This is a genomic window from Exiguobacterium sp. s50 (assembly GCF_018618175.1).
Taxonomy (GTDB): domain Bacteria; phylum Bacillota; class Bacilli; order Exiguobacteriales; family Exiguobacteriaceae; genus Exiguobacterium; species Exiguobacterium chiriqhucha.
In genome coordinates, this window is record NZ_JACSLP010000013.1 from 1 (window position 1) to 43,674 (window position 43,674).

The window sequence follows — 43,674 nt, forward strand, 5'->3', positions numbered from 1 at the left end:
ATAGCTCTTTAAAAATGACGAAGCTTGCGCTTCATTCAAAAATTGTAAAACTTTTTTTGCCTCATCGTTCAGTTTTCAAAGTTCGTCTGTCGCTCATTGGCGACTCTTAAAATAATACAAGTCATCGACACAGTTGTCAACCACTTTTTTTATTCTTTTCCGCTGCCATCAGCGGCAACGTTTATTACTTTACCGCATCCCTAAATAGAACGCAAGACTTTTTGCAAAAGTTTTTCTGAAAAAGTTTTTAGCCTCTTTACACCGGCAACATTCTCCATAGAAAAACCTCTCGCCCGTAAGAGCGAGAGGTTAAAACGATTCTTTACTGTTGGTGTCTCATCGTCGGGAACAATAGAACATCACGAATCGATGGTGCATTCGTCAACAACATGACGAGGCGATCGATTCCGATTCCAAGACCGCCCGTTGGCGGCATTCCGTATTCGAGTGCCTCAAGGAAATCGTTATCCAATTCATGGGCTTCGTCATTCCCTGCTTCTTTCTCAAGAAGTTGAGCTTCGAAACGCTCACGCTGATCAATCGGATCATTCAATTCCGTGAAGGCGTTAGCATGTTCACGACGAACGATGAACAATTCAAATCGATCCGTGAAGCGTGGATCTGTATCGTTCTTTTTCGCCAATGGCGATACTTCGACAGGGTGACCGGTGACAAACGTCGGTTGTAACAATGTTTCTTCGACTTTCTGCTCAAAGAATTCATTGACGATGTGACCGAATGTCATATGGTCTTGAATCTCGACACCGTGCTCTTTTGCAAGCGCACGTGCATCTTCATCAGACATCTGTTGCCAGAAATCGACGCCTGTTTCTTCTTTAACCAAGTCGACCATGTGCGCACGTTTCCAACCGACAGCCAAATGAATCGTATCTTCTCCATATTGAACGTCCGTCGTGCCAAGAACTTCTTGGGCTACGTGAGCTACGAGTTCTTCTGTCAAATCCATGATGTCATTATAGTCCGCATACGCTTCATACAATTCAATCATCGTGAACTCTGGGTTATGACGTGTTGAGATCCCTTCATTACGGAAGACACGGCCAATCTCATACACGCGCTCGAGACCACCGACAATCAAGCGCTTCAAATGAAGCTCGATGGCGATCCGCATATATAATTCCATATCAAGTGCATTATGGTGCGTCAAGAACGGACGGGCCGCCGCTCCACCTGCGATTGTATGCAACATCGGTGTTTCGACTTCCAAGTAACCGCGATGGTTCAAGAAATTCCGAATTTCCGAGATGATCCGGCTACGCAGAATAAACGTTTGACGCGAATCGTTATTCGTAATTAAATCCAAATAACGTTGACGATAGCGTTGCTCAACATCTTTTAAGCCATGATATTTATCAGGAAGCGGACGAAGTGCTTTTGTTAAGAGTTCGAACTCTTCAACATGAATCGACAATTCGCCGACGTTCGTCTTGAACAGCTTCCCTTTCACCCCGACGATGTCACCAAGGTCAGATGATTTGAATAAATCGAACGGTTCGTCACCTACGTCATTTTTACGCACGTAGATTTGGATTTGTCCTGTGACGTCTTGGATGTGGGCAAAGAAGACTTTCCCTTTTCCACGTTTCGTCATGATTCGTCCGGCAAGCGTCACTTCGACGTCTTGTTCGGCCAAGGCTTCTTTTTCAATTGCCTCATATTGTTCATGTAATTCACCGGCGTGGGCAGAACGTTCGAACCGACGTCCGAACGGGTCAAGCCCTTGTTCACGCATCTCGGTCATTTTTTCAAACCGAACCTGCATTTGGTCATTCATTTCCAACTCGTGACTCACTACTCCATTCACTCCTCTATACGTATTGGGGATGTCTAATAAAAAACTGTCAGCCTCACGGCCAACAGCACAGCCTAAACCGTTTGCTTGTGTGGTTCACTTTTTCGCCAAACAAGCTTACCACAAATCAATTTTTTTCACTAGTTCACACTTCTTGCATTTGTCGCTCGAGCTGTTCCACAAAATGATACAACACGATGCCAAAAGCATCTCGCGATTCCGTTTCGTTGATTTGCTTCCGAACCGGGCCGCTGCCTTTCAACCCTTTCAAGTACCACGCCGCATGTTGACGCATCTCGCGAACGGCCGTCACTTCTCCTTTGATGGCAATCAAGCGATCGAGGTGCAACATACAGATGTCGATTTTTTCACGCGCCGCTGGTTCTGGCGGAAGATCACCCGTCTCCAAATACTGCACCGTTTGATACAGCATCCATGGGTTACCAAGCGCTGCCCGCCCGATCATGACGGCATCGACACCATAGTGATCAATCGCATGTTTTGCTTCTTGAGGTGTCGAGATATCGCCGTTACCGATAATCGGAACCGTCGCAATCTTCTTGGCTTCGCCAATCCAATCCCAGTTTGCGGTTCCTTCATATTGTTGAGACCGCGTACGACCATGAATCGCAATCGCCGCCGCTCCTCCGGATTGAGCCGCCCGAACATTGTCGAGAATATAAATATGGTCTTCGTCCCAACCGAGGCGCATTTTGACCGTGACCGGCTTATCCACCGCATTCGAGACGGCGTTCACCATCTCGTAAACTTTGTCCGGGTCAAGCAACCATTTGGCACCCGCCTCACACTTCGTGACTTTTGGGACCGGGCAACCCATATTGATATCGATGATGTCCGCATTCGTGTTTTGATCTACGTACTGGGCCGCTCTGACGAGTGTATCTTTCGAACCGCCGAAAATTTGAAGGCTGAGTGGCTTTTCCCGTTCATCGACGTACAGCATCCGGAGCGTTCTTGCGTTCTCCAATAAAATCCCTTTATCGCTGACCATTTCAGCACAGACGAGTCCCGCGCCAAATTCTTTAGCGATCAAACGAAACGCAGGGTTTGTCACTCCGGCCATCGGGGCAAGGACGGCGCGGTTCTTTATATCGATGTTACCAATTTTGAACCCTGACACTTCTCCACTTCCTTTGCTAACGTTAAACCGAGCTGACTAATGATTGTAACGGCCCGAGACGGACGACATCTTGTCGTTCCGACGCAGGAAGGGCTTCTAGCAACGCCCGCACCGTCATTCCCTTTACCTCGACCGCCGGAGCAATCTCCGCGAACGGGGCAAGGACAAAAGCGCGTTCATGCATCCGTGGATGCGGAACAGTTAACTGCTTCGATTGTATATCTTCGCTGTTATAGACCAAGATGTCAAGGTCGATTGTACGCGGTCCATTCTTGAATAGTCGTTCTCTCCCTAGGTCCCGTTCAATCTGTTGGAGTTGAAGCAAGGCTGCTTCCGCAGAAAGCGACGGCTCGACTTCGACGACCATATTATAGAAGGATGGCTGATCTGTGTATCCGACCGGTGCCGTCTCATATACGGATGACTCTTTCGTCACCTGAAGACCGTTTACCGCCATCGCTTGAATCGCTTCTGCCAGATAGTTGGCACGCTCCCCAATGTTCGAGCCCAGCGCTACGTACATCATACGTTCCGTCTCCGTGTCATCTCAATTGCGACTGAGTCATAATGACCCGGGATGGGCGGGTCCGGCTTGATCACTTTGACGGTGACGCTTTGAATCTTGTCGCTGTGGGCCAAAACAGCCGTCGTAATGCGCTCGCCTAGCGCCTCAAGTAGATTGACTGGCTCCCCGGTGACGATGTCTTCCGTCAATTGATAGAGACCGGCGTAGCTGACCCCGTCTGATAAATCATCCGATTGTCCAGCCGGCGCCAAATCCAACTCACACATCAAATCGATGTTAAACCGTTGACCGAGTCGATTCTCTTCTGCAAACACACCGTGATAGCCGTAAAAACGCATCCCATTCACAAACATCTTATCCAATTTGTCCGCCTCCCAGCATCGCGTCCATCATGAGTGACGCTCGTTTATTCTCTCGTACGTCATGGACCCGAATCCACGCACAGCCTTTCATGATGCCTAGACACGTCGTCGCCAGTGTCCCTTCCAGTCGTTCTTCGGTCGGTAAATCAAGCGCTTGCCCGATAAATGATTTCCGCGACGTTCCGAGTAACACCGGATAACCGAGGTTCGTGATCACGTCGAGTCGATTCATCAACTCCATGTTTTGCGCATAGTCTTTCGCAAAGCCGATTCCCGGGTCTAACCAAATCATCTCATCCGGCACACCTGCCGCTTGAGCGATTTCAATCGATTCATACAAGTCACCGACGACCTCCTCAATGAAATGGCCATAATTTCGATTGTCGCGATTGTGCATCAAGATGATGGGAACGTTAAACGCCCGTGCCACTTGTGCCATCGATTGATCGCCCCACTTCGAGCCCCAGACGTCATTGATGATATCGGCCCCGGCTTCTAATGCTGCCTTTGCCACCACCGGTTTGTACGTATCGATCGAGATGAGCACGTCGAGCTCTTGCTTCAGTTGACGAATGACAGGAACGACTCGCTCGATTTCTTCTTCCGCCGAGACGAACCGGGCTCCCGGCCGTGTCGATTCCCCGCCGATATCAATCGCGTCCGCTCCGTCTTGAACGAGTTGCTTGGCGTGAGCGACCGCCTGTTCGAGCGCCGTATACCGTCCTCCGTCCGAAAACGAATCCGGTGTCACATTTAAAATTCCCATGATTTTTGTCATCGCGTTTCTTCCCTCTCAATCGCATGCAACAAGACAGACCAACATGCTTTAAATTTTGCCCCGTCTTTTCCTGGATAACTGTTCCCGGCATAGTCTGTGACCGGAGCAATCTGTTGAACCGAATTGGTCAACCAAATCTCGTCTGCCTGTGTAAGTTCAGCAAACGTCACATCACGTTCCTTCACATCAAACGTATCCATCACCCAACGTCGCGTGACCCCAGCCAGAGGTCCCGTCGCGAGCGGCGTCGTCCAAAGTTGGTCAGCTTCGACCCAGAAGATATTCGAGACAAGCCCTTCTACGACATGTCCTGAGTCATCGGCGAACAGTCCTTCCGCCTCCCGATCAACGAGCATGCGCTTCCCTAATATATTGTTCATATAATGATGGGATTTTAAGCGGAATGCTGCTTCGGGCCGACTTCTCGGAAACGGGATGGCTTCCAGCCGTTTTTCCGTGGGCTGGAACGATTCCGGTAACGGCTTGACGAGCAGTGTCACGTTCGGACGAGTGTAGCGTCCGTCGTAGAGTCCAAGTGGCGCCACCCCCGCGGATACGTTCAAGCGCACATACAGGTTCGGGGTCCCGTTTTGACGAACGACGTCTTGAATCGCCTGCTCCATCTCTTGTTTCGTATACGGTAAATCAATCCATAGTTCCGCTAAGCTCTTTTCGAGACGTTCCCAGTGAAGATCAAACAAGAACGGGATGCCATTGAACGTTCGAAACGTCTCGAATAGGCCCATCCCATATAAAAATCCGTGATCTTCCACCGGAATCGTTACTTCAGAGCGGCCCCGAAGTTCGCCGTTATGCCAAAGCCACATGACGATACACCTCGACGAAATTACGAATCATGTCTTTGCCGTGTTCTGTCAAAATCGCTTCCGGATGAAACTGCACCCCTTCAATCGGTAACGTTTCATGCCGGAGTGCCATAATCTCTCCTAGGCCCGTCTCGGCCGTGACTTTCAAGCACGACGGTAAGGTATCTCGTTCGACCGCGAGCGAATGGTAGCGTGTCACGATTGTCTGTTGCGGGATGCCGTTAAACAGCGTGTTTCCGTCATGTTGAATCGCTGACGTCTTACCATGCATGAGCCGCTCGGCATGGACGACTTTTCCGCCGAACGCTTGAGCAATCGCTTGATGTCCGAGACAGACGCCAAGAATTGGGATGCGACCGGCAAACGCCTGAATCGCATCGATGCTGATACCCGCCTCACTCGGTGTGCACGGACCAGGCGAAATGACGAGATAACTTGGGGCGAGCACTTCAATTTCCTCGATTGTGATGTCATCGTTACGACGGACGACGAGTTGTTCACCGAGCTCCCCAAAGTATTGAACTAAATTGTATGTGAACGAGTCATAGTTATCGATGAGTAAAATCATACCGTCGTCTCCGTCCTTTCTTTCGCCGTCCATAGCGCTTTCGCCTTGGAAAGTGATTCAGCGTACTCCGCTTCAGGATCCGAATCAATCACAATCCCGGCACCAGCCTGAACATGGGCGATTCCGTCCTTGACGACCATCGTCCGAATCGTGATGTTGAACACGAGGTCATCATCCCAACTAAGCCAGCCGTATGAGCCGGTATAAATCCCGCGTCGGACCGGTTCGAGTTCTTCGATGATTTCCATCGTCCGGATTTTCGGTGCCCCGGTGATGGTGCCGCCCGGGAACATCGCACCGAGTGCTTCGGCTCCCGATACGCCGTCCCGCATCAAACCGCGCACGTTCGAGACGATATGTTGGACGTGCGAGTACTTCTCGATGACCATCAGCTCATCGACATGCACTGTCCCGTAAGCCGCGACTTTGCCCAAGTCGTTTCGTTCAAGGTCGACGAGCATGACGTGTTCGGCCCGCTCTTTCTCATTGTCGAGCAGCGTCCGAGCCATTTCCAGATCTTCCGCCTCATCTCGTCCTCGTGGTCTCGTCCCAGCAATCGGGCGGGTCGAGATGGCGGCGCCATGTTTCTCGAGCAACAGTTCCGGCGAAGCCGACACCATCGTGAGCGAATCGTCAACGAAATAACCCATATACGGTGAAGGGTTCACTTTCCGGAGCGTGTCGTAGATGTGACGCGGGTGTGCGAGTAGCGGTTCCGACTGCCGGACGCTCAAGTTCACTTGGAACACATCGCCCTCGACGATGTAGTCTTGAATCTTTTGCACCGCCGTCACGAAATTCTCTTGTGACAATGAACGTGAACGTTCGAGCGTTCCGCTCGCGACCTGTGGGAACGAATAGTGCGTCTCGGTGTGCCAGAGGGCGACAAAGCGATCGAGTTTCACTTCTAACTGATTGTCCGTCGTAACGAGCATATATAAAAGTGATTCTTCTTCATCGAAGACCGCTACTTCATCGAACAGCAAGAACGAGACGTCCGGTGTTGCCAAATCGTCTGCCGCTTGCCGTGGTAAACGTTCGAGGGTACGGGCTACATCATAGCTCACATAACCGATCATCCCGCCAAAAAACGGGGGAGCGCCAGCTGGCCGCTCGGTGGCGTACCGGGTCCGGATTGTTTCGACGATGTCGAGCGGGTCACCGTAAAGTGTTTCCGTCGCCTCTGATGTCTCGAACGTTCCGACCCCATCTTTCACGTGAAGCGTAGCGAACGGTTCAATCCCGGCCATTGTATAGCGGCCGACGCGTCCGCTCTCTAACCACGCATAATGCTTCTTCCCTTCCGTCAATGTCATATATGTGTCGTACATCTTCTCTTTTGTCATACTCATGGTTTTGAACGCTGTTTGTCTCACGCCACATTCCCCCGTTCCACTGATTCATGCCTTTAATTGTACACAAGAAAAGGCAGTTACCGAAAGAAGTTGTCTCCCGGTAACTGCCGTTTGTTTACGAGCGTACGCTATCTGATTCTTCATCGAATTGATAGAGCGGTGTGCTGAGGTAGCGTTCTCCGTTTGACGGGATGATTGCCAGCACGTTTTTCCCTTTGCCGAGACGTTTCGCCGTATCGACAGCCGCTGCGATCGCCGCCCCAGATGAGATGCCTCCGAGCACGCCGTTCGTTTTGGCCGCAAGACGTGCGTATTCGAACGCCTGATCGGTCGTGATTTGAAGGACACCTTCATAAATCTCCGTATCTAGAATCGACGGGATGAACCCGGCCCCGATCCCTTGGATTTTATGCGGGCCTGGTTTACCACCCGACAAGACCGGTGAATCGACCGGTTCGACCGCTAGGATTTGAACGTTCGGATAGTGGGCTTTCAACACTTTACCCGCTCCCGTGATTGTTCCACCTGTCCCGACGCCGGCGATGAACGCATCGACTTGAAGGCCTGACGCATCGAACGCGTCGACGATTTCAGGTCCTGTCGTCATCTCGTGCACGTTCGGGTTAGCTTCATTGTTAAACTGCTGCGGGAGGAAATAACCGTTTTGTTCAGCCTCTTCCGTCGCACGGCGAATCGCTCCGCCCATCCCTTCAGGACCCGGCGTCAAAATGAGTTCGGCACCGTAGCCACGAAGCAAATTGCGACGTTCCATGCTCATCGTTTCCGGCATGACCAAAATCGCTTTATAGCCTTTGGCCGCACTGACCATGGCGAGACCGATTCCCGTGTTCCCACTGGTCGGTTCGATAATCGTATCTCCTGGTTTCAAGACCCCTTCTCGTTCAGCCGCTTCAATCATAGCGAGCGCAATCCGGTCTTTTACGCTAGAGCCCGGGTTCATATACTCCAATTTCAAGTAAACCGTGGCATCTTCAGCGCCAGTCAATCCATTCAACTTCACAATCGGTGTCTTTCCAATCAAGTCTGTTACTGAATCTACGATACGCATTTCATTTCCTCCTCCATAATTCCGACTATTCCGATATTGTAATCATACCCTATCAGATTCAAAATATGCAATTTGGAGTAAAGCGGTCAACGTGCTTGTTGTTTCATCGTTTCTAATTGTTCCGCCGAGAAGTGGTATTTCTCGCCGCAGAAGTGACAAACCGCTTCAGCGCCGCCATCCTCTTCAATCATGTGACGAATCTCTTCGGCACCGAGCCCGATAATCGCGCTTTCCATACGGTCGCGGCCACATGTGCAATTAAATTGAACCGGTTTTTGATCCAACACTTCGAGGCTGTCGCCAAGGAGCATATGGAGCATTTCTTCCGGTGTTTTCTCTTCACCGATGAGGACCGACACTGGCGGGAACGTCTTGAGCGCCTGTTCAAGCGCTTGAATCGTCTCTTCTGACGCATCCGGCATCAATTGAACGATAATGCCACCGGCCGCAAGAATCGATTCATCTTCTGGAAGGACGAGCACACCCGCACCGACGACTGACGGTACTTGTTCTGACGTCGCAAAGTAGTACGTGAAGTCTTCGCTAATCTCACCCGTTTGAATCTCAGACGAGCCGCCGACAAAGTCTTTCAAACCGAGGTCTTTAATGACCGAGATCGTCCCGCGTCCGACGGCTTCACCGACTTTCAACTTTGTCAAACCGTGATCATTCACAAACGTGCCGCCTTCGACACGAGGATGTGACACGTAACCGCGCACGTCTCCCGCCGCATCGGCATCGACGATGATTTTCCCAATCGGTCCATCGCCTTCGACTTTGAGCGTCACGCGAGCGGCGCCTTTTTGCATCGCACCGATCATCGTCCCGATCGTCATCGTGCGACCGAGCGCTGCTGAAGCGACCGGTGTCGTCTGGTGACGGAGTTGCGTTTCAAAGATTGTTTTTGTCGTCCGGACGGCAAACGCGCGGACTTCCCCGTTGAACCCGAGGGCACGGACGAGGTAATCGGCTTTCATTTGGTCAAGTAATGCTTGTTGTTCTGGTTGAATCATATCGAGTAACTCCTTTAAGTTTATTTCTGGTTGCGCTCATAGATGAGACGAAGCCCATCGAGCGTCAAAAATGAATCGACGACATCAATCGTCTCTGCATGCTCGCTAATCAAACGCGCGAGACCGCCCGTGGCAATCACGGTCGCTTCTCCGACTTCACGTTTCATACGACCGACAATGCCATCGACTTGTGCGACATAGCCGTAATACGTCCCGGACTGCATCGCTTGAATTGTATTTTTCCCAACGACCGTAGGCGGTGTCGCGAGCTCGATGCGCGGCAGCTTGGCCGCCCGTTGATAGAGCGCCTCGACCGAAATCATGATCCCCGGTGAAATGACGCCTCCGTGATAACGGCGGTTCTCATCAATATAGCAGTACGTCGTCGCCGTTCCGAAATCGACGATGATGAGCGGTCCATCATACTTGGCGATTCCAGCGACCGCGTTGACGATGCGGTCCGCTCCGACTTCACGCGGATTATCAACATGAATGTCGAGACCGGTTTTCACGCCGGGACCGACGACAATCGGTCGGACGTTAAAGTAACGCTGCGACATCTGCTCGAGCGGAAAGATGACCGGTGGAACGACCGAAGACAGAATCACACCGTCAATCTGATCGAATGAGACGTTCGAATGATCGAACAGTGATTTCACGAGCATGCCGTATTCATCGGTCGTTTTCGTGCGGTCTGTCGAGATGCGCCAATGATGGACGAGTGTCTCGCCGTCATACATCCCAAGGACAATATTTGTATTCCCAACATCAATCACTAAAATCATGATAGCGTTCCTCACTTTGTTGTCAATTACAGTTCGCTCGAATTATAACACGAAAAAAGACGAATGCCTTGTTTAGGGCATTCGTCTCTTACACTTACCGTGATTCGTTGTTCGGGCGTTCCGTCGGTGTCGCTTCCGGCTTATCGCCTTCAGGGACAACATCCGGCTTCGCTTCTTGAACGACTCCAGGCTGATCGATGACTTGTCCGTGCTTGACGGCCGCCTCATCTTTCTTCGCTTCGTCGCTTGCATCATCTTTCGATGGTTCAGACGGCTCTTCCGGTTCGTGCGGAAGATATTCGCGCGTCTTAATCAAGTGACGAATCTGTTTCGAATCGAGCGTCTCGACTTCGAGCAACGTCTTCGCGACGAGTTCGAGATCGTCTCTACGATCCGTCAAGATTTGTTTCGCTTTCGCGTAACAACGGTTGATGATATCACGAATCTCGAGGTCGATGTCTTGTGCAATCGCATCCGAGTAGTTCTGTTCCGTTTGGAAGTCACGGCCAAGGAAGACTTGTCCACCATGGTTTGACCCAAGTTGGAGCGGCCCGAGCTTGTCGCTCATCCCGTAATCCATGACCATCTTCCGGGCGATACCAGTCGCACGTTGGAAATCATTGCTTGCTCCTGTTGACACTTCACCGAAGATGACGTCTTCCGCCACGCGGCCCCCGAGGAGACCGACGATTTTATCTTCAAGCTCAGGTTTCGTCATGAAGTAGCGATCTTCTTTTGGAAGCATGACGACATAGCCGCCTGCGTTACCGCGAGGAACGATCGTCACTTTATGCACTTCATCTGCATTCTCAAGTTCAATCCCGATAATCGTATGACCCGCTTCATGATAGGCGACGATTTGTCGTTCTTTCTCCGAGATGACACGGCTCTTCTTAGAAGGACCGGCGATGACGCGGTCAATCGCTTCCTCGACATCCACGACTGATACCGCTGAACGGTCAGACCGGGCTGCGACGAGCGCCGCTTCGTTCAATAAGTTTTCAAGGTCAGCACCTGAGAATCCAGGTGTCCGCTGCGCAATCGACTTCAAGTCGACTGTCGAATCAAGTGGCTTGTTGCGGGCGTGAACTTTGAGGACTGCTTCACGGCCTTTAACATCCGGACGATCAACCGTGATTTGACGGTCAAATCGACCTGGGCGAAGAAGGGCCGGGTCAAGAATATCCGGACGGTTCGTCGCGGCAATCATGATGATCCCTTCGTTGTCACTGAATCCATCCATCTCGACAAGAAGTTGGTTAAGCGTTTGTTCACGCTCGTCATGTCCACCACCGAGGCCAGCGCCACGTTGACGTCCGACCGCATCGATTTCATCGATAAAGATGATACACGGTGCGTTCTTTTTCGCATTCTCGAACAAGTCACGTACACGTGACGCCCCGACACCGACGAACATTTCGACGAAGTCAGAACCTGAAATTGAGAAGAACGGTACACCGGCTTCTCCTGCAGCTGCACGAGCGAGCAATGTTTTACCTGTTCCCGGAGGACCGACAAGCAAGACACCTTTCGGAATCCGTGCCCCGAGTTTCGAGAACTTACGTGGGTCTTTCAAGAATTCAACGACTTCGATGAGCTCTTGCTTCTCTTCATCTGCTCCGGCAACGTCTTCAAACGTCACACGACGCTTCTCTTGATCGTATAATTTCGCCTTCGATTTCCCGAAGTTCATCACACGACCACCACCACCGCCACCTTGGGCTTGGTTGAGCAAGAAGAAGAATAAGATGAAGATGATGATGAACGGTAAGATCGCGAATACGATGCTGAACCAGCTACCACTCGACTCTGCTTCTTCGATTTTGATGTCGGTATCCGCGCGAAGTGACGAGAGCACTTCGGCGTATTCGGCCTCGTTGGCCGGGATATTCGTTTCAAAACGCTGATCTTCGTCTCCTGTTAGATCTCCTGTAATTGAGATGGCTCCCGGAATTTCTTGTACGGTTGCCGTTTCAATCCGACCTTCTTCCACATATTCCAAGAACTTCGAATACGTGAGCGTCTCGCTCTGGCTATTCGGGTTTTGTAAATATTGAAGGAACAAGATCAAGGCTAGGAAAATCACACCGAAAACTAAGGTGTTTTTCACTGCACGATTCATTCTCTGCCTCCTATTCCGAGAAACGATGTTCTCGCCCATTCAGTATATGTGTATACTTTGGGTATTTCTTTTATCTTAACACGACGCATTTTCAAAAGAAAAACGTTAGCCCCCGTAAATGCTCGGCTTGAGCACACCGACGTACGGAAGGTTACGATATTTCTCTTCGTAATCGAGACCATAGCCGACAACAAACTCGTGCGGAATAACGAAACCGCTATAATCTGCCGACAATCCGTTCTTGCGGCCCGTCGGTTTATCGAGAAGCGTCACGATTTTAACCGATTTGGCTTTGCGGTACTTGAGCAGGTCGACGAGATAGCCGAGCGTGAGTCCACTATCAATGATATCTTCTACAATCAAGATGTCGCGTCCTTCTACAGATGTATTTAAATCTTTCTCAATTTTAACTTCACCCGTCGATGACGTTCCGCCATGGTACGTCGACACGTCCATGAAATCCATTTCTAAATGGATGTCCATTTCTTTGACTAGGTCTGACATGAATGGCATCGCACCTTTTAACACGCAGACGAGGAGTGGAAACTCTTCTTTATATTCTTCGCTAAGTGTTGTAGCGAGTTCTTTCACTTTACCTTGAATCTCTTCGCTTGAAATCAGTACTTTCTCCATATCGTTCATTAATGACATCTTAAAATCCTCCTCTTTCTTATCCGACACAATCATCATTTTACCATTAATCGTGGGCACATCGCACCCGACTTATCCGGAAAATCGGAAACTCTTACCCCTACTATAGCGATAATCCGTCCCGTTGCGTCAACTACCAATGGGACAAAAGGCCGTTTTTCTCGCGGAATCTTCGCGTCAATGAAGATGCGGGCGACTTTTTTCGTCCCGATGGACAGTTTCATCGCGTCCCCAGCCTCAACAGAGCGGATGATCAACGGCAACTCGATTGCCTCGAGCGGGATGCCGTCCGTATCATCCTCAACGTCTAGTGAGAATAACGAAGTCCCGAACACTACATGTGCTGGGAAGGTCGTTACCACTTGTTTGTGTGGGGCTAGGAGCGATTGACCAGTTGCCTGTAACGATAAGAACCCGTCTTGTTTCCGCAGGCCCCATGGCCCCTCTAAGTCGAAGTGGCCAGAACCTTGGGCACTCGTTAACAGACGGTCGATCGCGGTCCCCACCTCTACCCCGTAGCGCATTGATAGCAGGCGCCCGACGGTGTATCGTTCGACAGGATTTAGACACATCAAGTTATCCGATTTCACGTGAAACGCTTTCATCTCAAGCCGCACGTTGTCCTGGATCCAATTCTCCATCTGTCGGTAGCGGGTCCGCCACAGTTCGCGTTGATGCCGAGCTGTTTCGCTCACAACTTGAACAAGATCCGGTTGCGACGCGAGGAGCTGGGGCACGATCTGATGCCGCACTTGATTGCGCAAATATTCGGTCGTGGCGTTGCTCGCATCTTCTCGCCATTCAAGTCCGTATCGTTTGGCATAGGCAATCAATTCCCGCTTCGGTTCCGATAAGAGCGGACGAACGAGTTCTCCTCCTGCGAACGGACGACGCTCAGGAATCCCCGTCACTTCGACGACGTTACGCTGCAGTTGAATGAGGACGGTCTCGAGTTGGTCATCCGCGTGATGGGCCGTCATCAGTTGTGTATATCCGAACTTCTGCATAACCTGTTCAAAGAACGCATATCGTGCCGTCCGGTAACTCGCCTGCGAACCGCCGTTCGGGAAAGCGAGCCGTTTGCCATGAAATGGCACGTCGTACTTGTCGGCCAAACGTCGCACAAATTCATACTCTTCATCCGACTCGGGACGCAGTCCATGATGGACATGGGCCACGCCCACTTCCATACCGTTCCGAATGACCCGATCCAACAAGACGACCGAATCGATTCCACCGGACACGGCAACCAATACTCTCGTCATCCGTCCGCCTCCTTGATATAACAAAAGAAGCCATCTCGAGTGAGATGGCTTCTTTTCGCTTAGGTAAGTGACCCGTACGGGATTCGAACCCGTGTTACCGCCGTGAAAGGGCGGTGTCTTAACCGCTTGACCAACGGGCCTAAATAAAATGGTAGCGGCGGAGGGAGTCGAACCCACGACCTCACGGGTATGAACCGTACGCTCTAGCCAGCTGAGCTACACCGCCATGTTATTGTTGTGTCCTAAGCACATTTTCTATAATAACCAGTACCCACGCCAGTGTCAATTCTTTTTTAAAAGTTTTTTCACAAAAAAATCGTGTATAGTGTCGTCTTATCCACTATACACGATTTTCAGTTCGTTGTGCATCACGCTTCTGACGTCGTCAGCCGATATTTTTTCTTCCAAGCGATGCGGAAATATCCCCATAGCAGGAAGAAGCAAGCGGTTGAGACGAACGCCAAATAGATGATTGCTTGTTGCAGGTAGCTCCAGCCGTCCGCTGACAAGATTTCTTTATAGCCCGATACGGTGTATGTCATCGGCAACCAGGCGTTAAACGGTTGGAGGGCGCTCGGAATCAGTTCGAGCGGGAACGTTCCAGCCGACGTCGTCAATTGAAGGATCAATAAGACGATGGCTACGAAACGGCCCGGATTTCCGAGCGTCGTGACGAGTAGCTGCACGATTAAGAGGAACGTGATGCTGACGAGCCAACTGAATCCGAAGAACTGGAGCGGCGCCTCGACTTCAAGTCCGAGCAACATGACCATCGCCACATCCAAGACGAGCGCTTGAATAAATCCGATAACGAGCAACACACCTGATTTTGAGACGAGCCATGACAGGCTGCGTTTCGGTTTTCCAGCCGGATCGTACAGCGGATAGACTATCGAGAGCAAGAGAGCCCCGACGAATAGTCCGAGTGACATGAAGTACGGTGCAAAACCCGTTCCGTAGTTCGGGACCTTGTGAATCGATTCGTTGACGACCGTGACCGGTCCGGCCATCATGTCGACGTTATCGTCTCGGATGTCGATTGCGGCCGCTTCGGCCCCATCGGCGAGCGCGTCCCGTAACTTGCTGTTACCAGCCGCAAGTTCGGACACTCCGTCTGCGAGCTGGTCGCTACCTGACTGGAGGTCTTTACCGCCCTCTGCCAAACGTACAGCCCCGTTCGCGAGTGTATTCGTGCCCGCGCCGGCGCTCTTCGCCCCGTCCGCGAGTTTCGAACTCCCCTCTGACAAGGCGCCCGTCGCCTCGGTCAACTGCGTACTGCCGGACGCGAGTTCGGCGGTCCCGTCTTTCAACGCTCCGACGCCGGCGTTTAAGCGATTGCTTGCCGAAGCCAACTCTTTCGAACTCACGGCTGCCGTTTGCGCCCCTTGTTCCACTTGGGTCGACCCATCCGCCAACGCCTGTGCCCCGCTTGCGAGCTCGGCTTGTCCGTCACGTAACGTCACCAGTCCCGAAGCGAGTTCATTGGCACCAGCCTCTGCTTGCGTCAATCCGTCACCGAGCGCGGCCTGTCCTTCTTTCACACGCGTCGCTCCCGCGGACAGTGCATCGAATCCAGCGGCTGTCGCTGTTTGACCTTCCGCCAATTGGGCAACAATCGCCTGTAGCATCTCTGGTGAAGCAGGTTTCCCTGCCTCGGCGAGTGCTGACAGCTGGGCCATCAACTGATCTTGACTGGCCAACACTTCTGTCTTCATCTGACCGATTCCGGCCACGAGTTCCGTCTCTCCTGCCATCAAGGCGGCATTCCCTTCTTTCGCCGCCGTCATCGCGGCCGCCAATTCATTTGAACCGGCACTCAATTGCTCACTGCCGTCCTTCGAACGCTGAATCCCGGCCGCGAGTTGTTGAACGCCTTGATTGAGAGAAGCCGTCCCGCTGTGCAATTCCTCCAACTTCGAGGCGAACGTGTCTGTCCCTTCGACAAGTTGGCTCGTTCCGTCTTGAAGGGCAGACGCCCCGTCATTCACTTGACGTGCCCCGTCTGATAAGGCGGCGCTACCTGCATAAACTTGCTGGCTTCCCTTCGCCAATTCCGTCGTCCCTGTCTCGAGTTGGGCCACACCTTCATTCAACCGACTCGCCCCGTCAGCCAATTCTTGTTGTTTTGAAGCGAGCAATGCGGTCCCGTCGGCCAATTGGGTCGCCCCCTGTTCGGCCGTCTGCGATCCATCTGCTAGTTTTCCCGCCCCAGCCGCCGCTTCATCGAGTCCAGCAGCGGCATCTTGAATCCCGTCACGCATCGCACTGACGTACTGTTTCGCGACTTCGGTTGACAGTTCACCTTTCACTTGCTCCATCGCGGAACCGCCGATTTGAGCCGCTAAAAAGTTATACGATTCATTGGCGATATATTTGAGTTCAAGCTTCTCAGGTTTTTCGCTGAGCGCCGTCGTCGCTTTTTCTGAGAAGTTTGCCGGAATCTCAATCGCCATGTAATAGTCATGATCGTTCAACCCTGACTCGGCTTCTTGTTTCGTCGTCTCGATAAATTCGAACGCCTCAGACGTCTTTAACTTCTCAACGAGTTCGTCCCCGACGGCAAGTTGCTCCCCGTCGAACGTCGCTCCCTGGTCTTCGTTCACGATCGCCACCGGCAAGTCTTTCATCTGTCCATACGGATCCCAAAACGCCCATAAGAACATCCCGGCATACATGAGCGGTACGAGTGCGACCGCGAGAATCGGGACCCAGACCCGAGGATTCTTCCCGATGCTTCTCCATTCCGCCAACCACAGTTTCCATCCATTCATCTTCATTCTCACCTTTCACTTATAAAACATAACTATTTTTTCATGTTCCCTATTGTGCTCGCTTCCCCGAAAAAATGCAACCCTTTTTAGTTATTTTTCATAACAAAAAAAGAATCAAAAAAACCACAGACTATAAAAGTCTGTGGTTCGTCGTCTTCTTGAGGAAGACCGTCTATCGTTACGAGTAGAAGCTGATGGTTTACGAAGGGTTACCCGCGCTTGGCTCCACGTCCACCGCGTTTTGAGTCGGTTTGACGTTTTAACGTCGTCAAGCGCTCGTCGCTGTCTTTCAAGAACTTGCTCATCAACGTATCGAACGTTTCTGGCTCACGGCGTACTTCACGACGTCCGCCGCCGCCACCACGTGGACCGCCACCGCGTGGACCGCCGCCACCGCGTGGGCCACCTTGTCCTGGACCACCTGGGCGTGGGCCGCCTTGACCCGGGCCGCCCGGGCGTGGGCCACGAGAGAAACGCTCGCCGGCTGGACGCTCTGGACGTTCACTGACAGGGCGATCGACGGCCTTTTTGATAGACAACCCGATTTTGCCATCTGTTTCGACGTTCAAGATTTTGACCGTCACTTCTTGACCGACCGTTAGCACTTCATTGATGTCTTTGACGTAAGAATCTGCCACTTCACTGATGTGCACCAAACCCGTTTTGCCATTTGGAAGTTCTACGAACGCTCCGAAATGCGTAATCCCTGTAACCTTACCTTGTACCTTGCTTCCTACTTCAATTGACATAAAATAATGTACTCCTTTTTTTGATTGATTCCCTACAATTATACGAGTCGATTCGTCAACGGTCAACGAACCCACTTATTCCTCTGGTGAGAAGTAAAAAATAATCTCGCCATCTTTCGAGAACAACAGCTCGTTGCGCGCTAGATTGGCGATGTATTCTTCGTCTTGTAAACGCTCGACCTGCTCTTTCAGTTCTGATTGTTCGTCCTTCGTTTCCCGAAGTTCGACTTGCGCTTCATTTTGTTTCCGTTCTTGCTCGGACACATATCCGACTTTCGAGAAGTAACTTTGACCGATGAAGACAACCATTAACAAAAAGAGAAGTGAGGCCGCAGCCAGGCGGCGTCGAAGATGGATACGTCGCCGGTTCTGTTCTTTTTCCAGCTGTTCTCTCCGTTCATCAAGAGCCCGAATCCGCTGTTTGCGTTCCATCGGGTTACGTCCATTCATCGAATCACCTTCCTCCTGTCCTGTTACGTTCAGTATACCTTTTTTTTACGCTTCCGTACCACTGTTCACCTTTTCTTCTTTGAGCAAGCGGTACATTTCTTTCGCATCCTCTTTGCGGGCATGCTCGGCAATCGAGTCAATGACGACCGTGACGAGCTTGTTCCCGAATCGAATTTGTAACTCGTCACCGACTTTGACGTCGGTGCTCGCTTTCGCTACTTGTCCGTTCAATTGAATCCGGCCTTGGTCGGCGACTTCTTTCGCCAACGTACGCCGCTTAATCAAGCGGGATACTTTCAAAAACTTGTCTAGTCTCATAATCCCTTCTCCTTCGCTTCATCCCAGAGCCGATCCATCTCTTCGAGCGTCATCTCTTCGAGGGAGCCGTTCGCTTCAATGTATTCGAATCGTCTCTTAAATTTTTGATTGGTTCGTTCGAGCGCCTGCTCGGCGTTCAACTTGAAATAGCGCGCCACGTTGACGATTGAGAAGAGGACATCCCCAAGTTCTCGTTCATCTTCAGGCTGACTTCTCCACTCGTGGAGTTCTTCTTCCAATTTCTCGAACGCACCTTGAACATCGTCCCATTCGAAACCGACTTGCGCAGCTTTCTTCTGCAATTGCTCGGCCCGCATCAAACCAGGTTGCGTCATGAGAACTCCATCTAGCTGCGATTTTCTCTTTTCCCCTTTTTCCACTTGTTTAATCGCATTCCAATTCGTCACCACTTCATCGGCATCATCGACCGTCACATCCCCAAACACATGAGGATGACGGCGGACCATCTTCTCACTGACGGTGCCAATGACGTCTCGAATATCAAAATAGCCTTCGTCCGCTCCGATTTGGGCGTGGAGCATGACTTGAAGCAACACATCACCGAGCTCTTCGACAATCGCATCATCGTCTTCCGTATCGATTGCTTCAATCAATTCATACGCTTCTTCGAGCAAATATTTGCGGAGCGACTCATGCGTCTGTTTCCGGTCCCACGGGCAGCCGTCCGGACCGCGGAGCGTCGCAATGATGTGCTTCAACGTCGAAAATTCGCGCGCCAAATGCGTCTCGTCCGTCAACGGCGGCACATAGAGCGTCGTCAAGTTGTCGACTTCTGCCACGCGGTCCATCTCATAGAGCGGGATTTCACTGACCCGCTCATGTTTTGTCCCAGCGGCTGTCACGAGTTTGACGATATGCTCATCCGGATATCGTTCCATCAATTGGACTTTCACGTCTCCGGCCACGAACCCGTCATACACTTGACCAATCAATACGTGTTGAGTCACTTGAATCCGTTCGACATCGAGCGCCGTCGCATCGAGTAATTGGAAGCCGTTGATTGGATCGATGCGGAGGGCTTGGAACATGGCGTCCAAAAAGCTCTGACCGCCGAGGAACGTGACGTCCGCACCTTGTTCGACGAGCAACTCGACCGTCCGCTCCGCCACGAACGGATGTCCCGGTACGGCATAGGTGATGGCTAGCTCTTCACTCTTTTCAAGCAACGTCTCAACGATTTGTCGGTAGACGTCCTCGAACGTGTCACTCGCTTCGTAAATCGCATCAAACGATTCGAACGTCACGCCTTCCGCCTCAAGTTCGCTGACGACAGGGTGTTCTTTCGTGCGCAACCAAACGAGCGGTTGCTGCTTCAAATGACGATAGACACCGAGCGGTAGTTGATCAAGTTCGCCAGACCCGAGGCCGACGACCGTAATTCCGTAACTCATATCAGTTCTCCTTTTTTTCTAGCAGATTGATGAGACGACCTCCGAACGGAATCATTTCCCATTCTTCTATCGTCAAAATTTGTTCTTTCCATAACCGCCAGACATAAATGCCGGCCCCGAGCACGAGCATGAAGACGAGCCAGATGAGGGCATCGAGACGATGCGTCAGGCCATCCAGCGCCATGACGTTCAAGCCGAGCAAGATGACACCCATCGGCGCCACCGCTTTGACGAGACGTCCATAATGTCGAAACCGGAGCATGCCGAGCGGGATGATTTGATCGAGCCGATTGAAATTGAACGCGGCCATCGCTAAAAAGGCAATCGAGGTCCCGAGGGCAGCCCCGGCGATGCCATAGTAAGGGACGAGCCACAAGTTGCTGCCGAGCTTCACGCCGATGGCGAGAATCATACCGACAGCAGCTGTGCGTTCCCGATCAATCGCCTGTAGACACGTCATGCTCGCCACGGCAAGCGACGCGGCGAACGTACTCGTCGAGAGCAAGACGAGCGCTGTCGTCCCGGCCGCGTTCTCAAATAGCGCGACATTCAACGGGAACATGACACCCATCAAGCCGATTGTGGCCGCAGCGGCGACCGTTGTCGTCACGCGAATCATCGAACTGAGTCCGGAAGAGGTCGCTTCGATACGACCGGCACGATAATGCCGCACCAAGTTCGGGACGTTTGCCATTCCGAGCGCCGTCGTGAAAAGAATCGCGAATTGAACGAGCGGATAACCTCGGTCAAATACCCCTTTGCCGACTTTCGCCGCATAATCCCCGCCCATCAGATTGACAATCGTGAACGAGTCGACGAGTTGCATCCATAAAATCCCGAGCGAGGCGAAACCGACGGCAAACCCCGTCGTCAGTAAGATTCGAAGGACAGACCGCAACGTCGTGGGTTGTACCGGTACGAGCCGTAACTGCTTCGCCCATAATGACAAGATGACGATGGCGATGACACCTCCGACGAGCGTCGCCCCATACGCGTATCGACTGAGTGTATAGGCGTCTTGGCCGAAGCGCACGCCAATCAACAAGGCGATGAGCAATACCGTGACGCGAACGAGGTTCTCGAGCACTTGAGAAATCGCACTCGGCCGCAAGTCATCGACGGACTGAAACGAACCGCGGAGCACCGCCAAAGCTGGCATGAGTAAATAACTCAGGCTGATGATCCGCAGCGTCGGTGCGAGTTCCATGTCCCCGAGGAGACGGGCGATGACAGGTGCTAGCATCCACATCGTGACGACAAGGATGACGGCTAAACCGAGCAAGGCGTAAAAACTGCCCCATAACACTTCGAGCTTTCGCCTCGGTCCATGTGCCCCGACACCGATTTTGGCAATCACGACCGGCATCGCATACATGCCGAGCGAAGCGACGATCGCGGCAAATGGATACACCGTCTGATAGGCATACAACCCGAAGTCTCCGGCGATATTTTGGTAAGGCACTCGGTAAGCGAAACTGATGAACTTTGAAAGATAGCCCGCGAGCGCAAATAAGACGACGCCGGTCGCAAACTTACTTGGCGACCGCATGCGCCAACCTCTTCACGAGCTCCTCAAGCACCGTATCGGCATCGTTCAACAGTTCGACGACCGGCATGCGGCCACTGAGCGACAATTTGAGGGCACCGTTGTCTTGTCCGACACCGAGTTTCCGACCGAGCGGCATCGTCCATTCCATGAATGACGGCACGTCGAGCGCCGTCGTCGATTCGAGCGACAATACCATCTCGATGCGGCCCGGAGACTGTTTGATGCGCGCCACTTTCGCCATCTCGCCATAGATGCGCAGACGCGTCAGTTGGATGAGGAGCGCGACCGGTTCCGGGAATTCGCCGAACCGTTCAATCAACTCGTCCTGGAGGGCGAACAACGCTTCTGGTGTATCGACATACTTAAAGCGTTTGTACATCTCGATTTTCAATTCGCTGTCCGATAAATAGTCGTCCGGAATATACGCATCCGCTTGGAACGCGATTTCCGGTTTGAAGACGACTTGTTTCGCCTGTCCGCGCATCCGGTCTTTCCGTTCCTCGATGGCTTCAGACAACATTTGTGAGTATAAGTCGAATCCGACCGAATCAATGAACCCGGACTGTTGGGCCCCGAGCAGATTTCCGGCGCCGCGAATCGATAAGTCGCGCATCGCAATCTTGAACCCGCTCCCGAGCTCCGTGAACTCTTTAATGGCCTGTAGCCGGCTCTCCGCGACCTCGGTCAAACGCTTATCTTTCCGATACGTGAAGTAGGCGTAGGCAATCCGGTTGGAACGCCCGACACGTCCGCGCAACTGATACAGCTGTGACAGCCCCATCTTGTCCGCATCGTGGACGATGAGTGTGTTCACGTTCGGGATATCGATGCCGGTCTCGATGATCGTCGTCGAGACGAGCACATCCGCTTCCCCTTCTAGGAAACTGATGAGCTGGCTCTCGAGTTCTGTCTCGGTCATCCGACCGTGTGCCGTCGCAATGCGTGCCTCCGGTAACAAAGCGCGAATCTCTTCTGCCTTCCGCTCGATGCCTTCGACGCGGTTGTAGAGGAAGAATGCCTGTCCGCCTCGCGCGAGTTCGCGCTCAAGTGCTTCCCGCAAGACGATACCATCGTATTCCATGACATACGTCTGCACCGGGTAGCGGTTCTCCGGCGGTGTCTCGAGTACCGACAAGTCCCGGATGCCGATCATCGACATGTGGAGTGTCCGCGGAATCGGTGTCGCCGTCAGCGTCAAGACGTCGATATTCGTCTTCAACTGCTTGAGCCGTTCCTTGTGCTTGACCCCGAACCGCTGCTCTTCATCAATGATGACGAGACCGAGGTCGGCGAACGTCACATCTTTCGACAAGACGCGGTGCGTCCCGACGACGACGTCAATCGTCCCTTCTTTCAAGCCTTTTTTCGTCGCCGCCATCTCGCTTTTCGAGCGGAAGCGGCTCATGACAGAGACGTTGATTGGAAATTCACTGAACCGTTCGAGCATCGTCTCGTAATGTTGTTGCGCCAGCACGGTCGTCGGCACGAGGAACGCGACTTGCTTCCCGGCGAGCACGGCTTTGAACGCGGCTCGAATCGCCACTTCCGTCTTGCCGTAACCGACATCGCCGCAAAGGAGACGGTCCATTGGCCGCGACCGTTCCATGTCCGCTTTGATTTCGGCGATGGAGCGGACTTGGTCTTCTGTCTCTGCGTACGGGAACGAGCTTTCGAACTGGCTCATCTCTTCGTCATCACCTGGGAACGCATAGCCGACGGACGCTTCACGCGCCGCGTACAGCTTGATCAGTTCATCGGCGATGTCTTCCACCGATTTGGCGACTTTCGATTTGACCTTCTTCCACTCGGTTCCGCCGAGTTTGTAAATCTTCGGCTCTTTACCTTCGGCCCCGACATACTTTTGAACGAGATCGATTTGATCGACGGGGACGTACAGCGCATCGTCGCCGGCATAGACGAGATGTAAGTAGTCTTGATGAATGCCGCCGACTTCAATCGTCTTGATGCCTAGGTACTTCCCGATTCCGTGATGGATGTGGACGACATGGTCGTTCGGCTTCAATTCTTGGTAACTTTTAATCCGTTCGGCGTTCGTCAAATTCTTCGTCTGACGTTTCCGCTTCGTGACGCGCTTGAACAGTTCTTCTTCGGAAACGACGACGAGACGGCTCGTCGAGAGTTCAAAGCCGCCTTCGATTTGGCCGATCATAACATGGACGTGACGCGGCAACAGCTCACCGTCCACATTTGTGAACGTGGATGAGATTCCATAATCGTCAAGCAACTCCACTACTTTATCGGCCCGTGTTTGATCGCCTGCCAAGAAGACGATGCGATGGTCACCTTGTTGCCACCGTTCGACTTCTTGTTTCAATAAGTGCATCTGGCCATGAAACGCCGGGAGCGGGCGACAGCTGAGGTGGACCGTGTTCGTCTCCGGAATTCCGGACCGTCGTGACGGCAACAAGGAGAACGCGACTTGCTTCAACGTACGGAATACTTTATGCATCGGGACGGCGAGCGTGTAGTTGCTGACCGACTCCCCTCGTTCGATGAGCGACGAGAACCATTCCGCTTCTTCGCGGTCTTGCACGTCGGCAGCATCTTCAATCCGTGCCACTTCATCTAACATCAACACCGCTTCCGCCCCAACATAATCGAGGAGCGTCGAGCTATACAGGAGCGGTGTGTACTTCCCAACTTTTTCAGGAACCTCGCCTCGACCGAACTGTTCGATGTCCCGGGCGATTCCGTCCTCAAGCGCTTGCCGAATCGTCTCGGTCTCAATGAGCGAAAGCGTCCGCTCATATTGACGTTCGAGTGCTTGTCCGGCCTGCTGCAACTGGTCGCGTGAGGCGATGAACTCAGTGGCGGGTGGAATGACCGCTTCGCCGACGACACCTAGCGAACGCTGCGTCTCGGCATCAAACGTAAAGATGGAATCGACTTCGGTGTCGAACAAATCGATGCGATACGGGCGCGCTGCCGTGAGCGGATAGACGTCTAAAATACTACCGCGGACGGAGAATTCACCCGGTGCGGTCACGGTGGCCGTCCGTTCATAACCGAGCGTGATGAGCGTCTCGGCGAACGGCTTTAAATCGAGCTCTTGTCCAGGTTTGATGTGATGATGACTCGTTTGCCAGTCTGACGGGTTCGGGATATAACGGCGTAAGCCACCGAGCGGCACGACAAGGACGCCTCCCGTTTCGTCAAGGAGACGTGTCCGAGCCTCAATCCGAGCGGCAAGCAATTCTGGGCTCGATGTGAGGGATAGTTCGCCAGCGAGCGTCTCATCAATCGGATAAAGCAACGTTTTGCTCGGACCGATGAGCGACTCGAGTTGATCGTACATTTTTTGTGCTTGATACATGTTATGCGTGACGACGACGAGACGTCTTGGCGAATTTTTCGCCAAACCCGCCAATACAAGCGCCTTGGCACTTGTCGTCAATCCGGTGACGAGTTGTCGATCGACTTTTGGCAACCGCTCCCGAATCACGTTCGTCTCAGGTAACGTCACCATGAATTTCTCTAGAGCATTCATTTGTTTTCCTCCACCTCATACGACAAAAAAGGGTACGTTGACCCTTTAGTTATATCGATTCATGAGCGCAATCCATTCAGTATCCACAAAATCGGTTGCGGCGGACACAGCTTGATCGAGCGTATCATTTAATTCTGGCATGTCTTCTTTACGGTAGTTCATAAGCACCCAATCGACCACTTTAATCGGATGCGGCGGACGGCCAATCCCCAGTTTCAGACGTTTAAAGTCTTGTGTGCCTAAATGCTGAATCAACGACTTGATGCCGTTATGTCCGCCGGCACTGCCTTTCGGACGGAACCGCAGCTTTCCTGGCACCATGTCCAAGTCATCATAAATGACGAGCAAGTCGTCAATCTCAATCTTATAATAATCTAAAATCGGACGGACCGACTCGCCTGATAAATTCATATACGTGAGCGGTTTGACGAGGACGACACGTTCTCCCTTGATTCTTCCCGTTCCAATCAATGCTTTAAACTTGGCTTCATCGAGTTTGATCCCATGCTTGTCGGCAAGGCGATCAATCGCCAAAAATCCGACGTTGTGACGGGTCATCTCATACTTTTTGCCTGGATTCCCGAGGCCGACGATACATTTCATCTTATTCCTCCTGAACAAAAAAGCCCAAAGGCGAACGCCTTCGGGCCTCGTTTTTTTAATCGAACAGTGTGCTCACCGATTTGTGCTCGTGGACACGCATGATCGCTTCTCCAAGCAAACGGGCAACCGACATCTGCTTGATTTTGCTTGAACATTCGCGACCTTCTAAGTCGATCGTGTTCAAGACAACAAGTTCTTTGATTGACGAGTTGTCGATCCGTTCCATCGCCGGTCCAGATAACACCGGGTGCGTACATGAAGCGTATACTTCTTTTGCTCCCGCCTGAACAATCGCGTCAGCCGCAAGCGTGATCGTTCCAGCTGTATCAATGATGTCATCAATCAAGATGGCCGTCTTGCCTTCGACGCTGCCAACGATGTTCATGACTTCGGCCACGTTCGCTTCAGGGCGACGCTTGTCGATGATGGCGATTGGAGCCTTCAAGCGCTCTGCAAGCTTACGGGCACGTGTGACGCCACCGTGGTCCGGTGAGACGACAACAATGTCTTTCGCTTTGAATTCTTCTGTCTCAAAATACGTCGAGATGAGTGGAACACCTAACAATTGGTCTACTGGGATATTGAAGAAACCTTGGATTTGAGCAGCATGCAAGTCCATCGTGATTAAACGTGTGGCACCTGCAACCGTCAATAAATCAGCGACAAGTTTCGCTGTAATCGGCTCACGCGAGCGCGCCTTGCGGTCTTGGCGGGCGTAGCCATAGTACGGCATAACCACATTAATCGTCCGAACCGATGCCCGTTTCAACGCATCGATCATGACGAGTAACTCCATGAGCGTCTCGTTCACCGGTGAGCTCGTCGATTGAATGATGTACACATCATCGCCTCGCACGCTCTCCTCGATGTTGATGTAAAGTTCTCCGTCGCTAAACCGCTTCACTTGGCAATCGCTGAGCGGGATACCAATTTCCTTGGCAATCTCTTCGGCGAGTGGGCGGTTTGAGTTTAAGCTAAATAGGCGAATTTCACGTTCATATACAGTAGACATGTTTAGGATTCTCCTCCATCGTTTTCCATAATAATAGGCAGCAACTTATCGTTTCGTGTAACCTTCTTTATTCGTTTGGCGTTCGCGTGCGATCGCAAGCGCCTCTTCAGGAACGTCATCCGTGATCGTCGAACCGGCTGCTACGATTGAGCCTTTTCCGACTTTCACCGGAGCGATCAAGTTCACATTGCAGCCGACGAATGCATCGGCTTCGACGACCGTTTCGAACTTGTTCTTGCCGTCATAGTTGACCGTGATCGAGCCACAGCCGAGGTTGACGCGTTCCCCGATCGAAGCATCTCCGATATAGCTGAGATGTGATGCTTTCGCACCGTCTCCGAACGTTGATTTTTTGATTTCCACGAAGTTACCGACGCGCGTATTCGCGCCGAGGACTGCTTGTTGACGAAGATGGGCGAACGGCCCGACCTGTGCTTCAGTTCCGACACGGCTGTCACTTACGACCGATTGACGAACCGTCGCACCGTCTTCGATGACGCTATTGCGGATATCTGAATTTGGACCAATCACGCACTCTGAACCGATAATCGTTTTCCCGAGAATGACCGTCCCTGGATAGATGATCGTATCCGAACCGATGACGGCATCTGGTGAGATGTATGTCGAAGCTGCATCCATGAATGTGACACCTTCACGCATGAGGCGTTCGTTCGTCCGCTTGCGCATGACCGCTTCAGCTTGTGAGAGAGCGACACGATCGTTGACGCCAATCGTTTCATCGAATGTCGGCGCCGTGTGTGCTGCCACGACTTCGCCTGCTTCTTTCGCAATCGAGATGACGTCCGGCAAGTAGTACTCGCCTTGAGCGTTGTTGTTCCCGACTTGCTTCAATGCATCAAACAAGAGCTCGTTATCGAACACGTACGTTCCGGTGTTGATTTCACGGATCTCTAGTTCAGTGTCAGACGCATCTTTATGCTCGACGACTTTTGTGACATTTCCGTCTTCACCGCGGATGACGCGGCCATATCCAGTCGCATCATCAGCAATCGCAGTCAACACGGTCACTTTTGCCTGTTGCGCCTCGTGATGGGCCAACAACGCCTCGAGCGTTTCCGCTGTCAATAGCGGTGTATCGCCGCAAACGACGAGCGTCGCGCCAGGTTTGCCTGCGAGTTCAGCTTCTGCCATCTGTACCGCATGGCCCGTACCGAGCTGTTGTTCTTGGACCGCATACTCCACGCGTGAGCCCAACGTCTCTTGTACCGCTTCAGCCCCATGGCCGACGATGACGATTTGACGACTGACCCCGATTTTGTCGAGTTGATCGACGACGTGTTCGACCATCGGTTTTCCAAGGACCGGATGAAGTACTTTATAAAGCTTCGACTTCATGCGCGTCCCTTTACCTGCTGCCAAAATGACTGCAAAACGATCCATTCTTGATTCGCTCCTATCTCATATCGACTGTAATGTACTCAAATGTTCGGTTTTTTATACATTCAAACCTTATTTACACCGTATCTACTATATCGAAACCATGACGCGGTTTCAACCGTTGTACCTATTCGTAACCAATGAAACGTAAAAAGGCAGCGGAAGGATCCCCATCCGCTGTCAAATATTACTCGTTCATGGCATTATATTGGGCTTGCGTCTCGGCGATGGCGACGTCCTCTTGACCGTACGCCTCTAAAACGGCAGCCTCGACTTTCTGACGCATATCTCCATTAATCGGGTGAGCAATGTCACGGAAAATCCCTTCTGGCGTCCGCTTGCTCGGCATCGCTACGAACAGACCGGTACTCCCTTCAATGATTCGAAGGTCGTGTACCACAAATTCGTGGTCGAGTGTAATGGAGGCCAGTGCCTTCATTCTACCTTCCGTCGCGACTTTGCGAATTTTTACGTCTGTGATCTGCATGTTTCGCATCCCCTTTTCATCGTTGTCTGGACCGTGGTGTACTTTCTAAAAGGCTGAGATGATTCCAAGCGAACCGATTGACTTCGTACGAATCTTATACCCTTTCATCATAAAACGAAATCAATTTTTTGCCAATCACTTTAAGAACTGTTCGACGTTTCCACGCGAAATCGTAACGAGACCTTCATCCGAGTCGACGTTCGTCAATTTCATTAAACTGACGTATTCGCTCACCATTTTCTTCTCGGCGCCTTCTGCTTCCATAAGTACGCCGACACCGGCAAGGTTCGCTTCGAACTCGTTCAAGAGACTCATCATTCCGCGAATCGTTCCGCCAGCTTTCATGAAATCGTCAATCAACAGCACGTTCGCGCCACGTGGCAAACTGCGACGCGCGAGCGCCATCGTGCGAATCGCCTTCGACGAACCGGAGACGTAGTTGATACTCACGGTCGAACCTTCGGTGACACGACTATCGGACCGAACGATGACAAACGGTACCCCGAGTTGCTCGGCTACAGCGTAGGCGAGCGGAATCCCTTTCGTCGCAATCGTCATGACGACATCGACTTTCCGATCAGCGAACACCGAGGCGAAGACTTGGCCCATCGGCTTCACTTGACGCGGGTTACCGAGGACGTCTGTCAAATAGAGATAGCCTCCTGGGAGCAACCGTTCTGGCTTCGACAACTGTTCACATAGCCCGTCGATCATCGAGAGCGACTTGTCTTTGCTCCACCCTGGGATGAACATGACGCCACCGGCCGCTCCTGGCACCGTGACCAGTTTACCCGTGCCATCGTGGGCCAACATTTCACTGACAATGACCAAATCTTCACTGATGGATGACTTGGCTGCTTTATAACGGCTCGAAAACATCGATAACGAGACGAGCTGGTGCGGATGGTCCAGCAAATAACGGGTCATATCAACGAGACGACCACTTCTACGAATTTTCATACGGATTCCCCTTCACTTCTTCAATAATAGACGAATGTTCTAAACAGAATATATCATTCTCATTCGTCTTTGTTCAATGTTTTTTGCCGAGAATCCGAACGACGAACACTTCAGGACAAAATCCTTTCAGCCCGTTATAGACACGATGTGCTTTTTGTTCATGCTCAATTAGTGCGAATACGGTCGGACCACTTCCACTCATGAGCACCCCATCCGCTCCGCAGTGGAGCATCGTTTCTTTGATTTGGCGAACTTCCGGATGAAGTTCGAGCGTGACCGCCTCGAGGGCATTGCCTAAGTTTGAACAGATGCCGTCAAAATCACGATCACGAATCGCCGTGACCATAGCCTCGGTGTTTGGATGCACAATCTTCTCCATCTCTACCGCGCGATAGACGTCGGCCGTCGATACCCCGATTTTCGGTTTCGCCAAGACGACGTAACACGGTGGCGGTGACGGGATTGTCTCTAACTGTTCACCGCGTCCGCGCGCGATGGCTGTTCCCCCCATGACACAAAACGATACGTCCGATCCGACGGCGGCCCCAAGTTCGGCCAACTCTTCTAACGACAGGCCGAGATCGAACAGGTCGTTCATACCTCGAAGCGTCGCAGCAGCGTCACTCGATCCGCCAGCAAGCCCTGCCGCGACCGGAATCTGCTTATCCAATACGATTTCGACACCTTGCTTGATGCCAAATCGCTTCCGCAACAACTCGGCTGCACGATACGCCAAGTTCCGGTGGTCATTCGGCACATAGGCATGTTCAGATTGAATCCGAATCTCGTCTGTATCAAGGACGGTCAATTCCAGTCGATCCGATAAATCCACTGTCGTCATTACCATTTCTACTTCATGATAGCCATCTGCCCGCTTTCCAAGGACGTCAAGCGTCAAATTGATTTTTGCCGGCGCTTTCACACTGATCGTGCGCATATCGTTCACCCTTCCCATGTATCTCCTGTTCGCCATTGTACCGTAAACGAGCGCACAAAAAAAGAAGCAGCTGCCAATGCATCCGCCTCTCATTTATCGTTCAATTGCTGAATTCAATTTTAACTGTATCCGTTAGGACATCAGCGTAGCTATATGAGACACGTTCCACGTTATGATGGTCTTCATCCAATTTGACGACGAACACCGCGGGATACGTCTCAACGAGCGTTCCAAACCGAGTAACGACTTTCTTACGACCGCCGTTTGCTTTCAACGTCAATCGTTCTCCAACATGCGATTCGAGTTTCTGTCTGATTTCTTGCAACGTCTTTGGCATACGCTTCACCTCACTGTTACAAGTATAACACATTCAGAAATGAAAATAAAGATTAATATTATATCGATTCGCTATCCGGTCGTCAACTGTTTTTAAGTGGTAAAATTGTGTCCGCTAACCGGGCAAACTCTTCAAGCGAAAGCGTTTCGCCTCGCCGTTTTGGATCGATTTCAGCCTCACCTAAGAGACGTTCGATTTCCATTTTTTTATCTTTGCCCAGGTGATTCGTCAAGTTATTCAAAATCGTTTTCCGACGTTGCGCGAAACTGGCACGGGCAATCTCAAAGAAGAAGGCTTCATCCTTCACGTCGACCGTCGGTTTGGGGCGCATCTTCAACGTGATGACCGCTGAATCGACGTTCGGCGCCGGCATGAACACACTTTTCGGGACGATAAAGCTCACGTTCGCCTCTGCGTAATACTGAATTGCAATCGAAAGAGAGCCGTATGCTTTCGTCCCAGGCTTCGCTCCGATCCGCTCGGCAACTTCTTTTTGAATCATCATGACGAGTGAGCGGAACTTGATTTGGCTTTCCAGTAAACGCATGATGATTGGCGTCGTCACGTAATACGGCAAGTTCGCCACGACCGAGATGTCTTCGATACCTTGACTGAAAAACTCACGCTCGACGATGGATTGAATATCGAGCTCGAGCGCATCGCCGTGGATGACATGCACGTGTGGATAAGGAGACATCGTGTCTTCCAAAATCGGAAGCAGACGTTGGTCGATTTCGAGGGCGACGACCTTTTTAGCCCGCTTGGCAGACTGTTCCGTCAATGACCCGATACCGGGACCGATTTCGAGCACCCCGCTCGCCTCTCCCAGCTCCGCGGCGTCCACGATTTTATTCAAAATATTTAAATCGATTAAAAAGTTCTGCCCAAGCGACTTTTTAAACGAGAAGCCGTGACGTTCTAGAATTGATTTCGTGCGTTGAATTGTGGCGATGTCTTTCAATGATTTTCCTCCTCTAACTGAGCCAGTGCTCGTTCCCATTCTTCAATCGTGACCCGTAACGCTTCCACACGTTTCACAAACTGTTTCGCGTTCGGTTCACCAATGCGAAGTAACACCCCGAGTCGTTTGCGCCGCCGCGCCGCGTCTGGTCCGCCAATCAAATCGGCTTCGAGCACCATCTGACGGGTGACGAGCGGCATGTCCATCTCAACCCGCTGTTCATACAACGCTTCGAGCACACGGCGAATCGTCGCGGGAGAAGCATGCTCGACCCCGATTTTACCGCGCTTGTCTTTCGCTTCGGCTCGAGGGAGATAGGCATGCTTGCACCCTTTGACTTGCTCCTCGACGATGGCCCGGATTCGGTCACCCGGATAATCCGGGTCCGTCAAAATAATCACGCCCCGTGTCTCTTGGGCACGTTTGATTCGCTCGATTGTTTGCTTCGAAACGGCCGACCCGTTCGTCTCAATCGTATCGACGTCATACACTTCTTGTAGCCGCGTCGTGTCGTCTCGACCTTCGACGACAATCACTTCTTGTATCTTTTCACGCATCATCAGTTCCTTCTTTCTCTTCTTGCTTGGGGATGACCCAAATCGTGAGTGGCTGACGCCCAAACGTCACTGCCTCATCTTTCGAATCCATCATCACATCGATTTTATTGCCTTTGATGGCACTGCCTGTATCTAAGGCAATCGCCATCCCAAACCCTTCAACGTACACGCGTGTGCCGAGCGGGATGATGGCTGGATCGACTGCAATGATTCGCATGCCTTCATACAGAATCGTGTCCGTCACATCATAACCGCTGCGCGTCAGTACCCTGCCGTCAAACGTGATCGTATCTTCCGCATTGTTCGTATACGCCGTCGCCTCGACGAGAAGCTGTTTCGCAGAGGTGAAATCTAAGACGTCCTCGGCTCGAGGCGTCTCTTCGATTTTAATCTCTGCTTCCTCTCGAAACGGGCTCGACGGTTCGGTCGTTGCCGTCTCCTCTTGTTCTTGCTCGGTCTCTTGGTTCGTTTCTGGTTCAACTACGACCTTCGTTCCAAGTTTTATGATTTGAGGGCGTACGGTTCGCAGCGTTTCCACGCTCGTTTCGGTCCGATTTGTAATTGTACCATTTTCCACTGTCAGTGCATACCGCGTCCGTTCGAGTCCAGGGACACCGACTTGAACAACCTCGGTTTCTCCGAGCGCAAGCGTGTCGTCCTCTTCTCTGACGATTTCAAATGGGATGAGTCGATTCTCATACTGCACGACGTCTCGACTCACATTGACCGTGATTGTCATCCCGTCTCGCACTGGTGTCGCCAGAGCCGGTTCGACAGTATCCTTGTCAGAAACCGTCACATTCGCCTCCTGTAGCGCCTGCTCGACAGTTTGAGCCATCGTATGAACCATCTTCGCCTCATCGCCGACAATGACATCGAGGGCGACGACAGGCTGATACCGGATGGTCATACCCGATGTAATCGGGGTACGGACGCCCGGGTAGACATCGTCCCCGTCACGGACACTCACTCCATAACGAAGCAACACGTCTTCGACAGTTCGTTCACGCGTCTCAATCGTTTCGATTTGTCCGTAACCAATTTGTAGCGAGACGGTGCGGGCCCGCTCAATCTGAATAACTCGGTCGAGCGGAATATCCGCACTCAAAGCCGGCGTCACGACGTCTGACTCGTCAACGACAATCCCCGTCTCTTCAAGCACATCTAACACCGATTCGCCCCGACTCTCATGCACCATCGTCACTCCGTCATCGATGATGGTGACAGGTTCTGGTTGCATCGCCATATAGGCGAACACAGCGGTGGCCACGACGCCGACGCTTAACACGATCCGTCTGAACATCATGGGAGACGGAACAGGCGCTTCGCATTAGCGGTCGTCGCCTCAGCAAGTGCGTCGTAAGACATGTCACGTAGCGATGCAATCTCTTCGGCGACATACGTGACGTAAGCCGGTTCGTTCCGCTTGCCACGGAACGGCGTCGGCGTTAAATACGGACAGTCTGTCTCTACGAGGAGTCGATCGAGCGGGACTTGTTGTGCCACCGCTTTCGGTACTTTCGCATTCTTGAACGTCACCGGTCCCCCAAGAGAAATATAGAAGTTCAAACGCAGACAGCGCTCCAACAGTTCGACGGACATGCTGTAACTATGGAACACACCCCCGACCTCTTCGGCGTGTTCTTCCTCTAAAATATCGAGCACGTCGGCGGTCGCTTCCCGATTGTGAATCACGATCGGCATATTCGTCCGTTTCGCGATGGCGATTTGTTGCCGGAACACGCGCTGTTGAACATCTTTAGGTGATTTGTCCCAATGATAGTCGAGCCCGATCTCCCCGAGCGCCATCACTTTCGGATGATCCATCAACGTCTCGATTCTTGCCAAGTCGGCCTCCGTGCAATCGACGGCGTCGACCGGGTGCCAGCCGACGATCGCGTAAATGTCTTCATACGTTTCCGCGAGCTCGATGGCACGCGTGATGGTCGGATTGTCGAACCCGACGACGAGCATCGGGGAAACGCCCGCAGCACGAGCTCGTTCAATCGTCGCTTCGACGTCTTCATTGAACTGTTCTGCATTGATATGTGTGTGTGTATCAATCAACATGATAGTTCCTCCTTGTATAGACAAAGAGGGAGACCGAAGTCTCCCCCAAACGATTATTTGACGATGGCCCCGTTCGGCATATTCTCAGATACGGTCGCAAGTTCAAGCTTGCCGTCTTTATCAGCCGCTAAAATCATCCCTTGTGACAATTCGCCACGCAGTTTGACCGGCTTCAAGTTGGCGACAACGATGACTTTCTTGCCAACCAAGTCTTCCGGCGTATACCATTCCGCGATACCCGAGACGATTTGACGCGTCTCCCCGCCAAGATCGACTTGAAGTTTCAACAACTTCTTCGCCTTCTTGATTTTATCGGCTTCGACGATTTGGCCGACGCGGAACTCGACTTGGTCAAAGACGTCAATCGTGATTTCCGGACGCACGTCCTCATCTTCGACGTCGCCCGCTTCCGCTTCGGCTTCTTCGACACGAGCTTGCGACGCTTGACGCATCATTTCTTGAATCGCATCGACTTCTTCTTTGACGTCACGACGCGGGAAAATCGGTGTCCCGTCTGTGACGACGGCTCCATCGAAGGCTGCGAACGTATCGAGCGCTTCCCATGACATATCTTTTCCTTCGAGACCGAGCTGACGGAACATCTCTTTCGGCGCCCGTGTCATGAACGGCTGAATCATCACCGCGACGTGACGGAGGACGCCGGCGAGGTGAGTCATCACCGACGCCAGTTCGTCATGCTTCGTTTCGTCCTTCGCGAGAACCCACGGTTGCGTCTCATCAATGTATTTGTTGGCACGGCTGACGAGTTGCCAAATGCTTGTGAGCGCTACCGAAAACTCCATGTGTTCCATAGCCGCTTCCGTCTTCGCTTTCGTCTCGTTGACGACTTGAAGCAATGAGGCATCGAATTCCGTTACATTGCCCGCATAAGCAGGAATTTCACCATCAAAATACTTCTTAATCATGGCCACGGTCCGGTTGAGCAGGTTCCCGAGGTCGTTCGCAAGATCAAAGTTCAAGCGATCAACGAATGCTTCCGGTGTGAACGTGCCGTCTGCCCCGAATGGAACTTCACGAAGAAGATAGTAGCGGAGCGAGTCGAGTCCGTATCGGTCGATCAGTGGAATCGGGTCGACCACGTTGCCTTTTGATTTCGACATTTTGCCGTCTTTCATGAGCAACCAACCATGTGCGAAAACTTGTTTCGGTAACGGGAGGTCAAGCGCCATGAGCAACGCTGGCCAAATGATTGTATGGAACCGGACGATCTCTTTTCCGACCAAATGGACGTCGGCTGGCCAATAGCGGTTGAACAACTCGTCGTTGTCCGATCCGTAGCCGAGGGCAGAGATATAGTTCGTAAGGGCATCGACCCATACGTATACGACATGCTTCGGGTTCGATGGGACTTGTACACCCCAGTCAAACGTCGTCCGTGAGACAGCCAAGTCTTGAAGACCCGGCTTCAAGAAGTTGTTGATCATCTCCGTTTTGCGCGATTCTGGCAAGATGAAGTCAGGGTGCGACTCGAAGTACTCGATCAAACGATCCGCATACTTGCTGAGACGGAAGAAGTAACACTCTTCGCGTACGAGTTCGACTGGGTGGCCGCTGTCCGGGCTCTTCCCGTCGATGAGCTGAGACTCCGTATAATACGTCTCATCAGGAATCGAGTACCAACCTTCATACTCTCCGAGATAAATATCATCATTTTTAAGAAGCGTCTCGAACACATGCTCGACGACAGCTTTGTGGCGTGCGTCTGTTGTACGGATGTAGTCATCATATGAGATTTCGAGACGGTCCCATAACACTTTGATGTCTTTGACAACTTCATCCACGAACGCTTGCGGTGTCACACCGGCTTCTTTCGCTTTTTCTTGAATTTTTTGACCGTGTTCATCCGTCCCAGTCAAATAACGAACGTCAAAACCTTTCAAACGCTTATAGCGCGCGATCGCATCGCCGGCCACCGTCGTATAAGCGTGACCGATGTGTAGTTTGGCACTCGGATAGTAAATCGGAGTCGTAATATAAAAAGTAGGCTTCGCCATTGTATGTTCTCCATCCTTTCGACATTTGCAATTTCCATTATACACGGTTCGACAAAAGAATTTCCAAACCAATTGTTTGGAATTTTTTTGTTGTTATCTCATAAAATATGTTCCAAAAAAACCCTTTCTTTGTTTCAGGTCCTAACTTTCGGGGAATTTTAGGTATATATCGCTCCTACATTGTCATTTTTCGAAAATGTAGATTTCCAATAGTAAGCAGTTGACTACAATTGGAAAGTTTAGTATGCTTTTTGCTGTAGTAACATTGTCGAATTTTGACGACTCATGTCACCAAGAGATTTCGACACCATTGGAGGAGGAAACACAAAATGAAATCTACAGGTATCGTACGGAAAGTTGATGAACTCGGTCGTGTCGTCATTCCAATCGAATTGCGCCGCACACTCGGGATCGCTGAGAAAGATGCACTTGAAATCTACGTCGACAACGATCAAATCGTGTTGAAAAAATACAAACCGAACATGACTTGCCAAGTGACGGGCGAAGTATCGGATGACAACTTCAAGTTGGCTGACGGTAAATTGATCCTTTCACCAGAAGGCGCACAACGCGTTCTCGTCGAGTTGAAAAACATGCTCGAAAATTACTATAGCGAAGAGTAAGCAAGGGATTCCTTGCTTACTCTTTTTTGTCGACTTGATGATACGCGTCATACACTTCACTCCGTGACAGACCCCGCTCTTTAGCGGCTTGTTTAATGGCAGCGTTCGGTTTTAAGCCATCTTCAATGTAACGGTCGACGTGCTCGAGGGGCGATAGTGCCTCCCACCAATCGTGTGTCGGTGCCGCTTCCGTCGATCCTTCCACCATGACGACGAATTCGCCGCGTACTTCGCCTTCGCACCAGACCAACGCTTCTTCTACCGTCCCTCGTAAAAACTCTTCAAACGTTTTCGTCAACTCTCGTCCGAGAACGAGTTGCCGGTTGCCGAACACGTCTTGAATCCCGGTCAGCATCTCTTTTAACCGATGTGGCGCTTCATAAAAAATGATAGTGCCCGGTTCATATTGTAAGGATGACAACACATCGAGGCGCTCTTTCTTTTTACGGGGCAAGAATCCATAATACAAAAACCGCTCGGTCGCAAGACCAGAGGCGACAAGAGCCGTCAATGCTGCGTTCGCTCCAGGGAGTACGACGACGGGGAGCCTCGCTTGAATGGCCAACCTCACGAGGTCACTCCCAGGGTCTGAGATACCCGGCATGCCAGCGTCTGAGACCACGGCGACCGACTTGCCCGCCTCGATATCTTCGATTAAGCGAGGGCCACTCACGTGCTTATTATGCTCATGGTAGCTGACCAGTTTCGTCTCAATGCCGAAATGGCGACAGAGTTTCATCGTTTGGCGCGTGTCTTCAGCCGCAATCAAATCGACTTCTCCTAAAATTCGAACCGCCCGATACGTCATGTCTTCTAAATTTCCAATCGGCGTCGGCACAACATAGAGCGTGGGCCCATCAGTCTGGTAACTTTTCTGTGAGTTCATTACTCGTTCCCTCCATCAATTGCTGTTTTTGAGCCCGCGTGAGTTGTTTGATGGACCATTCGTACTGCATGGCTTCGCGTTTGGTCGCAAACGACCTGACATATCGCAACGTCACCGGGAGACGAGCCCGTGTATATTTCGCACCTTTTCCGTTGTTATGCACTTCCATCCGCTTATCCACATCCGTCGTATATCCGGTATAGTACGTGCCATCGTTGCACTCGAGAATATAGGCAAAGTGCTTACGCATCGAGGATTGCCCGCATGTCGCTCGTATACGTGTCATCTTCCTCATAAACGATAAACGGAGGTAAGATTGTGAGCCCTGCTTTTCCATCTTTCGACCCCTCTATTAACAATGTGTTCGCGTCTCGACCTTGCTTCGGATAAACGAGTTGCATTCGCTTTGGTTCAATCCGATACGCCCGCATGAGCGTCAGAATGTCGAGTAATCGTTCTGGACGATGGACGAAGGCCACTTTCCCACCCGGTTTGACGAGTTGACTGGCTGAACGAATACAATCTTCTAGAGTGCAAAGGACTTCATGGCGTGCAATCGTATGATGTTCATTTTGATTGCGTAACGATGTCTCGTTCGCCAAAAAATAAGGGGGATTGCACGTGACAACATCGTAACGGGCATGTCCTAATCGACTGGCAGCGGTTTTCACGTCCCCTTCAACGATGTGGAGCCTCTCGTCCAACTCATTGATGGCAATGCTGCGATTGGCCATGTCGACGAGGCGAGGCTGGATTTCAACACCCGTGACCGTCCCTTTCGTTCGATATGATAAAAAGAGCGGAATCGCCCCCGTGCCGGCGCACAAATCGACGAGCTTCCCTTTTTGAATCGGCACCCATACAAATTCGGCGAGTAATACGGCATCCAATGAAAATGAAAAAACGTCATCACTTTGAATGATCTTGCCGGGACGCCCTAACAAATCATCAAGACGTTCACCTTGTTTAACAGTCACGCCATTTCCCTCCTACATAACGTACAAAGGCGACGGACGGGAATACCCCCGTCTATCGCCCCTTATTAATGTTTATTTAGCATCGACATGCAGAAGAGACAGTCTCCGTCTTTTCTAACTTGTCCATAATGCAAATTACAAATGTGAAATCCTTCTTGGTATAGCGCCGCCAGATTGTTCTGTCCTTTTCCGGACAACGCAATTTGGGGATTCCCATCAGGCGTCTCGACTTCTGCAAGTTGCTCCACTTTTTCACGCAAATGATGGTTTTCGAGATACATGTGTTGGTTTTCTTCGAGCAAATAGGCGAGTTGCTCTTTGAGCACCCCTAAATGCTCCGTCAACAATTGCATTTGTTGCTCGATCGCATCGACCCGCATCATGACTTCCTTTTTATCCATTCTTTCCACTGCTCAGCACCCCATCACTGTTTCGACGGTTTTCGTTTGACTGCACCGACCTCGACGAGCTCGTCGATTGTATACGTCACAACACGGGTCCGATCATTCAACTCGACTTGAATCAATTGATCCAAGATATTGAGACCGATGACACGTCCGTCACCTTCTGGAATTTTGATTCGTTTTCCGACGTCTGGTAAATCCCGCTTCAATTCTTCATACGTATCATTCTCGTATTTCAGACAGCACATGAGACGACCACACACACCGGAGATTTTATTCGGATTCAAGGATAAGTTCTGATCCTTGGCCATCTTAATCGATACCGGCTCAAATTCCCCTAAAAACGAGGAGCAGCACAACACACGACCACAAGGCCCGATTCCGCTCAGCAGTTTCGCTTCGTCCCGAACTCCAATTTGACGGAGTTCGATTCGGGTGCGAAACACACTTGCTAAATCTTTGACGAGTTCCCGAAAATCAACGCGCCCTTCTGCCGTGAAATAAAAGATGACTTTATTACGATCAAATGTATACTCAACATCTACTAACTTCATTTCAAGTCGATGTTCACGAATTTTTTCTTCACAGACGGCGTGAGCGTCAAATGCTGCCAATCGATTGTCTTGAACGATTTCGGCATCTTTTTGATCGGCGACACGAAGGATTGTCTTTAACGGCAATACTACTTCGTCTTCACCCAGTTGCTTACCAACTTGGACGACTTCACCGTATTCGATGCCTCGTACCGTCTCTACGATGACATGGTCTCCACGTTCAAGCGTTGCTTCGCCTGGTGAAAAGTAATAGATTTTTCCCGCTTCTTTAAAACGGACTCCGACTACTTCAAGCACGCTCTCCTATCCTTTCTGCAAATCGAACGTTAACCGTTCGAACGTTAATTGAGGATTGACGTTTGCCTCAAGCCGTCGAATCGCCTCATGGACAGATTCAATAGCATGGACGATTTTATAAACCGGACGATCTTTTACAAACGCGGTATATAGCGCTTGTTCTTTCGTAAACAACTCCGGAACATAGTCTGTTCGCACTTTGAAGTGGAGCGCTTGCTCCAACCAATTTCCGAACAGCTCGAGACCGACTCGCAATTCATTCCGCCCTTTAAAATGACCGAGCCATTTTTCTTGGGCGAATAAAAGCAATTCTTGCGGGCGTTTTGTCAACACTTCAACTAATTGTACCACTAGCCCATACGCCTGTACAAACCAGTCGTTGTGAAGCGCCTCACGGGCGTCTTCGAATTTCGGATATGTCTCTAAAGCAAGACGTGCTAAATCGCTCGTACATTGCACGTCTGCGACCAACGTTTCCACAAGCCGTTCTCGATCAATCGGTCGAAACACTAAATGCTGAGCCCGCGAGCGAATGGTTGGTAATAAGAGTTGCGGCTGGGTCGTGACCAAGATGGCCAGTTTCCCAACGCCCGGTTCTTCGAAAAATTTTAAGAGACTGTTGGCCGCCTGAGGTGTCATTTTATGCGCTTGATGAATGACATATATTTGACGGTCCCCTTCTGCTCCACGTAGCGACAAGTCGCTCAACAATTGTTGAACTTGTTCTTTTTTGATACTGGCCCCATCCGGTTCCACTTCCATATAGTCGACGAGGTTCCCCGAATCCATCCGTCTACAGTTTCGACAACTGCCACACGGCTCTACTCCGTCAGGCGACTCGCAAAAAAGGGATTTTGCAAACAGTTGCGCCGTCTCAATTAAATAAGGTTCATAATCTCCTGAGAAAATATAGGCGTGACCCACCTTTTGAGCGACAATCGAATTTTCAATCACTTTGGCGATAACCGTTTGAGATTTCGCTAACTCTTGAAAGCTCATATTCGTGACCGTTCCCATTAAAACTGATGGAATCCTTCAATCGGCAAGACGAACACAGTCGCTCCGCCAACTTGTACTTCTACCGGATACGGAATATATGAATCAGCGTGACCGCCCATCGGTGAAATCGGCGTGATCATTTGATCTCGGCTCGAGCAATTCGATTTGATTAGCGCGAGCAAATCATCTAACCGTTCTTTTGGTACACCAATCATGAACGTTGTGTTACCTTCTTTCAAAAAGCCTCCCGTTGTGGCTAATTTTGTTGCGCGGAAGTCCTCTTCGATTAAAGCATCTGACAACCGAGCACTGTCCTTATCATGTACAATCGCGATTACCATCTTCATCATTGCGTCACTCCTCTTTCATTTAATCGTTCTAACGTAATGTCTAACACTTCATCTTGAATCATTTCAATTGTAGCGTTCGCATCGATACGAACCATCCGATCCGGATGTTGTTCTAATATTTTTTTGAACCCATCGTATACGCGTTGATGGAAAGACTCATCTCGGCTCTCGATACGGTCTAATTGACCTCGATCTTTCATGCGACGACTCGCTTGATCAGGGGTCAAATCAAAGAGGAAAGTCAAATCGGGTTTAATCCCGGCCGTTGCCCACTCGTTCAGTGATAGAATTTGATTCAAATCATATTGGAGTCCATATCCTTGATAGGCAATCGAGGCATCGACAAATCGATCACACACAACAATCGCCCCTCGTTTAAGAGCAGGTCGAATCACTTGATCGATGTTTTGGGCACGGGACGCGGCATACAGCATCATCTCGACGCGTGGGGTCATTTCATCATGTTCTGGTGATAATAAGACCTCTCGAATACTGTTTCCGACTTTGGTCCCTCCTGGTTCTCGAGTGACGACTACTTCGTATCCTTTTTCAGTCAATGAACGAACTAACAATTGCAACTGCGTGGTTTTCCCCGAACCGTCGGGACCTTCTACAGTAATAAACATACCTTTCACGATTAAAACTCCTCTACGATAACATCAATTTGTTTCATCATAACATGCCTACTCGCTTGCAGGTTCCGTCCTAGTGAAATCCATTCATTCAATACTCTAATTTTCTCGTGTGTGATGACTTCTCCTCTTAGTATCCACGGAATTCCTGGTGGATAAGGGATAACAGTTTCTGCAGCGACGGCTCCTATTGCTTGTTCAAATGATTTGCGAATGATATCTGCATCATCTGAAATAGCATGCAACACCGAAACACGTTCTGTCATCGGGTAAGGATAGATTGTTTCATCTTCGACAATGAGCGGGACATGTTGTGATGCATTTTTAATCAGTTTTACCCAATGTTGAATCTCTTGGCTTTTTAATTCCCTTAACGGCAGGCAGAATAACACATGATCTTCTGCAGCTAGTTCCGTATCAATACCGATTGACGCCAAATGTTGACTAAAGATGAGACCATTTTTCGGATATGTCAGCACGGTCATTTTGGTAAAATCATCGCCCACTTTGATTGAAAAGCCAGCTCGTCTCATTTCCATGATGAATGCGAAATGACTTTTTTGAATATGTGTCCAATCTCGTTCACTCAAATTTTCGAGATACTCTCTAGCGTAATCGAGTGAAGCCATAATCAAATAAGACGGACTAGACGTTTGAAAAGAAGAGAGTGCATGAAATAAACGTTTCTCATTAATCTCTTCCTTATAGTGGACCCAAGCACCCATCGTGAGCGCTGGAAGGGTTTTATGAGCAGACTGGACAACGGCGCTAGCTCCTTCGAAAATAGCGGATCGCTTTGGAAATGTAGGATGAATCAAATGAGCGCCATGTGCTTCATCAACTAAGAGAGGAATATGCAACGGACGCAAATAAGCACTGATCTCCGGGATGTTTGCCATATCTCCGTAATAAGTAGGAGATGTCAGTAGGAGGGCCTTCCCACCTGGGTACTGCGTGACAGCATCTTGAATTGTTTCTAATGCGACGACAGTCGGTAAACTGCTCCCCCTATCTAATTCAGGAGTGAGTAAAATGGGTTCTAAACCGAGCCACTCAATGGCGTTCCACACGGATTTGTGGGAATTACGTTGTACATATACTCGTTCTCCCCGTTTCACAGTTGCTGCCAACAGACTCCAGTTTCCCGCCGTTGACCCATTCACTAACCATTTACTTTTACTTTGATAAAGAGAGCCTAGTGCCCTCTCTCCTTCTAGAATAATACCTTCAGCATGGTGTAAATCATCCAAGTGTCCGAGTTCTGTTAAATCGTATGGCATTATTTTTTGGAATACAGTCGGAAGTTTCTCATCTCTTACTGTTCCATTGTGATGACCAGGTACATGAAAAGAGACACGATCTTCGCGTACATGTTGCTCCAATGTTTCCATAAATGTGAAAGGATTATGTTTAGGTTTTCGAGTCATATAGGCAACCTTCCTATCCGAAATAGATGCGACTTATATACAAAAAGAGACGATCAAGCGGATGCTTGATCGTCTTTCGCGTTGGCCTGGCAACGTCCTATCCTCACAGGGGGAGACCCCCAACTACTTTCGGCGCTGAAGCGCTTAACTTCCGTG

The 43,674-nt window shown here is 51.0% G+C and carries 43 protein-coding genes and 2 tRNA genes; 1 reads left to right on the plus strand and 44 read right to left on the minus strand.

The annotated features are described in order from the left end of the window. Positions 1 to 322 precede the first annotated feature (322 nt). The 35 genes from lysS to metG form a co-directional block, all read right to left on the minus strand. Positions 323 to 1,813 (minus strand): lysine--tRNA ligase, encoded by a 1,491-nt coding sequence (gene lysS / locus KNP68_RS13970; protein ID WP_021068200.1) that lies wholly within the window; start codon positions 1,811 to 1,813, stop codon positions 323 to 325. 145 nt (positions 1,814 to 1,958) lie between these two features. Continuing rightward, the gene (gene dusB, locus KNP68_RS13975) at positions 1,959 to 2,897 is read right to left on the minus strand and encodes a tRNA dihydrouridine synthase DusB (protein ID WP_051627769.1); all 939 of its coding nucleotides are present in this window, start codon (positions 2,895 to 2,897) and stop codon (positions 1,959 to 1,961) included. Between the two features lie 79 nt (positions 2,898 to 2,976). Continuing rightward, positions 2,977 to 3,480, minus strand: coding sequence for a 2-amino-4-hydroxy-6-hydroxymethyldihydropteridine diphosphokinase (gene folK / locus KNP68_RS13980; RefSeq protein WP_021068198.1), 504 nt, complete (start codon positions 3,478 to 3,480; stop codon positions 2,977 to 2,979). Further along, the gene (gene folB, locus KNP68_RS13985; protein WP_021068197.1) at positions 3,477 to 3,842 is read right to left on the minus strand and encodes a dihydroneopterin aldolase; all 366 of its coding nucleotides are present in this window, start codon (positions 3,840 to 3,842) and stop codon (positions 3,477 to 3,479) included. The genes folK and folB overlap by 4 nt, the downstream gene beginning before the upstream one ends. Beyond that, on the minus strand, positions 3,835 to 4,620 hold the full coding sequence (gene folP, locus KNP68_RS13990; protein WP_021068196.1) for a dihydropteroate synthase: 786 nt from the start codon (positions 4,618 to 4,620) through the stop codon (positions 3,835 to 3,837). Before folP ends, folB begins: the two co-directional genes overlap by 8 nt. Next, the gene (locus tag KNP68_RS13995; RefSeq protein WP_214716322.1) at positions 4,617 to 5,447 is read right to left on the minus strand and encodes an aminotransferase class IV; all 831 of its coding nucleotides are present in this window, start codon (positions 5,445 to 5,447) and stop codon (positions 4,617 to 4,619) included. Before KNP68_RS13995 ends, folP begins: the two co-directional genes overlap by 4 nt. After that, positions 5,431 to 6,015 (minus strand): aminodeoxychorismate/anthranilate synthase component II, encoded by a 585-nt coding sequence (pabA, locus tag KNP68_RS14000; protein ID WP_214716320.1) that lies wholly within the window; start codon positions 6,013 to 6,015, stop codon positions 5,431 to 5,433. Before pabA ends, KNP68_RS13995 begins: the two co-directional genes overlap by 17 nt. After that, the gene (locus tag KNP68_RS14005; RefSeq protein WP_214716318.1) at positions 6,012 to 7,391 is read right to left on the minus strand and encodes an anthranilate synthase component I family protein; all 1,380 of its coding nucleotides are present in this window, start codon (positions 7,389 to 7,391) and stop codon (positions 6,012 to 6,014) included. The genes pabA and KNP68_RS14005 overlap by 4 nt, the downstream gene beginning before the upstream one ends. Positions 7,392 to 7,485: 94 nt before the next feature. Beyond that, complete coding sequence (gene cysK, locus KNP68_RS14010) at positions 7,486 to 8,439, minus strand: cysteine synthase A (protein ID WP_021068192.1); 954 nt, start codon at positions 8,437 to 8,439, stop codon at positions 7,486 to 7,488. Positions 8,440 to 8,525: 86 nt separating this feature from the next. Continuing rightward, the gene (gene hslO / locus KNP68_RS14015) at positions 8,526 to 9,452 is read right to left on the minus strand and encodes an Hsp33 family molecular chaperone HslO (protein ID WP_285800929.1); all 927 of its coding nucleotides are present in this window, start codon (positions 9,450 to 9,452) and stop codon (positions 8,526 to 8,528) included. A gap of 20 nt (positions 9,453 to 9,472) precedes the next feature. Next, the gene (locus tag KNP68_RS14020; protein WP_214756917.1) at positions 9,473 to 10,237 is read right to left on the minus strand and encodes a type III pantothenate kinase; all 765 of its coding nucleotides are present in this window, start codon (positions 10,235 to 10,237) and stop codon (positions 9,473 to 9,475) included. Between the two features lie 94 nt (positions 10,238 to 10,331). After that, positions 10,332 to 12,359 (minus strand): ATP-dependent zinc metalloprotease FtsH, encoded by a 2,028-nt coding sequence (gene ftsH, locus KNP68_RS14025; RefSeq protein WP_131472974.1) that lies wholly within the window; start codon positions 12,357 to 12,359, stop codon positions 10,332 to 10,334. A gap of 105 nt (positions 12,360 to 12,464) precedes the next feature. Further along, on the minus strand, positions 12,465 to 13,010 hold the full coding sequence (gene hpt, locus KNP68_RS14030) for a hypoxanthine phosphoribosyltransferase (RefSeq protein ID WP_021068188.1): 546 nt from the start codon (positions 13,008 to 13,010) through the stop codon (positions 12,465 to 12,467). Between the two features lie 35 nt (positions 13,011 to 13,045). Next, the gene (tilS, locus tag KNP68_RS14035) at positions 13,046 to 14,275 is read right to left on the minus strand and encodes a tRNA lysidine(34) synthetase TilS (RefSeq protein ID WP_214716314.1); all 1,230 of its coding nucleotides are present in this window, start codon (positions 14,273 to 14,275) and stop codon (positions 13,046 to 13,048) included. A gap of 68 nt (positions 14,276 to 14,343) precedes the next feature. Beyond that, positions 14,344 to 14,415 (minus strand) — tRNA-Glu (locus KNP68_RS14040). Positions 14,416 to 14,424: 9 nt separating this feature from the next. Further along, a tRNA-Met gene (locus KNP68_RS14045) sits at positions 14,425 to 14,501 on the minus strand. 142 nt (positions 14,502 to 14,643) lie between these two features. Then, positions 14,644 to 17,046 carry a YhgE/Pip domain-containing protein gene (locus KNP68_RS14050; protein ID WP_214799958.1) on the minus strand — a complete coding sequence of 801 codons (2,403 nt, stop codon included), beginning with the start codon at positions 17,044 to 17,046 and terminating at the stop codon, positions 14,644 to 14,646. Between the two features lie 209 nt (positions 17,047 to 17,255). Beyond that, positions 17,256 to 17,795 carry a S1 domain-containing RNA-binding protein gene (locus KNP68_RS14055; RefSeq protein ID WP_021065739.1) on the minus strand — a complete coding sequence of 180 codons (540 nt, stop codon included), beginning with the start codon at positions 17,793 to 17,795 and terminating at the stop codon, positions 17,256 to 17,258. Between the two features lie 75 nt (positions 17,796 to 17,870). Then, positions 17,871 to 18,245 (minus strand): FtsB family cell division protein, encoded by a 375-nt coding sequence (locus tag KNP68_RS14060; protein WP_021065740.1) that lies wholly within the window; start codon positions 18,243 to 18,245, stop codon positions 17,871 to 17,873. 45 nt (positions 18,246 to 18,290) lie between these two features. After that, positions 18,291 to 18,563 carry an RNA-binding S4 domain-containing protein gene (locus KNP68_RS14065; RefSeq protein ID WP_021065741.1) on the minus strand — a complete coding sequence of 91 codons (273 nt, stop codon included), beginning with the start codon at positions 18,561 to 18,563 and terminating at the stop codon, positions 18,291 to 18,293. Beyond that, positions 18,560 to 19,975 (minus strand): bifunctional methyltransferase/pyrophosphohydrolase YabN, encoded by a 1,416-nt coding sequence (yabN, locus tag KNP68_RS14070; RefSeq protein ID WP_021065742.1) that lies wholly within the window; start codon positions 19,973 to 19,975, stop codon positions 18,560 to 18,562. The genes KNP68_RS14065 and yabN overlap by 4 nt, the downstream gene beginning before the upstream one ends. Before the next feature lies 1 nt (position 19,976). After that, positions 19,977 to 21,524 carry a polysaccharide biosynthesis protein gene (locus tag KNP68_RS14075; RefSeq protein ID WP_029594405.1) on the minus strand — a complete coding sequence of 516 codons (1,548 nt, stop codon included), beginning with the start codon at positions 21,522 to 21,524 and terminating at the stop codon, positions 19,977 to 19,979. After that, positions 21,508 to 25,032 (minus strand): transcription-repair coupling factor, encoded by a 3,525-nt coding sequence (gene mfd, locus KNP68_RS14080; RefSeq protein WP_021065744.1) that lies wholly within the window; start codon positions 25,030 to 25,032, stop codon positions 21,508 to 21,510. The genes KNP68_RS14075 and mfd overlap by 17 nt, the downstream gene beginning before the upstream one ends. Positions 25,033 to 25,077: 45 nt before the next feature. Beyond that, complete coding sequence (gene pth / locus KNP68_RS14085; RefSeq protein ID WP_029594404.1) at positions 25,078 to 25,635, minus strand: aminoacyl-tRNA hydrolase; 558 nt, start codon at positions 25,633 to 25,635, stop codon at positions 25,078 to 25,080. 55 nt (positions 25,636 to 25,690) lie between these two features. After that, positions 25,691 to 26,647: a ribose-phosphate diphosphokinase gene (locus tag KNP68_RS14090; protein WP_029594403.1), complete on the minus strand. Its 957-nt coding sequence runs from the start codon at positions 26,645 to 26,647 to the stop codon at positions 25,691 to 25,693. A gap of 45 nt (positions 26,648 to 26,692) precedes the next feature. Continuing rightward, on the minus strand, positions 26,693 to 28,048 hold the full coding sequence (gene glmU, locus KNP68_RS14095; RefSeq protein ID WP_021065747.1) for a bifunctional UDP-N-acetylglucosamine diphosphorylase/glucosamine-1-phosphate N-acetyltransferase GlmU: 1,356 nt from the start codon (positions 28,046 to 28,048) through the stop codon (positions 26,693 to 26,695). Between the two features lie 184 nt (positions 28,049 to 28,232). Further along, positions 28,233 to 28,532 (minus strand): septation regulator SpoVG, encoded by a 300-nt coding sequence (gene spoVG, locus KNP68_RS14100; protein WP_021065748.1) that lies wholly within the window; start codon positions 28,530 to 28,532, stop codon positions 28,233 to 28,235. A gap of 135 nt (positions 28,533 to 28,667) precedes the next feature. Continuing rightward, positions 28,668 to 29,492 carry a pur operon repressor gene (gene purR / locus KNP68_RS14105; protein WP_021065749.1) on the minus strand — a complete coding sequence of 275 codons (825 nt, stop codon included), beginning with the start codon at positions 29,490 to 29,492 and terminating at the stop codon, positions 28,668 to 28,670. A 73-nt stretch (positions 29,493 to 29,565) separates the two neighbouring features. Beyond that, on the minus strand, positions 29,566 to 30,429 hold the full coding sequence (gene ispE, locus KNP68_RS14110; RefSeq protein ID WP_034796941.1) for a 4-(cytidine 5'-diphospho)-2-C-methyl-D-erythritol kinase: 864 nt from the start codon (positions 30,427 to 30,429) through the stop codon (positions 29,566 to 29,568). 100 nt (positions 30,430 to 30,529) lie between these two features. Continuing rightward, a complete protein-coding gene (locus KNP68_RS14115; RefSeq protein WP_021065751.1) occupies positions 30,530 to 30,766 on the minus strand; it encodes a Veg family protein in 237 nt (78 codons plus the stop codon). 82 nt (positions 30,767 to 30,848) lie between these two features. Continuing rightward, a complete protein-coding gene (gene rsmA / locus KNP68_RS14120) occupies positions 30,849 to 31,727 on the minus strand; it encodes a 16S rRNA (adenine(1518)-N(6)/adenine(1519)-N(6))-dimethyltransferase RsmA (RefSeq protein WP_214799960.1) in 879 nt (292 codons plus the stop codon). After that, positions 31,724 to 32,284 (minus strand): ribonuclease M5, encoded by a 561-nt coding sequence (gene rnmV / locus KNP68_RS14125; protein WP_214799962.1) that lies wholly within the window; start codon positions 32,282 to 32,284, stop codon positions 31,724 to 31,726. Before rnmV ends, rsmA begins: the two co-directional genes overlap by 4 nt. Continuing rightward, the gene (locus tag KNP68_RS14130) at positions 32,277 to 33,572 is read right to left on the minus strand and encodes a ubiquitin-like domain-containing protein (protein WP_371819386.1); all 1,296 of its coding nucleotides are present in this window, start codon (positions 33,570 to 33,572) and stop codon (positions 32,277 to 32,279) included. Before KNP68_RS14130 ends, rnmV begins: the two co-directional genes overlap by 8 nt. 14 nt (positions 33,573 to 33,586) lie before the next feature. Continuing rightward, on the minus strand, positions 33,587 to 34,354 hold the full coding sequence (locus KNP68_RS14135; protein WP_029594400.1) for a TatD family hydrolase: 768 nt from the start codon (positions 34,352 to 34,354) through the stop codon (positions 33,587 to 33,589). A gap of 53 nt (positions 34,355 to 34,407) precedes the next feature. Next, a complete protein-coding gene (metG, locus tag KNP68_RS14140) occupies positions 34,408 to 36,369 on the minus strand; it encodes a methionine--tRNA ligase (protein WP_214756926.1) in 1,962 nt (653 codons plus the stop codon). A 329-nt stretch (positions 36,370 to 36,698) separates the two neighbouring features. Between metG and KNP68_RS14145 the strand changes: the two genes are divergently transcribed. Next, on the plus strand, positions 36,699 to 36,992 hold the full coding sequence (locus KNP68_RS14145; protein ID WP_012727742.1) for a transition state genes transcriptional regulator AbrB: 294 nt from the start codon (positions 36,699 to 36,701) through the stop codon (positions 36,990 to 36,992). Between the two features lie 16 nt (positions 36,993 to 37,008). On the opposite strand, the gene rsmI is transcribed toward KNP68_RS14145, so the two are convergent. The 9 genes from rsmI to KNP68_RS14190 form a co-directional block, all read right to left on the minus strand. After that, entirely contained in the window at positions 37,009 to 37,878 is an 870-nt protein-coding gene (rsmI, locus tag KNP68_RS14150; RefSeq protein WP_021065757.1) for a 16S rRNA (cytidine(1402)-2'-O)-methyltransferase, read from the minus strand. Then, a complete protein-coding gene (locus KNP68_RS14155; protein ID WP_021065758.1) occupies positions 37,850 to 38,128 on the minus strand; it encodes a GIY-YIG nuclease family protein in 279 nt (92 codons plus the stop codon). The genes rsmI and KNP68_RS14155 overlap by 29 nt, the downstream gene beginning before the upstream one ends. Then, positions 38,121 to 38,855, minus strand: a complete 735-nt coding sequence (locus KNP68_RS14160) for a tRNA1(Val) (adenine(37)-N6)-methyltransferase (protein WP_021065759.1) — start codon at positions 38,853 to 38,855, stop codon at positions 38,121 to 38,123. Before KNP68_RS14160 ends, KNP68_RS14155 begins: the two co-directional genes overlap by 8 nt. A 65-nt stretch (positions 38,856 to 38,920) precedes the next feature. Continuing rightward, positions 38,921 to 39,256: a DNA replication initiation control protein YabA gene (gene yabA / locus KNP68_RS14165; protein WP_029594398.1), complete on the minus strand. Its 336-nt coding sequence runs from the start codon at positions 39,254 to 39,256 to the stop codon at positions 38,921 to 38,923. A gap of 23 nt (positions 39,257 to 39,279) precedes the next feature. After that, positions 39,280 to 40,110, minus strand: a complete 831-nt coding sequence (locus KNP68_RS14170; RefSeq protein ID WP_021065761.1) for a PSP1 domain-containing protein — start codon at positions 40,108 to 40,110, stop codon at positions 39,280 to 39,282. Between the two features lie 6 nt (positions 40,111 to 40,116). Next, the gene (locus KNP68_RS14175) at positions 40,117 to 41,127 is read right to left on the minus strand and encodes a DNA polymerase III subunit delta' (RefSeq protein WP_353048291.1); all 1,011 of its coding nucleotides are present in this window, start codon (positions 41,125 to 41,127) and stop codon (positions 40,117 to 40,119) included. Then, the gene (locus KNP68_RS14180) at positions 41,127 to 41,456 is read right to left on the minus strand and encodes a cyclic-di-AMP receptor (RefSeq protein WP_029594397.1); all 330 of its coding nucleotides are present in this window, start codon (positions 41,454 to 41,456) and stop codon (positions 41,127 to 41,129) included. Before KNP68_RS14180 ends, KNP68_RS14175 begins: the two co-directional genes overlap by 1 nt. Next, entirely contained in the window at positions 41,456 to 42,094 is a 639-nt protein-coding gene (gene tmk, locus KNP68_RS14185; RefSeq protein WP_029594396.1) for a dTMP kinase, read from the minus strand. Before tmk ends, KNP68_RS14180 begins: the two co-directional genes overlap by 1 nt. 2 nt (positions 42,095 to 42,096) lie before the next feature. Further along, positions 42,097 to 43,518: an aminotransferase class I/II-fold pyridoxal phosphate-dependent enzyme gene (locus tag KNP68_RS14190; RefSeq protein WP_236355765.1), complete on the minus strand. Its 1,422-nt coding sequence runs from the start codon at positions 43,516 to 43,518 to the stop codon at positions 42,097 to 42,099. Positions 43,519 to 43,674: the final 156 nt, after the last annotated feature.

Coding starts and splice junctions, on each gene's coding strand:
- pabA (WP_214716320.1), bottom strand. CDS start 6,015: ATGATTTTACTCATCGATAACTATGACTCGTTCACATACAATTTAGTT.
- dusB (WP_051627769.1), bottom strand. CDS start 2,897: ATGGCCGGAGTGACAAACCCTGCGTTTCGTTTGATCGCTAAAGAATTT.
- folP (WP_021068196.1), bottom strand. CDS start 4,620: ATGACAAAAATCATGGGAATTTTAAATGTGACACCGGATTCGTTTTCG.
- KNP68_RS14190 (WP_236355765.1), bottom strand. CDS start 43,518: ATGACTCGAAAACCTAAACATAATCCTTTCACATTTATGGAAACATTG.
- KNP68_RS14090 (WP_029594403.1), bottom strand. CDS start 26,647: ATGTCTACTGTATATGAACGTGAAATTCGCCTATTTAGCTTAAACTCA.
- metG (WP_214756926.1), bottom strand. CDS start 36,369: ATGGCGAAGCCTACTTTTTATATTACGACTCCGATTTACTATCCGAGT.
- KNP68_RS14075 (WP_029594405.1), bottom strand. CDS start 21,524: ATGCGGTCGCCAAGTAAGTTTGCGACCGGCGTCGTCTTATTTGCGCTC.
- KNP68_RS14115 (WP_021065751.1), bottom strand. CDS start 30,766: ATGCCAAAGACGTTGCAAGAAATCAGACAGAAACTCGAATCGCATGTT.
- KNP68_RS14135 (WP_029594400.1), bottom strand. CDS start 34,354: ATGTTGATTGATACACACACACATATCAATGCAGAACAGTTCAATGAA.
- KNP68_RS14145 (WP_012727742.1), top strand. CDS start 36,699: ATGAAATCTACAGGTATCGTACGGAAAGTTGATGAACTCGGTCGTGTC.
- mfd (WP_021065744.1), bottom strand. CDS start 25,032: ATGAATGCTCTAGAGAAATTCATGGTGACGTTACCTGAGACGAACGTG.
- yabN (WP_021065742.1), bottom strand. CDS start 19,975: ATGAGTTACGGAATTACGGTCGTCGGCCTCGGGTCTGGCGAACTTGAT.
- tilS (WP_214716314.1), bottom strand. CDS start 14,275: ATGACGAGAGTATTGGTTGCCGTGTCCGGTGGAATCGATTCGGTCGTC.
- glmU (WP_021065747.1), bottom strand. CDS start 28,048: ATGGATCGTTTTGCAGTCATTTTGGCAGCAGGTAAAGGGACGCGCATG.
- KNP68_RS14020 (WP_214756917.1), bottom strand. CDS start 10,237: ATGATTTTAGTGATTGATGTTGGGAATACAAATATTGTCCTTGGGATG.
- KNP68_RS14155 (WP_021065758.1), bottom strand. CDS start 38,128: ATGCGTAAGCACTTTGCCTATATTCTCGAGTGCAACGATGGCACGTAC.
- hslO (WP_285800929.1), bottom strand. CDS start 9,452: ATGATTCAACCAGAACAACAAGCATTACTTGACCAAATGAAAGCCGAT.
- rsmI (WP_021065757.1), bottom strand. CDS start 37,878: ATGAACTCACAGAAAAGTTACCAGACTGATGGGCCCACGCTCTATGTT.
- KNP68_RS14180 (WP_029594397.1), bottom strand. CDS start 41,456: ATGAAGATGGTAATCGCGATTGTACATGATAAGGACAGTGCTCGGTTG.
- KNP68_RS14050 (WP_214799958.1), bottom strand. CDS start 17,046: ATGAATGGATGGAAACTGTGGTTGGCGGAATGGAGAAGCATCGGGAAG.
- ispE (WP_034796941.1), bottom strand. CDS start 30,429: ATGCGCACGATCAGTGTGAAAGCGCCGGCAAAAATCAATTTGACGCTT.
- cysK (WP_021068192.1), bottom strand. CDS start 8,439: ATGCGTATCGTAGATTCAGTAACAGACTTGATTGGAAAGACACCGATT.
- yabA (WP_029594398.1), bottom strand. CDS start 39,256: ATGGATAAAAAGGAAGTCATGATGCGGGTCGATGCGATCGAGCAACAA.
- ftsH (WP_131472974.1), bottom strand. CDS start 12,359: ATGAATCGTGCAGTGAAAAACACCTTAGTTTTCGGTGTGATTTTCCTA.
- KNP68_RS14055 (WP_021065739.1), bottom strand. CDS start 17,795: ATGTCAATTGAAGTAGGAAGCAAGGTACAAGGTAAGGTTACAGGGATT.
- hpt (WP_021068188.1), bottom strand. CDS start 13,010: ATGTCATTAATGAACGATATGGAGAAAGTACTGATTTCAAGCGAAGAG.
- spoVG (WP_021065748.1), bottom strand. CDS start 28,532: ATGCAGATCACAGACGTAAAAATTCGCAAAGTCGCGACGGAAGGTAGA.
- KNP68_RS14175 (WP_353048291.1), bottom strand. CDS start 41,127: ATGGGAACGGTCACGAATATGAGCTTTCAAGAGTTAGCGAAATCTCAA.
- KNP68_RS14060 (WP_021065740.1), bottom strand. CDS start 18,245: ATGAATGGACGTAACCCGATGGAACGCAAACAGCGGATTCGGGCTCTT.
- purR (WP_021065749.1), bottom strand. CDS start 29,492: ATGAAAATTCGTAGAAGTGGTCGTCTCGTTGATATGACCCGTTATTTG.
- rnmV (WP_214799962.1), bottom strand. CDS start 32,284: ATGCGTGAAAAGATACAAGAAGTGATTGTCGTCGAAGGTCGAGACGAC.
- folK (WP_021068198.1), bottom strand. CDS start 3,480: ATGATGTACGTAGCGCTGGGCTCGAACATTGGGGAGCGTGCCAACTAT.
- KNP68_RS14065 (WP_021065741.1), bottom strand. CDS start 18,563: ATGAGACTAGACAAGTTTTTGAAAGTATCCCGCTTGATTAAGCGGCGT.
- KNP68_RS13995 (WP_214716322.1), bottom strand. CDS start 5,447: ATGTGGCTTTGGCATAACGGCGAACTTCGGGGCCGCTCTGAAGTAACG.
- pth (WP_029594404.1), bottom strand. CDS start 25,635: ATGAAATGTATCGTCGGCCTCGGGAATCCAGGCAAAAAGTATGAGATG.